Here is a 56622-nt window from a genome sequence, read left to right as displayed (position 1 = left end):
TATCGACCAGACCGTTCGCCTGTCCGGCTGGTGTCACCGCATTCGCGACCATGGCGGCGTGCTGTTCATCGATCTGCGCGACCATTACGGCATTACCCAATGCGTCGCCGATCCAGATTCCCCGGCATTTAAGGACGCCGAAAAGCTCCGCGCCGAATGGGTGGTGCGGATGGACGGCCGTGTCCGCCGCCGCCCCGAGGGCACCGAAAATCCCGACCTGCCGACCGGCGCGGTCGAAGTGTTCGTGACCGAGATCGAAGTGCTCGGCCCGGCTGGCGAACTGCCGCTGCCGGTGTTTGGCGAGCAGGAATATCCGGAAGACGTGCGGCTGCGGTATCGCTTCCTCGACCTGCGCCGCGAGAAGCTGCACCAGAACATCATGACGCGTGGCGCCATCGTCGACTCGATGCGCCGGCGGATGAAGGAGCAGGGCTTCTTCGAATTCCAGACCCCGATCCTGACGGCGTCGTCGCCGGAAGGTGCGCGCGACTTCCTGGTGCCGAGCCGCATCCATCCCGGCAAGTTCTACGCGCTGCCGCAGGCGCCGCAGCAGTACAAGCAGCTGCTGATGATGTCGGGCTTCGACCGTTACTTCCAGATCGCGCCGTGCTTCCGCGACGAAGATCCGCGCGCCGACCGTCTGCCGGGCGAATTCTATCAGCTCGACGTCGAGATGAGCTTTGTCACCCAGGACGACATCTTCGCTGCGATGGAGCCGGTGATCACCGGCGTATTCGAGGAATTCGCCAAGGGCAAGCGCGTCACCAAGGGCTGGCCGCGCATCGCATTCGCCGACTCGATGCGCAAATACGGCACCGACAAGCCTGACCTGCGCAACCCGATCGAGATGCAGGACGTCTCCGAGCATTTCCGCGGCTCCGGCTTCAAGGTGTTCGCGCGCATGCTCGAAGAGCAGCGCAACCAGGTTTGGGCGATTCCGGGTCCCGGCGGCGGCTCCAGAGCGTTCTGCGACCGCATGAACTCGTGGGCGCAGGGTGAAGGTCAGCCCGGCCTCGGCTACATCATGTGGCGCGAAGGCGGCGAGGGCGCCGGTCCGTTGGCGAACAACATCGGACCGGAGCGCACCGAAGCGATCCGCGCCGCGCTCGGCCTCAAGGCCGGCGATGCCGCGTTCTTCGTGGCCGGCGATCCGTCCAAGTTCGTCAAGTTCGCCGGGCTCGCGCGCACCAAGGTCGGTGAGGAATTGAACCTGATCGACAAGGATCAGTTCTCGCTCGCCTGGGTCGTCGACTTCCCGATGTACGAGTACAACGAGGACGACAAGAAGGTCGACTTCTCGCACAACCCGTTCTCTATGCCGCAGGGTGGCATGGATGCGCTGACGTCGCAGGATCCGCTGACCATCAAGGCGTTCCAGTACGACATCACCTGCAACGGCTACGAGATCGCCTCGGGCGGCATCCGTAACCATCGCCCCGAGGCGATGGTGAAGGCGTTCGAGATCGCGGGCTACGGCGAGCAGGAAGTGATCGACCGGTTCGGCGGCATGTACCGCGCCTTCCAGTACGGCGCTCCGCCGCATGGCGGCATGGCGGCCGGCGTCGACCGCATCGTGATGCTGCTGTGCGGCACCACCAACCTGCGCGAAATCTCGCTGTTCCCGATGAATCAGCGTGCCGAAGATCTGCTGATGGGTGCGCCGTCCGAGGTGTCGCCCAAGCAACTTCGCGAACTGCACATCCGGCTCAATCTGCCCGACACTAAGTAAGCGTCGGGCAGCGAGTCGAAACCAACCACAATGGCGGGGGAACGTATGGCGTCGTATTCCGAAGATCTTCAGGCGGCAGCGCTCGGCTATCATCGCCGGCCGAAGCCCGGAAAGCTGGAGATTCAGGCATCGAAGCCACTCGCCAACCAGCGCGACCTTGCGTTGGCCTATTCCCCCGGCGTTGCCGCAGCCTGTAACGCGATCGCAGCCGATCCGGCGCAGGCCGCCGAGCTCACTGTGCGATCCAACCTGGTCGCCGTCGTCACCAACGGCACGGCGGTGCTCGGCCTCGGCAATATCGGGCCGCTTGCCGCCAAGCCGGTGATGGAAGGCAAGGCGGTTCTGTTCAAGAAGTTCGCCGGCATCGACGTGTTCGACATCGAGATCGCCGCCGAGACCGTCGATCGCGTGGTCGAAACGGTGGCCGCGCTGGAGCCGACCTTCGGCGGCATCAACCTCGAAGATATCAAGGGGCCGGAGTGCTTCGAGATCGAGGCGATGCTGAAAGACCGGATGAAGATCCCGGTGTTTCACGACGATCAGCACGGCACCGCGATCATCGTCGGCGCCGCGGTGAAGAACGCGCTGGCGCTCACCGGCAAGGACATCTCCAAGGTCAAGATCGTCGCGGCCGGTGCCGGCGCAGCCGCGCTCGCCTGCCTCAATCTGCTGGTGTCGCTCGGCGCGCAGCGCAAGAACATCTTCGTCTGTGACCTCGAAGGCTTGGTGTACCAAGGTCGCAATGTGCTGATGGACCGCTGGAAAGAGGTCTACGCGCAGAAGACCGACAAGCGGACGCTGGCCGAAGTCATCCCGGGCGCCGACATCTTCCTTGGCCTCTCGGGGCCGAACGTGCTGTCGCAGGAGATGGTCAAGCAGATGGCGGAGCGGCCGCTGGTGATGGCGCTCGCCAATCCGACGCCCGAGATCATGCCGGAAGACGTCCGCAAAGTGCGGCCGGACGCGATGATCTGCACCGGACGCTCGGACTTCCCGAACCAGGTCAACAACGTCCTGTGCTTCCCCTACATCTTCCGCGGCGCGCTCGATGTCGGCGCCACCGCGATCAACGAGGCGATGAAGCACGCTGCCGTCGATGCCATCGCGCAGCTTGCGCGCGAGGCACCGGCGGACCCGGTGTCGGTCGGTCTCGATAACGACGAAGCGTTCGGCTTCGGTCCGGGCTCGCTGATCCCGAGCCCGTTCGATCCGCGTCTGATCTTGCGGATCGCGCCGGCGGTGGCGATGGCTGCGATGGATTCCGGCGTCGCGACTCGTCCGATCACCTCGTTCGACGATTACTACGCGCAGCTCGAGCGCTTCGCGTTCCGCTCCGGCCTGGTGATGAAGCCGGTGTTCGCCAAGGCGAAGGGCCAGCCCGTCCGCGTCATCTACGCCGAAGGCGAAGACGAGAAGGTGCTGCACGCGGTGCAGACCATCCTCGAGGAGAAGCTGGCACGGCCGATCCTGGTCGGCCGTCCGTCGGTGGTGGAAGCGCGGATCAAGCGCTCCGGCCTGTCGATCCGTCCCGGCGAAGATTTCGACCTCGTCAATCCGCAGGACGACCCGCGCTATCGGTCCTACGTGCAGTCCTACATCGACATCGCTGGCCGCGCCGGTGTGACGCCGGCAGCGGCGCGCACGGTGGTGCGGACCAACTCGACGGTGATCGCGGCGCTCGCCGTGGCGCGCGGCGAGGCCGATGCGATGATCTGCGGTCTCGACGGCCGCTACATGAACCATCTGCGCCACGTCCGCGACGTGATCGGCCGGCGCCCCGGCGTGTCGGACTACGCCGCGCTGGCGCTGCTGATCACCAAGAAGGGCCCGATCTTCATCGCCGACACCCAGGTGCGACCGAATCCGACCGCCGAAGAGCTCGCCGAGTTGGCAGCGCTCGCTGCGGTCCACGTGCAGCGCTTCAATATCAAGCCGAAGATCGCGTTCCTGTCGCATTCGGACTTCGGCAGCTTCCCGACCGACTCGTCGCTGAAGATGCGCCGCGCCACCGCGATCCTGGCCGAGAAGCATCCTGAAATCGAAGCCGACGGCGAGATGCAGGGTGACAGCGCGCTATCGGAAACGTCGCGTCAGATGATCCTGCCGCATTCGCGGCTGACCGGCGTCGCCAACGTGCTGATCATGCCGAATCTCGATACCGCGAATGTCGCCTATCAGATGATCAAGGTGGTGGGCGAGGCGCTGCCCGTCGGCCCGATCCTGATCGGACCTGCGCTGCCGGCGCACATCCTGACGCCGTCAGCGACCGCGCGCGGCATCCTCAACATGACCGCGGTGGCGGTGGTCGAGGCACAAGAGCGGGCGGGCCGGCATCAGGGAACGCTGTTCGCCTGAGGCACCACAGGCCTGTCGTTTTTTGTTCGTTTGAAAACCCCATGCACCGCGCCCATACTGACGGCGCGGTGCGGCGCGTTGGCCGCTGTCGATGGGGATGCACATGCCGGCCTTGATCGCACTCGGGCGCTTTCTGTTCTCCATTCTGTTCATCTACTCCGGTGCGATCAAACTGCTCGATCTGCCTGCCACCACCCAGGCGGCCGGCAAGTTCGTTGTGCCGGAGATGCTGGCCACCTACACGGCGCAGCTCGAGCAGGCGGCCGGAATGCCCTTCGCCCAGATGCTGGCGCTCGCGGCGGGCGGCATCGAGCTGTTGTGCGGCTTGCTGATTGCGCTGAATTTCGGGGCGCGCTTCTGCGCGCTGGTGCTGATCGTGTTCGTGGCGATCGGAACCTATTACTTCCACGACTTCTGGAACCAGACCGGTGCGGATGCGCAAGCCAATCTGGCGGTCGCACTGAAGAGCCTGTCGCTGGTCGGCGGACTGCTGATCATTGCCGGGATCGGCAGGGGCGGCGCGGCGTCCGGCGGCCACGCCTGACCCTCGCTTAGCTGCGGCGCCAGGCGGTGACGCTGACCTCGTGGTCGGCGTCGAGGATCTGGCGGTCGGCCGGGTGCAGGCCGTGCGCTGAGAGGATCTGTTCCGGCGTTCGCTCGGGCACGCCCGGGAAGCAAGGCTCACCGCCGGGGAGCCGGGCCTGCGGGGCCTGCGACAGGTAAAACGTGTCGTATCGATCGAAGAACAGCGCGAACACTTCGGGGCCGCCGATGATCGCCACGGTCCCGGCGGTCACGCCGGCTCGGGCGCAGGCGTCCGCGAACGAGGCGCCCGCGGGATTCCACAGCAGCGCTTTCGGGTTCGACGGGTCGGGTGCGAGCCCGGCAACTTGCCGGGTCACGATCAGCCGGCGGCGCAGCGGCGAGTTGGGCTGGTCCTCGAACGAATTGCGGCCGTGCACGATCAGGTCGGCGCGGTCCAGCGCCGCGGCGAAGAACGCCTGATCACCTTTATACTTCAAGGCGTCCGGCATCAGCCGATTGGCGTCGGCGAGGTTGCCCTCGGCCGACACGATGACGTAGCCCTCGATCGTCAACGCCGGCGCCGCCGTCATTGGCGCTTCGCAATCCGCATCTGCAAGGCGATGCGGCTTATTCGGAGATCGTCTGCACGACGGCGCTGACCGGCCGGGTGCTCACCGTCGGCAGCGGATTGCTCTTGGCGAGCTCCTCGTCGTACTGCGGCAGAGTCTGCACCGGCGCCTTGGCACGCATCTGCACGACCTTATAGCCGCCAACCTTCAGCCGCCGTAGCAGCTCCGGCAACGCCTCGGCGGTGCTCTTCTGGAAGTCGTGCATCAGGATGATGCCCTTGCCGAGCTTGTCGAGCTTGTTCATCACGTTGTCGACGACCTGTTGCAGCTTGCGCACCTTGAAGTCGAACGAGTCGATGTCGCAGGAGAACATCGCGACATTGCGGGTGCCGAGATAGGTCACCAGCGCCGGCGGATGCTGCAGCGCCGGGAAGCGGAAGAACGGCGACGGCGCGGTGCCGATCGCCCACTTCACCGCGGCGAAACCCTTTTCGATTTCGTCCTTGGCCTGCTGCTCGGTCAGCTTCTTGTTGCCCAGATTAGCGTGCGACCAGGTGTGCGAGCCGACAGTGTGGCCGGCTGCGGCGACCTGCTTGAGGATTTCGGGATGATAGGTGGCGTGCTTACCAATCGGGAAGAAGATCCCCTTGGTGCACTGGTCGCCGAGCGCCTTCAGCACCGCCGGGGTGTTCACCGGCCACGGACCGTCGTCGAACGTCAGCACCACTTCCTTGTCACGCAGGAAGTCGAGCTGCTTGAAATGTTCGAAGCCGAAGCCGGGGCCGCCGGTGGTGTCGATCTCGACCACGCGGCCGACACCGAGCGCATCGGGATTGGCGCAGACCGGCTTGGCCGCGGCTGCCGCTTGTGGGGCGGGCGCTGCAGCAGGGGCGGCCTGCGGAGCGGCGGGAGCGGAAGCTTTCGGCGCCTGCGCAAAGGCCGCGGTCGTCCCGATAGACACCACACCTGCAACGATCAAAGCTGCTGCTGTCCGCATGCCGAAGTCCTTCTGCCGTTGGCCGTCCGAGCGAGCGCGGCCCGAGTCGGACCGGCGCGCATCGCCACGCCAAGGTAGAGGCTCGCACCCAGCCGTGCCAACGGCTTTTTGCCACGGCCGCGGAGTTGCCCGCAGATTCGAAGGTGCGCGGCTCAGCGCAACCGGACGATGAAGTCGGTGCCCTTGCCGGTCTCGCCAGCGGCGATGCCCTGGTCGGACACGATCAGCGAGCCGCCATTGGTCAGCGCTTCGGCGATCCGCTTCATCGCTTCCGGCGGGATGGTTAGGCGATCAAGCGCTTCGGCCGGGCTGTTGCTGTGAAGCGAAGCTTTCGACTCTGCCGTCAAGGCATTGTCGTGACGACGGGATTTGCGCTGCACTTCAGGTTCCGCTTTAGACAGTGCCACGGGCAGCGACACGACGGACCAGCGCACGCTCTGATCCTTGTCGAGCTCGGCGGTGAAGATGTGGGTGCCCAGCGGACGGTCGCTGGCGGCAATCGTCACCGGCACGTCGAACAGCGGCGTCTGGTTCTGCCGGACATACAGCTTACCGTCCTTGCCGCTGACGAAGGCGGCAATCTGCTCCCTCGGATTCGGCGCAGGCAGCGTCGGAGCGGCGGCGGTGTGCTCATCGCTGGTCGGCGCGTGCGACTGGTCCTTGGCGCCGGACAAGGTTGCGGCTTTGTCGTCGCTCGTTGCAGCGGACGCCTTGGACTGCTCGGTAGCTGGTGCGGCCTCGGCGGCCGCAGGCGCCTTGGCGTCAGCAGGCTTGGTGTCGACTGGCTTGTCCTGAGCCTTGGCAGCTTTGGCGGAATCGACGGTCCCTGTCGTTGCAGGAGCGGCGTCGGTGGTCTCAGGCGCTTTGCTCGACGAGGCGTCGGTCAGCGCCACCGTGGCCGCGGCCGCATCCGCGGTCCGGACCGGCGAGGCTGATGGCTTGTCGCTGCCGGCGAGGCCGCGCCGCAGCTCGTCGGCGGAAAGCGTGGGCTCCGCCGGTTGGTCATTGACGGCCGCCTTGTCGGATTTGGTGGTGGTCGCCGGCTTCGGCGAATCCGACATCATCGGCTCGGGATCCGGCGCGACCTTCTTGGTGGCGAGCAGCGGATGAGCAAAGCTCACCGGCGTCACGTCGTCGGGGGCGACGATCACGCGGGCACCCATTCGGGTCCAGCCCCACATCTTCACCGCGAACGTCATCGGCATCCGGATGCAGCCATGCGAAGCCGGGTAACCGGGGAGGGCGCCAGCATGCAGTGCGATCCCCGACCAGGTGATGCGCTGCATGTAAGGCATCGGGGCGCCGCTGTAGATATTCGAGCGGTGGTATTTGCTCTTCTGGATGACGCTGAACACGCCCATCGGGGTCGAGTGCCCACGCATCCCGGTCGACACCGGCGTCTCGGCAAACAGGCCGTTGGCATCGTACACCCGCAGCTTCTGCTGCTCGATGGAAACCGCGATCACCACCGGCCCTTGCGGCTTGGTCGCCTGCTTTTCGATCTGCTTTTCGGCCTTGTGGTCGAGCTGAAGCCGCTTGCGCGGATGCTGATGATGCCGCTTCGGCGCAGCCGGCGGCGGCTCGTCGTAAATCGGCACTTCGTCCGACCAGAACCAGGCGGGCGAGGCTTGCACGGGCGTGGCCGCCATCGCAGTGGCCATGATGCCTGCGGCGATCGTGGCCTGCGAAATGGTCAATCTCCCTGCACCGGTGCGCTTGCTGGTGCGGGAGTAACGCTCGTCGGTGAAATCGGCTTCGCATTGAAAGACGCGCACGCAGTTCTTCCCCGAATCTTGCCAGCAGGATTTTAGATTAGTGTCTCTGGCGCGAGACGCGTTCGCCTTCGTGGCGAACTGTCGCGCAATCTGTCCGACCGTAACAAAAAAGCTTCACAGGAGGTTAAACGCGGCGGCGGGTAGGAGTTGCACCTTTCAAACCGGCGACGTGCTCACCAAATGCACAGAACCGTTTCTATGGAGAATTCGATGAACCGGCGTGCCTCTCAGTTTCGCCTCTCCCGCTTCAAATCCGCGACTCTGGCGCTGCTCGCGCTGGCCGTGACGGGCGCCTCCACCGCTGCCGTGGCCGCCGACGATCCGGATCTGATCTTCCGACGCTCGACGGTGTTCAAGCTGCTGAGCCCCAACGACAAGCTCGCCGTGTACGGCATCGACGATCCGGAGATCAAAGGCGTCGCCTGCCACTTCACCGTGCCGGAGCGCGGTGGTTTCAAGGGCTGGCTCGGTTTGGCCGAGGAAGTCTCCGACATTTCGCTGGCCTGCCGGCAGGTCGGACCGATCCACTTCACCAAGAAGCTCGATCAGGGCGACGACATGTTCAGCCAGCGCCGCTCGATGTTCTTCAAGCGGATGCAGATTGTCCGCGGCTGCGACGCCAAGCGGAATGTGCTGGTTTACATGGTTTACTCGGACAAGCTGATCGAGGGCTCGCCGAAGAACTCGACGTCGTCGGTGCCGGTGATGCCGTGGGGCGCGGACGCCACAATCGAGAAGTGCGGGGACTTCTTCAAGTAACGATCAAGGCGGCGGCGCTTCGGCTGCGGAGAGCAGTAGCGAAGCGCCGACGTGTCATTTTGGCACGTCGAAATTCACGGCACTTGGAATTCAGGCTGACTCCCGCTCAGTCGAGAGCGGTTGCGTCGCGGCCGAGCGGGCCGGTGCGCAGTAGCCGATGAGACGCACGAGGCGCTGCGGCATGCCTTGTGTTGCGGAATGGCCGAACGGTCCCTGCAGCGCCATCTCCCCCGATGTCGCGACGCCTCTGCGGCCGTTGCGGAGCAGCTCAGTGTGCAGAGCCTCTGGGCGGGTGGAATGGCGCCGTTCTGTGGGACGGTCGCTGCCAGTGCCGTCGCCGAGCGCATTACTGGCCATTTTTGTTTCCTCCATCATGTATGAACGCGGCCGATCCGGAATCGTTGCCGCACGTCGCCAAGCGACGCGTGGTCCGAACCGAAGCGGGCTTTCGTGACGCAAACCGGATCAGCCGGCGCGGCGAGGGGCGAGATCCGTTAATCTTCGGATCTCTAACGTCCAGGTCTCTGCCACGGCAGCGGTGTAATGCACCGCAATGATCTGCACCCGACGTCACAGCGCGGCTCAAAGCTGGATCACGCCAAGCTCCGCAACTAATCATTTGTAGAGCCGATCCAAAGAAAATACCAGCCTCAACTATCCAACGGCCAAAGTTGGTAACAGAGGGTGGGTGGATCCCTCGTTCTCGGACCGCTGTGTGTACGGGATGCACGCCCTACTAAGCGTCGGTTGATGACGTGGTGATGTCACCGCCGCCCACCGGCTGGATCAGCGCCAGCAACTTTAGTCGTGCATGGCCGCGTCTTGGGCCAAACCAGAGCGCGCTGAAATCCCGATGGTTTTTTCCGCAATGTTTCGTCGAGGACGGTCCGACGAAACAATTCACGGGTGGGACGAAACCATTCGGCTGCGCGCTTGCAGCGGTCTGGAAACACAGCGTGGTTATCAACTGATCAACGGCAGCGGCGGCGCGGCCGGCTGACGACCGGCAGGAGACCTCGAATGCGGACCTGGAGCCTTTTCCTTGCCCTCGCTTTGGTGGCCAGCGGTGCTTCATCCGCCGGCTCATCGGAAGGGCGGCTACCGGGTGCAGGGACATTCGCCTATCTCGGCACCCCTGTCGCGGAAGTTGCTGCGGTCCGGGATGGCGCAGTCTGGCGCGGTGGCGACGTCGCCGAATGGAGTCGGAATTGGTGATGATGTTTCGGATGGCTGCGCTGGCGGTCGGTTTCGGCCTGATGATCGGCCATGCGGCGCAGGCGCAGACCCATACACAGACCCGGTCCCTATTTGGCGCTCAGGATGCTCGGATGGAATTCATCCGCCAGTGCACCGCGCATATGACCGGTCGGTGGGCGCATCCGGACTCTGTTTGCGGCTGCCTGCACGATCACGCCGCCGCCAAAGTGTCCGATAGCGACCTGCGTCAGGCGCTGCTGCGCGGCATCCGCGAGAGTGGCGTGCCGACCATCGACAACGATTGGGTGCCGCAGACCAAGCAGTCGCAGATCAGCGCCACCTTCACGCTGATCGCCAAGCCTGCTCTGCAGTGCATGTTCGATCCGGCCGACTAACTCATCTGCCTTCCGGACGTGAGCCGGTCAGCGCCGCACGCGCGGGATGCACTTGACCGTCGCCACGACGCCCGAGGCCGACAGCGTCGATCCCGTGACTTCCTTGATCTGACCATTGGGGCAGGAGCCATCGTCGACCAGGATCTTCTGGCCGAGCCGCAGTTCGGTGATGTCCTGTTCGCGGAAGACCTGCAGTTGTTGTGCGGCGGCCGGCGTTGCAACGGCGAGAAGCGCGGCGGCTCCGAGCACGATCACGGTCAGAGGCGAACGCAAAGGTTGTGAACGGAACATCGGATCTCCTGAACGGTGGCGCGGCATGAGGGCATGATTCGATCGCAGGGCCAAACTGCATGGAAAATCGGGCGATCTGTGGTTTGATCCGCGCGCCGGTGTCAGACCAAACAAAAAGGAGCGCCCACCCGCATGAGCGATAACGATCTCCAGCGCCGCATTCTCGATGCCGTCGATGCCGGTTTCGACGCCCAACTCGCTACCACGCGTGACTTCGTTGCGATCCCCAGCACCCGCGGGGCCGAGGGCCCGTGCCAGGACATGATCGGAGATTTGCTCCGACAGCGCGGCTATGAAGTCGACGACTGGCATATCGACCTCGACGATCTCAAGGATCTCCGCGGCTATGGTCCGATCGAGCACGATTTTTCGAAAGCGCGGACCGTGGTCGGCACCTATCGGCCCACCAACAATGCCGGCCGGTCGCTGATCCTGCAGGGGCATTGCGACGTGGTGCCGACCGGGCCGCTGGAGATGTGGGAGACCCCGCCGTTTTCGCCCGCGATCAAGGACGGCCGGATGTACGGCCGCGGCGCATGCGACATGAAGTCCGGCACCATCGGCGCGCTGTACGCATTGGATGCGATCAAGGCCGCCGGCCTGCGCCCCACGGGGCGGATTCACTTTCAATCGGTGATCGAGGAGGAGAGCACCGGCGTCGGCGCGCTCTCGACTCTGCAACGCGGTTATCGCGCCGATGCCTGCTTCATTCCCGAGCCGACCGGCGGCAAGATGGTGCGTTCCCAGGTCGGGGTGATCTGGTTTCGGCTGAAGGTGCGCGGTTTTCCGGTCCATGTGTTCGAGGCCGGGTCGGGATCGAATGCCATCACCGCGGCGTATCACTTGATCCACGCGCTGGAGAAGCTCGAGGAGGAGTGGAACAAGCGCGCGGCGAGCGATCGCCACTTTAAGAGCGTGGCGCATCCGATCAACTTCAATCCCGGAATTATCAAGGGCGGAGACTGGGCATCCAGCGTGCCGGCGTGGTGCGACGTCGATTGCCGCATCGCCATCCTGCCGGGCTGGTCGGTCGCCGACCATCAGGCCGAGATCATGGCCTGCGTCACCGCGGCGGCGCGCAACCACCGCTTCCTGTCGAACAATCCGCCGCAGGTGGAGTGGTCGGGCTTTCTGTCGGAAGGCTACGAACTGACCAACTCGGCCGAACCCGAGGCCGCCTTCGGCAAGGCGTTCTCGGCGGTGTATGGCGGTGCGCCCGAAGATTTGGTGTTCACCGCGCTGACCGACACCCGGTTCTATGGCCTGAACTACAACATCCCCAGTCTTTGCTTCGGTGCCTCCGGTGCGGCGATGCACGGCTTCAATGAGTATGTCGATCTCGACTCGCTGCGGCAATCGACCAAGGCGATGGCGCTGTTCATTGCCGAATGGTGCGGCGTCGAGCCGGTCTGAGGCACAGCTCGCGTGCTGCGTCGATGACCTGACAGGTCATTGCACCGAGGCGGACCGGTAGGCATCGGTCCGCCTGACAAATCCAAATGAGCGACGGTCGGCAGCCCGCGCCGCCGTCGCCACATCGGCGGGCAGGGGAGGCGCGACCATGACGCCGCTGGAGAAGATCAATTCATTTCCGCTGCCGTTCGCGGCGCTGATGGGGCTCCGCTTCACCGAAGCCGAACCCGACCGTGTCGTCGCCACGCTGCTGGTGCGTGACGATCTCTGCACCGTGGGTGCAAGCATTCATGGCGGTGCGGTGATGGCGCTGGCCGACAGCGTCGGCGCGGCCGCGACGGTGATCAACCTGCCGGCCGATGCCAAGGGCACCACGACGCTGGAGAGCAAGACCAACTTCATCGGCCCGGCGAGGGCCGGCTCAACCGTGGTGGCGACCGCCACGCCGGTGCATCGCGGAAGGCGGACCCAGGTGTGGCAGACCCGAATCGAGACCGAGGACGGCAAATTGGTGGCCGTGGTCACGCAGACGCAGATGGTACTATGATAGGGTCTTAACCCTCCGTAAGATTACGAGGGTGCGACGCAAAACCGCTCTCCGAGCACCGTTTGCGCTGCCTCAAGCTTCCTTAACCGCCTTAGTTTAGATAGGTTTTACGAAAGTTCGAGGGCTCTCCGCCGTTCTTTCCTAGGCGTCGCCTGCGAATGGGTCTTGAATATTATTGTGCAATGCACAATATGACTTCTGTCTAGGGAAGAGAACGCCTCCTTGAGGGTCATCCCGAGAGGAGAGAAGACTTATGCACGACGCTCTCATCGCCGATCTCACCGGCTCAAAAGGGACGATCCGATCCCTGATCAATCAAGAGCTGCCGCTGCTGCGGGATCACCTGTTGCGCCTCGACGCCGAAAGCCGGCGCGATCGCTTCAATGGCTTCGCCGACGAAAGCTTCATCGATCGTTACGCCATGAAGTGCGGCGGCGACGGCACCATCATCATCGCATTCTTTGCGGAAGACGGCTCTGTGCATGCGGCTGCTGAGCTGCATCAGCCCGATCTGCACATCGACTCGCTTCCCGAAATCGCCTTCAGCGTGGAAAGCCATCTGCGCCGCAAGGGCATCGGCAGCATCCTGTTCAAGCAGCTGATGGAGGTCGCACGCTCGCTCGGCTACGAGAAGCTGCGGATCACCACCGGCTCGCAGAACCAGGCGATGCGCGCGCTCGCGAACAAGTTCGGGGCGCACCTGACCTTCCGCCAGGGCGAGTCGACCGGCACGATCGATCTCCAGCACGAGGCGGACACGGTCGCGCCCGCGCGCTCGATCGACATTCCGGGCGGCGCGGCCAATGCGCTGATCTCCTTCAATCAGGCTTGCTGGAACCTGTTTCTGAGAATGTCGGGCTTCAATCGCGCGGCCTGACGATCCGGCACCGCAAAACAACAACGCCGCGTGCTAACAGCCCGCGGCGTTCTTTTTTTGGTCAGAGGCTGGTGCGCTCGAACGGCCGAGCGCGCAGGCCGGTCAGATTCGCTTGTCGTTGCCGACGATCCGGCGCGACACCCGGCGCTCAACCACGACCGAGCGCTGGAAGCCTTGTTCGCCGGTGATCACCCGCGAAGTCCGTGCCGACGCACGGGCCGACTTCCGGACTTCCTTCAACACGGCTTCGATCGGCATCCCCATCAGGGACGCGGCAATCTCCGCCTGCGAGTCAACGTCGTCGGTGATGCCGGCCGCCGCAAAGATCGCTTCTTCAAGAGTTGGCGGGTCGCGTCGCACGCGCCGCACGCCATATTTGGTATTCCAGTCTTCGCTCATCGACGGCCCCGGGTTGAGTGCGTTTACCTAGTGGAGCCGATGTTGCATTGCAATATTGAATATCGGCGACGCGAACCGGACCTTGGTCGAAGGTGGCGGGCCACCGCTTGCGGCAGATCAAACAGGGAGCAGATCATGGCTGCCCTGCGCCGAAGCGCAGGGCGCTGCGTACTGATTAGGCTCTGAAGATCGTGAATCCGAGAATCAGCAGCACGACGAAAATCACCACGAAGATGTAGAACAGAATCCGCGCGATGTCGGCAGATGCGGCGGAAATTCCGGTGAATCCGAAGATGCCGGCGATGATCGAAACGACCAGAAAGATCAGCGCCCATTTCAAAATCGTCATTAGGTTCTTCCTTGGCTGAGACTGCCGGCTTGAACGACGCGCAAATGCAATAGTTCCGAGGCGGGGGCGGCCCGACCGAGTGGCTGACGCAGGGCAAGAGGCGGTGCCCGATGCCCATCCTGATGCTTGCGGCAAGTCGGTTTTCGATGGCCCGCGGGTCTCCTCCACAATCCTTTGTCGCGCTGGGTCAGTTTAAACCTGCGTGGGGATTGGCTAGATTGCGCCCGATCGAGGCTGCCTGTGGCGGCCGGAGGCTGCTTGCCGGGGGCCGGCGCGGCCCGCGTGTTTGGGGATGAATGATGATGACGAGATCGTGGGCCGCCGGCGGATCGGCTGTCCTGCTCGCGCTGGTACTTGGGGGCGCGATCACCTCCGCACACGCGCAGTCGGCCGATCTGGTGTTGTGCGATCGGATCGCCGCTGACCCGGCCGATCCCGACAAGCCCGCCGACGTGAAAGGCGTCACCGAGATCGCGCCCGGCGATGTCGCGACCGCCATCAAGTACTGCCGTGTTGCTTCCGCCGGATCGCGCCGGGCGATGTACGCGCTCGGTCGTGCCTATGCGGCCGGCGGGCAGACCGCGGAGGCGATGGCCGCGTACCGTAAGGCCGCGGACAAGGGCTCGAGCGCAGCCATGGTCGAACTCGGCGTGGCTTACGCGACCGGCGTCGGGCTGCCGAAGGACGATGCCAAGGCGCGGCAGCTCCTGGAGCGTGCTGCGGCCGCGGGCAACCCGCGCGGTATCAGCAATCTGGCGGTGCTCGGCGGTGGGGCGTCGTCCGACCCCGTGAAAACCCGAGCCTTGCTTGCCAAGGGCGCGGAGAGTAACGCCGAGGCGCAATATCAGCTCGGCATGATGATGGCCGACGGTATCGGCGGTCCGAAAGACGATGTCGGCGCGCGAGCTCTGTTCGAGAAGGCGGCGGGGCAGGGGCACCCTGGTGCTCTGCTGCAAATGGGCGCGTTCGCCCAGGCCGGCCGCGGCGGTCCGAAGGACGGTGACGCGGCCAAGGCGTACTACGAGAAGGCTGCCGCGCTCGGCAATGCCGACGCCAAGGCGGCGCTGAAGCGGAGCGATTGCCCCTATGTGCTTAAGGACAAGCGCGGAAACATGGTGACAAACCTATGCTTCTAGGCAATCGACGCAGCCGCGCCTGACTGGCTTCAACCGAATCAACACACACTCGACCACGTCCTGGAGCGTCGGCGCCGCGCGCCCCTGATCCAGGTCAATCAAGGGGCGTAGCGTTCATGCAACAGACGCGGGACCGATTTCGAGTGCTGCCCCGGGGACATCGGCGCAGCGCGCCGGCTCATGGTCCGGCTGCGGCGCCCGCGCGGCAGGTGCTGTGCCCCGCGTCTATTGCATCCGCCCAGGCGGCCCGAGGATAGGCAATGAGCCAGCAGAAGAAGGGCATCGGTCTCCTGGTCAGTGCCATCGGAGTCGTGTTCGGCGACATCGGCACCAGCCCGCTCTACGCCCTGAAGGAAACCTTCGCCGGCCACCACCCGATTCCGGTGACGCCGGACAACATCTTCGGCGTTCTCTCGCTGGTGTTCTGGACCGTGATGCTGCTGGTGACGGTGAAGTACGTCATCGTCATCATGCGCGCCGACAACCACGGCGAGGGTGGCAGTCTGGCGCTTTTGGCGCTGGTGACCGAACTGACGCGCGGACGCCGCGTGCACTATCCCTTGATGATGCTCGGGGTGATCGCTGCCGCGTTATTCTACGGCGACAGCATGATCACGCCGGCGATCTCAGTGCTCAGCGCCGTGGAAGGCCTCGAAGTGGTCACGCCGGACCTGAAGGCCTATGTGGTGCCGATCACGGCCGTGGTGCTAACTCTGCTGTTTGCCATCCAGTCGCGCGGCACCGGATTGGTCGGGCGGCTGTTCGGCCCGGTCATGTGCATGTGGTTCCTGACGCTGGCCTTGCTTGGCATCGCCAACATCGTGCATGCGCCCGAAGTGCTCGAAGCGATCAGCCCCACCTTCGCGATCGAATTCGTGTTCCGTCATCCGCTGATGAGCTTCTACGCGCTCGGCTCTGTGGTGCTGGCCGTCACCGGCGGTGAGGCGCTGTACACCGACATGGGACACTTCGGCCGCTTTCCGATCCGTCTGGCCTGGTTCGGCCTGGTGCTGCCGGCGCTGCTGCTGAACTATTTTGGCCAGGGGGCTCTGCTGATCCACGATCCGTCGGCGATCCAGAACCCGTTCTTCCGGCTCGGGCCGGAATGGATGGTGGTGCCGATGGTCGGACTGGCGACGCTGGCGACCGTGATCGCGTCGCAGGCGGTGATCTCCGGCGCCTACTCGGTGGCGCGGCAGGCGATCCAGCTCGGCCTGCTGCCGCGGATGACGATCGTTCACACCTCGGGCGAAGAGGCCGGTCAGATCTACGTTCCGTTCACCAACTGGACGCTCTACCTCGCCGTGATGGCGCTGGTGGTGGGCTTCCAGTCATCGAGCAATCTGGCGGCGGCCTACGGCATCGCCGTGACCGGCACGATGATGATCGACACCATCCTGGTGTCGTTCGTCGCCGCTCTGCTGTGGCGGTGGCACCCGGCCGTGGTCGCGGTGGTGATCGGCACGCTGCTGCTGCTCGACTTTGCGTTCTTCGCCGCCAACATCATCAAGGTCGCGCAGGGCGGCTGGTTTCCGCTGTTCATCGGCTTCATCTCGTTCACGGTGCTGACGACCTGGCGGCGTGGGCGGGCGCTGGTGCGCAAGCAACTCAAGAAGCAGGCGGTGCCGCTGGACGTGGTGCTGCGCGCGCTTGGGCCAAACGTGTCGCGCGCCCGGGGCACGGCGGTGTTTCTGACCGCCGCGACCGATGGCGTGCCACCGGCGTTGCTGCATAATCTGAAGCACAATCAGACCGTCCATCAGCGGGTCATCCTGACGACGGTGAGCACGGCCGAAACGCCCTACGTGCCGGATAGCGAGCGCGTGCATATGACCGATATCGGCGACGGCTTCCATCGCCTGATCATCCGCTACGGCTTCATGCAGACGCCGGACGTTCCGGCCGCGCTTTCGCTGTGCAAACAGTTCGGGCACGAGTTCAACATGATGTCGACCTCGTTCTTCCTCAGCCGGGAAACCTACGTGCCGAGCCTCAATCCCGGTATGGCGCTGTGGCGCGAGCGGCTGTTCACGTTCATGACGCTGAACGCGACGCGGGCGACGACCTTCTTCAAGATTCCGACCGACCGTGTGGTCGAGCTTGGGACCCAGCTCGAGATCTGAGGGCGGCGATCAGGCAAGCCCGAGCGCAAAGGCGAGGGTGCCGACGGCGGCGTGCGAGGCGATCAGCGGCCAGATGTTGAGCGTGCGCCAGTACACGAATCCCCACACCACGCCGAGCAGGAAGGTGTTGAGTAGTAGGGCCGGATCGCCGTAGCAGAGGTGGATCAGCGAGAACAGCGCCGCCGAATACAGCACATAGGCCCAGCCGCCGTGCTCCATCCGGTCGGTGATCAGCTTCGGAATCGAGCGGCACACCACCTCCTGGCACGGACTTGATACCAGCACGTAGAACGGTGCAAAGCTGAGCCAGGCCGGCGGCTGCGCGTCGAAACTGAACAACCGGGTCTGCAGCAGCATCACCGCCGAGACCAGGCTGGTGACCGCTAGTGCGCCAAGCCAATGCCGCCATTGGTGCGGACGACCGAAGCCGAGTTCGGTGAAAGAGAAGCCCGCCCATAGGCACAGCCCAATGCACAGCGCCGACACCACGATCAGGGCGCCCATCCGGTACTCGAACGGCAGCAGCCCGAACTGGATGGCGAGGCCCGGCGCTGCCAGCAGCAGCGTCAGCCCGGCGAGCGGAGCGAAGCGGACAGCCGGATGCGGGGCCGCCGCGGTCTGGGTGGGAACTTGTCGCAAAAACGTCATGAGACCCATAATCCGGTATTAGCCGGTGGGTTCCAGTACGGAAGGCTCCGAGGTTAGCGGCGGGCGCCGGCCCCGACGCTGATGCTGCCGCCGAGCTTGACGCAGGTGGTCCCGCCTTCGACCTGGACGAAGCCCGGGCCGAACGCCGCGCATGGATTTCGCCCGGACGCGAGTGGACGCGTCGGCGCGCTGTTCGTTTCCGCGCGCGCCGCAGGCGCCGCCGATTTGTGCGGTTCCGCACCGGCTGAGGCCGGGATCAGGACGGCAAGGACGATCAGCATCCGTTTCATCGGTGCTGCTGTAGCGCCTTGGCGCTCATCTGGCCAGTCGCGGCAGATGTGGAGCCGGGTGGGCTTGCCCAAAACCTGCCGCAATCGCAACGCCGTGCTGAGTGGTGGAAGGACCAGGGCTGCGGCAGCCGGCGTGCTTGACGGCACCCGACGGCTCCGGTTTGAGGATCATCGCCGCGGGCGGCGGCCAGCCGCGTGTGGTACGGGGCAAGGGACGGGGATTTCGATGAGAACGATCATGGTACTTGCCGCGCTGCTCGTGTCGAGCGCGGCGCTGGCGCAGAGCAACGCACCGGCTCAAGGCACTGCGTCGGCCGCTACCAACGGGACGCCGATGGTCGGCGATCAGCCGCTGGTGCAGATCAAGCCGAAGGGCCACAAGGCGGCCAAGCACACGGCGGCCGCCAAGCCGTCGATTGCCGATCAGACGAAGGCGTGCCTCGAGATCGAGGACGCCACCAAGGAGCGGCTGGATTGCTTCGATGCGGTGTATCCGCCGAAGCCGAAGGCGACCAAGGCGGGCGCCAAAGCGAAGCCGGCCAAGACTGCGGCGGATTGTCGCCTGCTCAAGGAAGAGGACGAGCGGCTTGCCTGCTACAACGGCTTCTTCGACAAGGCGCCGGCCGCCGCTCCGAAGACCTAATCTCACTTAGCTGGTCGGCCTCAGCCGTTGAGCCCGGCCAGCGCACTGTCCGGATAGCGCGCACCGACGGCGGCTCCGGGCGGCAGCGCGTTGCGGATGGTCGCGAGATCCTCCGCGCTCAGCGACACCTCGGACGCACCGAGGTTCTCATCCAGCGTCGCGATCCGCCGCGTACCGGGGATCGGAATGATCCGATCGCCCTGGTGCAGCAGCCAAGCGATCGCAAGCTGCGCCGGCGTGCAGCGTTTAGCGGCCGCGAGTTGCCGGACCTTTTCCACGAGCTTCAGATTGGCATCGAGATTGTCGCCGACGAACCGCGGCGAGCGGCGGCGGTAGTCGTTCGCTTCGAAACCGTCGGCGCCGTTGATCGCGCCCGTCAGCATGCCGCGGCCGAGCGGCGAGTAAGCCACGAAGGCAATGCCGAGTTCGCTGCACGCCGGCAGCACCTCGGCTTCCGGATCGCGGGTCCACAGGCTGTACTCGCTCTGCACCGCTGCGATCGGATGCACGGCGTGCGCCCGGCGTAGCGTTGCGGCCGAACACTCCGAAATGCCGAGCGCGCGGACTTTGCCGGCCTCGACCAGCCGCGCCATCGTGCCGATGGTTTCCTCGATCGGCCGGTTGGTGTCGATCCGGTGCACGTAGTACAGATCGATCGCCTCGACGCCGAGCCGCTTCAACGAGGCGTCGCAGGCCCGGACGATGTACTCCGGCGAATTATCGATCGTGCGCTCGAGCACATTGTCCTGACGCACGATGCCGAACTTGCTGGCGATGCGCACGTCCGGGTGTGCACGTAAAAACGACGAGAGCAGTTGCTCATTGTGACCGCGGCCGTACATGTCGGCGGTGTCGTACAGCGTGACGCCGCGTTCGTAGGCATGCTCCAGCGTGCGCAGCGATGAGGCGTCGTCAGAGGAGCCGTAAAACTCCGGCGACATCCCCATGCAACCGAGGCCGATCTCACCGACGCTGATTCCGCTGCTACCGAGAATTCGCTGCTTCATCGCCACTCACTCCGACCTCAATGCACGGCACGATCTGACGCCGGAGTTATGTCACGGCGACGACAGGGCGCGCATTGAATTGGCGCAAACGAAGCTTCTCAGAGGGGCTGGTGAGTAGTTACCGTAAACGTCGATGCTGGAACGTATCGACGATCAGGCCGCCGCAGGGTCCATCGAAAACGGCGCGCTGCGCGGGCAGCAGGATTGCTCGACTTCACCATCCGCCCAGGCGCAACCGCCGCCGGCGCGCTTCGCCACATACAGCGCTCGGTCGACGCGTTCGAGCAGTTGCGCGGTGGTGATTCCAGCCAGCGTCGCATGACTGACGGCGATGCCGGCGCTGGCACCGATGCACACCGGCAGGTCCACCAGCAGATACGGCATCGACAGGTCGAACACCGCCTTGCGCGCCAAAGCCAGCGCTTCGTCGCGGCCCTGTTCGGCGCTCGCGACCGGCTTCAGCAGCATGAACTCGTCGCCACCGAACCGCGCGGCAACGCCGTCGGCTCCGACGCAGGCGGTTAGCCGCTCGGCGACCTGGCGGAGCAGATCGTCACCGGTGTGGTGACCATGGCGATCGTTGATCGGCTTGAAGCCGTCGAGATCGATCGCCACCACGGTGAAGTGACCCGCCATGCCCGACAGCGCCTGCAGGAAGCCGGCGCGGTTCGGCAGATCGGTGAGGAAATCGTGCGTCGCCTGCCGGGCCAGGCGGTGCTTGGTCTCGAGGCGCTCGGTGAATGCGGCGCTGAGATGCTTCGATGCTTCCCGCAGGGTCAGCCAGAACAGCACCAGCATGCCGGCGCCGATGTTGTAGGCGAGTTCGGGCCGCATCATTCCGGCGATCATGATCGGCGTCAGGAGTGCGGCGGAGGCAGTAAGAATGATCCACGGCCGGATTGCGGCCCGGGACACCATGCCCACGCAGTACGACATCGACAGTCCGAACGACACCCAGGCGCCCGGCCCGTCGCCGAGTTGTAGCGCACGGAACGACAGTGCGCCGAGCGTGAGGCTGAACAGCGTGGCACCAGCGCCGTACAAGCGCTCCCAGCGCACGACATCGGCATCGGTGAATTGCGCGGCGCGGGCTTTGTAGCGCAGGAGGGAAACAACGCGCGCGGTGGCCATGATGAAGATGCACAGCGAGATCACCGCGTAACCGGGATCGCCGCTGATCAGCGTCAGTGCCAAGGCTCCGGTGACGGACGTGACGCCGATCGCGGCCACTTGGGGCAGCGAGGTATAGAGCAATTCGACCAGCTCGCGGCGAATCCGCGGGTCGGGGTGCAGAAAACGGGACAACACCGGAAAGCGCATTGTCGCAACATCGTCGACAGTTCCTAATAAGCGATAGCAACTGCGCGCAATGTTGGTAACCGGGTGACCGTATCCTTAACGAAATGTTTGCGGTGAGCTGACTCTTTCGACGCGGCCCGGCCAGTCTAGGCGTTACACGGGCGGCCAGTTGCGGAGTGCCATGTCGGCGAGCTTGCGCAACTGATCGGAGGAGGCGCCGCTCGCTGCCTGCACCGCCATGCCCTGCAGGATCGCCGACACGTAGCGCGCCAAATCGCCGGCATCCGCGGTGGCGGGCAGATCACCGTCGGCGATCGCGCGGGCGAGGCGGTCTTGCAGGTCCTGCTCGCCCTTCGCGCGCCGCGCGGCCAGTTCCTGCTTGATCGTCTCGGCCGCTTCGCCGCAGCACAGCGCGCCTTGCACCGCGAGGCAGCCCGGGTTGCTGGGATCCGTCATCGCGGCGACCGCGCCGTACAGAATGTGTTCGACCACTTCGCGCGCGGTCGGCTTCTGCAGGCCGGCCTGATAGTAGCCGCCAGGGCCGTCGACGTAGCGGTCGAGGGCTTTCCGGAACAGATCTTCCTTGTTGCCGAACGCCGCATACAGGCTCGGCTTGGTGATCCCCATCGCCTCGGTGAGGTCGGCCATCGAGGTGCCTTCGTACCCCTTGCGCCAGAACACATGCAAAGCCAGGTCGAGCGCCGCATCGACGTCGAATTCGCGGGGGCGTCCCATGGCCATGGCTGGATCTCCAGAGATTTCTACCAACCGGTAGATAAGTCTCTTGACAGTGGATGTCGATAGTCCATTTATACCGGACGGTACGGATATGTGCGTCGCAGCATGGTCGAAACGCGTCTCGCCCTGCATTGCACCCACGAGTTACTGAAGTTGCTGGGCTTTTTGCAAGCCCGCTGTGGTTGAACGGGAGTCATCATGGCAAATAAGATTGGTCGAAATGTCGCGCTGAGTGCCGGGATTGTGGCGGCTTCGGTAGCTCTCGCGGGCGGCGCGGTGCTGATGGAGCGCACCGGGGCCGCGCAGGCGGAAACGGCCGCGGCGGCGCCGGCCGCTGTGCCGGTTTCGGTGGCGCTGGTCGAGGCCAAGGCCACGACCCCCTCGGATGAGTTCTCCGGCCGGCTCGAGGCGATCGAACGCGTGGAGATCCGCTCGCGGGTCGCCGGCGCCGTCCAGGAGATCCAGTTCCGGGAAGGCGCTCTGGTGAACAAGGGCGACCTGCTGGTCCGGATCGACCCGTCGCTCTACGCCGCCGAGGTCGATCGGGCCCAGGCGCAATTGTCGGCGGCCCGCGCGCGCGTCGTCTTCACCAAGGCCGACGTCGAGCGCAGCCAGCAGCTCTCCAGTTCCAGCATCACCCAGCGCGAGGTCGACAACCGCCTCAACGCCTATCGCGAGGCGGAGGCAAACCTCAAATCCGCCGAGGCGGCGCTGAAGACCGCTGAGCTGAACCTCAGCTACACCGAAATCCGCGCCCCGGTCTCCGGCCGGGTCGGCAAGGTGGAGATCACGGTCGGCAATCTGATCGCCGCCGGCCCGAGCTCGCCGCTATTGACGACGCTGGTCTCGGTCAATCCGATCTATGCCAGCTTCAATGCCGATGAGCAGGTCGTGACCCGCGCATTGAAGACGCTCGCTGATGAGAGAACGCCGGGCGCCATCGAACGCATCCCGGTCGAGATGACGACGATTGCGGGCGGGGCACCGGTGAAGGGCAAGATGCAGTTCATCGACAACCAGGTCGATCCGCGCTCCGGCACAGTGCGGGTGCGCGCGATGTTCGATAATGCCGACGGCCGGCTGATGCCCGGACAGTTCGCGCGGCTATCGATGGGGCAGCCGAAGCCCGAGCCGGCGCTGTTGGTCAGCGAGCGCGCAGTCGGCACCGACCAGAACAAGAAGTTCGTCATGGTGGTCGATGGCCAGAACCACGCCGAATATCGCGAAGTGACGCTCGGGGCGTCGGTCGATGGCCTCCGCGTGGTGGCGTCCGGGCTGAAGGCCGGCGAGCGCATCGTCGTCAACGGCCTGCAGCGGGTCCGTCCCGGCGTCACCATCAAGCCCGAGACGGTGGCGATGGACGCAGCCGCGAGCAAGACGGTGGCTCAGAACTAACCGTTACGGCTCCGCCGCCAAGGCGGAGCTGAACTTCCTTCTTCTCGTCAGACATCACGCGGCAGACGTCCCGTCCGCCGTGCAGGGATCATTGCGCTCGTGCGCGGGCGAACCGGCGGATCACAGCCATGAATTTCTCCAAGTTCTTCATCGATCGCCCGATCTTCGCCGGCGTGCTGTCGGCGGTGATCTTCCTCGCCGGCCTGTTGTCGATGCCGGTGCTGCCGATCTCTGAATATCCCGAAGTGGCGCCGCCGACGATCGTGGTGTCGGCGCAATATCCCGGCGCCAATCCGAAGGTGATCGCCGAGACTGTGTCGACGCCGATCGAGGAGCAGATCAACGGCGTCGAGAACATGCTCTATATGAGCAGCCAGGCGACGACCGACGGCAAGATGACGCTCAACGTCACTTTCCGGCTCGGCACCGATCCCGACAAGGCGCAGCAGCTGGTGCAGAACCGCGTCTCGCAAGCCGAACCGCGGCTGCCGGCGGAAGTCCGCGCGCTCGGCATCACCACCATCAAGAGCGCGCCCGACCTCACCATGGTCGTGCACCTCATGTCGCCGAACGACCGCTACGACATGACGTACTTGCGCAACTACGCGGTGCTCAACGTCAAGGATCGTCTGGCGCGGATTCCCGGCGTCGGCCAAGTGCAGTTGTTCGGCTCCGGCGACTATTCGATGCGGGTCTGGCTCGATCCGCAGAAGGTCGCCGAGCGCGGTCTGTCGCCGGCCGACGTGGTGCGCGAGATCCGCGCGCAGAACGTCCAGGCCGCGGCCGGGCAGGTGGGCAGCTCGCCGGGCGAGCCGGGGCTCGATCTGCAGCTCTCGGTCAATGCACAGGGACGGCTGCAGACCGAAGAGGAGTTCGGCGAGATCATCGTCAAGAACGGCGACAACGGCGAGGTGGTGCGGCTGCGCGATGTCGCGCGGATCGAGCTCGGCGCCGCCGACTACGCGCTGCGTTCGCTGCTCAACAACAAGTCCGCGGTGGCGGTGCCGATTTTCCAGTCGCCGGGCTCGAACGCGATCCAGATCTCCGACAACGTCCGTGCGACGATGAAGGAGCTGAAGGAGAACATGCCGGACGGCGTCTCCTACGACATCGTCTACGACCCGACCCAGTTCGTTCGCGCCTCGATCGAGGCGGTGATCCACACGTTGCTCGAAGCGATCGCGCTGGTGGTGCTGGTGGTGATCCTGTTCCTGCAGACCTGGCGCGCGTCGATCATCCCGCTAATCGCGGTGCCGGTGTCGGTGGTCGGGACCTTCGCGGTGATGCACGTGTTCGGTTTTTCGATCAACGCGCTGACCTTGTTTGGCCTGGTGCTGGCAATCGGCATCGTGGTCGACGACGCCATCGTCGTGGTCGAAAACGTCGAGCGCAACATCGAACGCGGCCTCGGCCCGAAGGAGGCAGCCTATCAGGCGATGCGTGAGGTGACGGGGCCGATCATTGCGATCGCGCTGGTGCTGGTCGCGGTGTTCGTGCCGCTCGCGTTCATCACGGGTCTCACCGGGCAGTTCTACAAGCAGTTCGCCTTGACGGTGGCGATCTCGACGGTGATCTCCGCCTTCAATTCGCTGACGCTGTCGCCGGCGCTCGCGGCGCTGCTGCTGAAGGGCCATGACGCGCCGAAGGATGCGCTGACAAAGGCGATGGACAAGGCGCTCGGCTGGTTCTTCGTTCGCTTCAATCGCTTCTTCACCCGCAGTTCGGAAGCCTATGGCGGCGGCGTTCGGCGCGTGGTGTCGCGCCGTGCAGCGGGCATGGGGCTGTATCTGCTGCTGGTCGGCGCGACGTTCTATCTGTTCCACGCGGTGCCGGGCGGGTTCGTGCCGGGGCAGGACAAGCAATATCTGGTCGGCTTCGCGCAGCTTCCGGACGGCGCCACGCTGGACCGCACCGAGGAGGTGATCCGCCGGATGGGCGAGATCGCCCAACAGGAGCCCGGGGTCGAGAACTCGATTCAATTTCCCGGCCTGTCGATCAACGGCTTCACCAACTCGTCGAACTCCGGCATCGTCTTCATCGGCCTGAAGGACTTCGCCGAGCGCAAGGACAAGTCGCTGAGCGGCAATGCGATCGCACTGTCGCTGAACAAGAAGTTCGCCGGCATCCAGGATGCGTTCATCGCCATGTTCCCGCCACCACCAGTGGCGGGGCTCGGCACCATCGGCGGATTCAAGCTGCAGATCGAGGATCGCGCGGGGCTCGGCTACGAGGCGCTCAACGAGGCGACCAAGGCGTTCGTCGCCAAGGCAAGCGCGCAGAAGGAGCTGGCGGGGCTGTTCACCAGCTATCAGATCAACGTGCCGCAGCTTTATGCCGACGTCGATCGCACCAAGGCCCGGCAGCTCAACGTGCCGGTGACGTCGATCTTCGAGACGATGCAGATCTATCTCGGATCGCTCTACGTCAACGACTTCAACAAATTCGGCCGCACCTATTCGGTGCGGGTGCAGGCCGACGCCAAGTTCAGGGCGCGGGCGGACGATATCGGCCAGCTCAAGGTGCGTTCGGACTCCGGCGAAATGATCCCGCTGTCGACGTTGTTGCGGGTCAAGGAAAGCGCCGGGCCGGAGCGGGCGATGCGCTACAACGGCTTTCTCACCGCCGACCTCAGCGGCGGCGCTGCTCCGGGTTTCTCGACCGGGCAGGCGCAGGCCGCGATTGAGCGGGTCGCCAAGGAGACGCTGCCGAAGGGCACCTCGTATGAGTGGACCGAGCTGACCTACCAGGAGATCATCGCCGGCAATTCGTCGCTGATCGTGTTCCCGGTGGCGCTGCTGCTGGTGTTCCTGGTGCTGGCCGCGCAGTACGAAAGCCTGACGCTGCCGCTGTCGATCATCATGATCGTGCCGATGGGCCTGCTCGCCGCGATGTTTGGCGTCTGGATCAGTAAGGGCGACAACAACGTCTTCACTCAGATCGGATTGATCGTTCTTGTCGGTCTGTCGGCCAAGAACGCCATCCTGATCGTCGAATTCGCGCGCGAGCTCGAATTCGCCGGGCGCAAGCCGATCGAGGCGGCGATCGAAGCCAGCCGCTTGCGACTGCGGCCGATCCTGATGACCTCAATGGCCTTCATCATGGGCGTGGTGCCGCTGGTGACCTCGACCGGGGCCGGCTCCGAGATGCGCCACGCCATGGGTGTCGCGGTGTTCGCCGGCATGATCGGCGTCACGGCATTCGGCATCTTCTTCACGCCGATGTTCTACGTGCTGCTGCGCGCCCTGACCGGCAACCGGCCGCTGACGCAGCATGGCGAGGGGACGGTCGATCACGCCGCGCCCTTGGCGCCGGCAGCGCACGACGCCGAACCGCGTCGGCAAACGGCGATCGGTTCGCATCCCTGATGCGCCCCGATCAGCTCAGACGGCGGAGGCGGACTTATTGGACCTGTTCGGCCTGTCCGCGTGCGAACGGCGCGGCGTCCTCGCCCAGGGTCTGGCTCGCGATCCATCGCGTGACGGCGCGGAGATCGCCACCGCTGTCACGATAGGCCCGGAGCTGGGCATCGGCCGAGCTGCCGCGCTCCAGGATCTCGCGGCATCCTTCGACCTCTTTGGCGCAGCCGAGGTCTTTGGCATGCGGCAGCACCCGAGCGATCACCTGGTCGAGAAACTCGCGGATTTCGATCGGACCATTCTTCGACGCAAAGATGCAGTCGGTGCCGTAGCGCTGAGCACGCCACTTGTTTTCGACCGCGATCGCGCGTTCGACGTTGCCGACCTTTTGGGCTGCAGTCGGGTGCTCGCAGAGATACTTGATCAGGGCCCGGTACAGCGACGCGATCAGCACCGCGTCTTCAAGCCGCGTACACACGTCCGGTGCGCGAAGCTCGAGGGTGGGGTGACGCAGCGACGGCCGTAGCGCCCACCAGACGTAGCTTTCGTCCGGCATCACGCCCGATCGCACCAACGCCTCGACATAGGCGTCGTACTCGGCCTGAGTGGTGAACAACTCCGGCAGGCCGGTGCGGGGCAATTCGTCGTAAGCAGCAAGGCGATAGCCGCGCAGGCCGGTCTCCTTGGCGTTCCAGAATGGCGATGACGTTGCCAGCGCGATGAACAGCGGCAGATACGGGATCATCGCCCGCATTACCGCCACGCGCTCGACCGGCGGCGGAATCTGGACGTGAACGTGCATGCCGCACAGCATGTTACGGTGACCGATGGTCCGCAGGTCCTCGATCATTTCCGCATAGCGCGGCTTCGGGCTCGGCTTGGAGAACCGCCACGACGCGGTCGGGTGGGTGGCGCTGGCCATGATTACCAGGCCGTGTTGCGCCGCCGCTGCCGCCACTTCATTGCGCAGGAAGCGCAGCTCCTCGCGGGCATCGCTCGGATCGACGTGGACATTGGTGGCCACTTCGATCTGCGCCTGCAGCATCTCCCGCATCGCCTGACCACCGGTCGACCAGCTCGCGGCCTCGAACAGGATGTTCGGCGTCTGCATGGCGACTTCGAACGTCTTTGCGTCGGCGAGAAAATACTCTTCCTCGATGCCGAACGAATAGGCCGCATTGGCATCGATGCCGATCGCAGACCGGATCACCAAATGCTGCTGATTGGCGCTCAGGTTGAGCCTGAGCTTGTCCAGGATCTTCGGATCAAACATGGGTCTGCAACCAAGCTTCGAGGAGGGCGGCCTGCCACAGCCGCGAATGACCTTTCGGACTCATTTCTGTTTCGGGATGATCGAGCATGTGATCGATGAACTCAGGACGATACAGGCCGCGGCTGCGCGCGGCGGACGAGGACAGGGTGTCGCGAACGTAGTCGAGGAATTCTCCACGCAGATGCCGCAGGGCCGGCACCGGGAAATAGCCCTTCGGCCGGTCGATGACCTCCGCAGGAAGCAGCGCCCGGGCCGCCTTCTTGAGAATGGATTTGCCGCCGTCGCCGAGCTTGAGCGAGGTGGGTAGCCGGGCGGCCAGTTCGACCACCTCGTGGTCGAGAAAGGGGACGCGCGCTTCGAGGCCATGGGCCATGGTCATGTTGTCGACCCGCTTGACCGGATCGTCGACCATCATGATTTCGGCGTCGATCTGCAGCGCCTTGTCGACCGGCGAACTCGCCGAGGTGCGGTCGAAGAAGCTCTCGACGAACTCCGAGCTGTAGTCGTCCGACACCAGATCCGGCGTCAGCAGTTTGGCTAGGTCGGAGTGCTTCCAGTCGAAATACACTTCGCGATACTGGTCGGAGGCATTATTTGCGGTGAGCAGGGAAGGGTACCAGCTATAGCCGCCGAACACTTCGTCAGCGCCCTGACCGCTTTGCACCACGGTGACCCGCTTGGCGACCTCTCGGGACAACAGATAGAAAGCGACGGCGTCGTGGCTGACCATCGGCTCGGACATCGCCTGGATCGCGTCCGGCAGATGCTGCAGAGCCTCCCGGCCGTCGATCCTGATCTGCTCGTGGGCGGTTGCGAAGTGCTTCGCCACCAGATCGGAATAATAGAACTCGTCTCCGCGGTGCTCGCCGATACTGTCGAAGCCGATCGCGAAGGTTTTGACGTCGGCATGGCCGAGTTTGGCGAGCAGGGCGACGATCAGCGACGAGTCGAGGCCGCCGGACAGCAGGACACCGACCGGGACGTCGGCGACGCGGCGGCGATCGACCGCGTTCAGCATCGCGTCGGTGACCGCTTCGGTCCACTCCTGCTCGGTCATCGCCCGATCGTCGCGCCGAGCGCCGACCGCGAAATTCCAATAGCGCCGCGTGGTCCTCGATCCATCGGGCTCCAAGGTCAGAATCGTGGCGGGTTCGAGCTTCTTGACGCCACGCAGGATGGTGCGCGGCGGCGGCACGGCGGCATGGAAGCTGAAGAAGTGATGCAATCCCACCGGATCGAGCGACGTATCGACGTCGCCGCCCGCGAGCAGCGCGGGCAGGTCGGACGCGAAGCGGAAATAGTCGGGGTGATCGATGTAGTACAGCGGCTTGATGCCGAGGCGATCGCGCGCCAGCACCACACGGCCACTGTCGCGCTCCCACAGCGCAAAGGCGAACATGCCCTTGAATCTGGTGACGCAATCGGCGCCCCAGGCGTGATAGCTCTTGAGGATGACTTCTGTGTCGCCTTGCGAAAAGAACCTGTAGCCACGCTGCGTCAGCTGTTCGCGCAGCTCGCGGAAATTGTAGATGCAGCCGTTGAAGACGATGCCGAGGCCGAGTTCGCTATCGATCATCGGCTGCTGCGAAGCGGCGGCCAGATCGAGAATGCTGAGGCGGCGATGCCCGAACGCCATGTTGCCTTGTGCGAACAATCCTTCCGCGTCAGGTCCGCGCCGATGCATCGCGCGAGTGACGGCCTTCAATGACGAAATCGAGGGCGCGCCACGCATGCGGATCTCTCCGCAGATTCCACACATCTTTCTCCGGGGCCTCCGTTGCCGATGTTTTAAGCTCGCTCGACAACATTCTGGGCAACCGTGGGTTCCTGCGGCAGATGCGCCGTTGGGAGCGCGAACGGGCGGATTTCGACTGGCCGCGAGGGGCGTGAAATCAGCACGTGATTAGCAGGGACTTCGGACCAATGCTGTTCGGTGTCGAACGGCTCCGATGCTACGACCAGCGGGCCGTCATCGCGATAATACAGTGTGTTGGCGGTGTCGTTGTGCGCGAAGCGGAAGGCGTAGAGATCGTGCCCGTTCGCCAGCGCCGACGTAAACCGCATCCGTTCGCGCAGGCCGTCTTCGTCGACCAATGCGCTCAGCGCGCGCATCACGCGCTGCGTCGCGCCGATCGGATCATGCTCCAAGCCTTCGCCCATCATTGCCAGAAACACCGCTTCGGAATCGGTGGTGCCGAGCCGCGACGGATACAGATGATCCGGGATCATCGCCTCGACCTTGCGCCGCAATCGGCTCCAGCTGCCGATGAAGCCGTTGTGCATGAACATCCACCGTCCGCACGCGAACGGGTGGCAGTTCTGCCGCGTCACCGCCGTTCCAGTCGCCGCGCGGACGTGGGCGAAGAACATATGCGACTGCAGGTGCCGGCAGAGATAACGCAGGTTCTCGTCCGACCACGCCGGCCGGGTCTCGCGATAAAGCCCCGGCTCGGGATGAATGCCGTACCAGCCGAGCCCGAAGCCGTCGCCGTTGGTGCTGCCGGCGGATTCCCGGGCGCGGAGGCTCTGATTGATCAGGGAGTGGACCGGTTCGGTGACGTAGCTGTCGAATGACGTTTCTTCTCCGCGGTATGCCAGCCAGCGGCACATCGATTCACCTCGAATTTCATTTGGCGCAACGGCGCACATCGCTGGTCAACCCGAGCGCGGGAGACCAGTTCCGCAGGGGGCACTGCACGGGGATAGGAACTGCCGTGGAGGATCCGGGTTAGCGGGCACGATCCCGTCCATTGAAGCATCGCCGCGCGCATGAACATCCTCGACCCGCAAGGTCCGGTCGCGTACGGGAACTCGACCATCCTGATCGACTCCGTGGTGATCATGCTGGCGATCGTGGTGCCGACGATCGTCGCAATCCTGGCCTTCGCCTTTTGGTTCCGCGCTTCCAATCCGCGCGCCAGACATCGGCCGGAGTTCACCTATTCGGGCCGGATCGAACTGGTGGTGTGGTCGATTCCGACGCTGACCATCATCCTGCTCGGCGGCGTCACCTGGATCGGATCGCATCAGCTCGATCCTGCCGCGCCGGTCGAAGGCACCGGCAGCCCGGTCCGCATCCAGGTGGTGTCGATGGACTGGAAGTGGCTGTTCATCTACCCGGATCAACGCATCGCGACGGTCAACACGCTGACCGTGCCGGTCGGCGTGTCGCTGCAGTTCGAGCTGACGTCGGCGAGCGTGATGAACGCGTTCTTCATCCCGCAGCTCGGCAGCATGATCTACACCATGAACGGCATGGTGACGCGTCTTAACCTGCGCGCCGATGCCGAGGGCGATCTGCGCGGGTTGTCGTCGCATTTCAGCGGCGACGGCTTTCCCGACATGACATTTCCGGTGCACGTGGTCTCGACCATGGCGTTTCCCGACTGGGTCGCCGAAACCGACAAGAGCGGCCGCGAGCTCAACGCTGACAGCTATAAGGACCTGATGAAACAGGCGCCGGAAAGCGGCACGCCGACCTATCGGCTAGCTGATCCGTTGCTGTTTCACGCGATCAGCACCCAGCAAATCCCGCCACAGCCGGGACCGCGGCCGACCGAACAAGGCGCGCCGTCCCACATCGAAGCGAATTGGGGAGCCAACGCGATATGCTCGGCAAGCTCGACTGGTCGGCCATTCCGATTGATCAGCCAATCCCGCTGATCGCTGCGGCGATCGTGATGGCGGCGATCCTTACCACGCTGCTGTGGGCGGGGATCAAGGGCTACTTTCCATATCTTTGGCACGAATGGATCACCAGCGTCGATCACAAGCGGATCGGCGTGATGTACGTGCTGCTGGCGATGGTGATGCTGCTGCGCGGCGGCACTGATGCGATCATGATGCGAACCCAGCAGGCGGTCGCCTATCAGTCGCCGGGATATTTGCCGCCCGAGCACTACAACCAGATCTTCTCGGCGCACGGCACGATTATGATCTTCTTCGTCGCCATGCCGTTCGTGATCGGGCTGATGAACCTGGTGGTGCCGCTGCAGCTCGGTGTCCGTGATGTGGCGTTTCCGACTTTGAACTCGGTCGGGTTCTGGCTGACCGCGAGCGGAGCGCTGCTGGTCAACCTGTCACTGGTGATCGGCGAATTCGCCCGCACCGGTTGGCTGCCGTTTCCGCCGCTCTCCGAACTGAGCTATTCACCCGGCGTCGGCGTCGACTATTACGCCTGGGCGTTGCAAATCTCCGGCATCGGCACGCTGGTGGCCGGGATTAACCTCGTCACCACGGTGCTCAAGCTGCGGACCCGCGGCATGACCTACTTGCGGATGCCGATGTTCTGCTGGACGACGCTGGCCTCGAACTTGCTGATCGTCGCAGCGTTCCCGATCCTTACCGCCACCTTGGCGATGCTGCTGCTCGACCGCTACCTCGGCTTCCACTTCTTCACCAACGAGGCCGGCGGCAACATGATGATGTTCATGAACCTGATCTGGGCCTGGGGGCATCCGGAGGTTTACATCCTGGTGCTGCCGGCCTTTGGCGTGTTCTCCGAAGTGGTGTCGACGTTCTCCGGCAAGCCGCTGTTCGGCTATCGCTCGATGGTGCTGGCGACGATGGCGATCTGCATCATCTCGTTCATGGTGTGGCTGCACCACTTCTTCACCATGGGGGCGGGGGCAACCGTCAATGCGGTGTTCGGCATCGCCAGCATGATCATCGCGGTGCCGACCGGCGTGAAGATCTACAACTGGCTGTTCACAATGTATGGCGGCCGGATCCGGTTCGAGACGCCGATGCTGTGGGCGGTCGGCTTCATGGTGACGTTCATCATCGGAGGCCTCACCGGCGTTCTGGTTGCGGTGCCGCCGGCCGACTTCCAGCTCCACAACAGCATGTTTCTGGTGGCGCATTTCCATAACGTCATCATCGGCGGCGTGCTGTTCGGCGCGTTCGCCGGCTACACCTACTGGTTTCCCAAGGCGTTCGGCTTCCGCCTGCACGAGGGTCTCGGCAAGGCCGCATTCTGGTTCACGCTGATCGGCTTCTACGTCACCTTCATGCCGCTGTATGTCGCCGGCCTGCTCGGTATGACGCGCAGGCTGCAGCACTACGACGTCGCCGCGTGGCATCCTTGGATGATCGTGGCGGCGATCGGCACCGGGATCATCAGCATCGGCGTGGTGCTGCAGATCGTGCAGTTCGTCGTCAGCATCCGCCACCGCGACGAGTTGCGCGATCGCACCGGTGATCCGTGGGATGGCCGTTCGCTGGAATGGGCCACAGCGTCACCGCCGCCGGTGTTCAACTTCGCGGTCACCCCTGATGTTACGGGCGAGGACGCGTATTGGGCCGCGAAGCAGAAGGCGCAGGAGCACGGCCTCGAAACCCGCAAGCAGGACTATCGCGACATCGAGATGCCGCGCAATTCGCCGACCGGCATCGTCTGCGCGTTCTTCGCCACGGTGATGGGCTTTGCGATGGTGTGGCACATCTGGTGGATGGTGGTGCTCGGGGGCATCGGCGCGTTTGCCACCTTCGTGGTGTTCGCCTGGCGTGACCACGACGAATACGTCATTCCCGCCGCCGAGGTCGAACGGATCGACCGCGCCAATATCGCCGAGCGCAAGTCGGCGCTGAGCGCTGTGGGTGCGTCATGACCGGGGTCGCGCTGTCGCATGGTCAGGCAGACCCGCACCATCTGGGCGGGCTGCAGTCGGTTGGCGCCAGCCACGCCGGGCCGGCCTCGAAGCGGATCGTGGCCGGCTACGGCTTCTGGATCTTCCTATTGTCCGACATCGTGATGTTCTCGTGCTTCTTTGCGAGCTACGCGGTGCTGTCGGGCGCCACCGCCGGCGGGCCTGCCGGTGCGCAGCTGTTCGATCTCCGCAACGTCGCGATCGAGACGGCTTGCCTGCTGCTGTCGAGCTTCACCTGCGGCATGGCGAGCCTCGCCGCTGCGGTCGGCAGCCAGCGCTGGTTTCAGGTCGCGATGGCGGCGACCGGTATGCTCGGCGCCGCGTTTCTCGGACTGGAGTTGCGCGAGTTTGCCGACTTGGTGGAGCAGGGGGCCGGCCCGACCCGCAGCGCGTTTCTGTCGGCATTCTTCACGCTGGTCGGCTGCCACGGCCTGCACGTCACCGCGGGCGTGCTGTGGCTGCTGACGATGATGGCTCAGGTGTTCGCCAAGGGCTTCCGGGCCGACATCTGCCGGCGGCTGTTGTGCTTCGCGCTGTTCTGGCACGCGCTCGACATCATCTGGGTGGCGATCTTTTCGATGGTCTATCTGTTGGGGAGCGGCACATGAGCGAGCAGCGAAGCGGGCACGGCGGCGAGCTCTATGACGTGGCGCCCGGCGATGAAGAGGAAGTCCGCATCGGCCCGCGACTGCTCGGCTATGGTATCGGCCTCGGCCTGTCGGTTCTGCTCACCGCGACGTCGTTCTTCATCGCCGGCACGGATCTGGTGTGGCAGCCGAGCATCCCGGTAGCGATCGCGGTGCTGGCGATCGCCCAGATGGGCGTGCAGCTTGTCTTCTTCCTGCACATCACCACCGGTCCCGATAACACCAACAACGTGCTGGCGCTCGCCTTCGGCAGCCTGATCGTGCTTCTGGTGGTTGGCGGCTCGATCTGGATCATGGGCCACCTCAATCACAACATGATGCCGATGGAGCAGATCATGCGGATGGGCGGCTGAGGCAATCCGATCAGCTCGGCGCGCCGAGCGGTACGCGAACAAACAGCGCGGTGCCGTGTCCGGTTTCGGTTTCCAGTTCGACGGTGCCGTCGACCAAGGCAAGTCGCTCCCGCATGCCGACAAGTCCGAGTCGGCGGGACGAATGCTCGTCGGCCTGTTCAGGAGGGATGCCGCAGCCGTCGTCCTCGATGATGCAGATCACGTCGCTGCCGCGGAATTCGAGGATCACGCCGACCCGGGTCGCATGGGCGTGGCGGACCACATTGGTGATGCCTTCCTGCACAATCCTGTACAGCGCGCTTTCGATATCGGCCGGTAGCCGTCGTTCGCCGAGACCGAGATGCAGATCGAACACCAGGCTGCAATGCGGCTCCCAGCTTGCGACCAGTTGGGACACGGCGTCTTCGAGCCCGAGCGTGTCGAGCGCGGTCGGCCGTACTTCCCATGCCACCCGGTGCAGGCTGGTGCTGAGATCGTTGACGATGTGCTTCAGCGACGCGACCTTTTCCGCGAGGCTGGCGGCCGTGGGCGTGCCGCGCGCGAGCGCATCCAGGCCGAATTGAACCAGGGTGACCATCTGCCCGAGATTGTCGTGCAGTTCCCGCGCGATGCGTTTTCGCTCGGTTTCCTGGTCGACCATGGTCTGCCGCAGCACCTTGAGCACGTCGGCTTCGGCCGCGGCGCGGCGTTCGCTCTGCACGACCAGCTTCCGCGCCGTGGTGCGGCATTCCACCAGTCGGCGGTCGAGGGTCGCCAGCGTCCTTGCCTGGCGGGTCGCGTAGCGCATCGCCCGTTCGAGCACGATGGCATCGAACTCACCCTTGACCAGGTAATCATTGGCGCCGACCTCGGTCGCCGCCTGATCGACCATCGGGTCGCCGTGGCCGGTCAGCACGATGATCGGCTTGATGTTGCCGCGATCGCGCGCGTCGCGGATCAGATCGAGCCCGCTGCGCGGACCGAGGCGAAAGTCGACGAGATAGAGATCGTGCTCTTTGCGATCGATCGCGGCCGCCGCCTCGTCGAACCGCGATACCCAGTCGAGCGTTGCGCGAAACCCGGGGATCTTCTGCAGCATCCGCTGCATCGTCAGGTATTCGATCTCCGCATCGTCGACGAGCAGGATTCGGGACGCGATCGCGCTCACGGCCGATAAGCCTCCGTGGTCGGAAGCGAGGCCGTGTTCATCCAGAAATGCCAGAGCGAGCGGATCGCCTCGACGTAGTCGGCGATATTGGCCGGCTTGACCAGATAGGCGTTGAAGCCGATCGAATAGGCTTCGGTGATGTGCTTGGCACTTTCCGACGTCGACAGTGCAATCACCACCAGATGCCGCACCGTCTCGTCCTGCCGCAACAGCCGCACGACTTTCCGGCCATCGAGCCGCGGCATGTTGAGGTCGAGCAGCACGAGCGCAGGGGTGGGTGCGTCCGCGCGGCCGGCGAACCGGTTGCGGCCATAGATGTAATCCAGCGTCTGCTCGCCATCGCTGACGAACCGGAGATCGGCGGCAATCGAGGCCCGCGCGAAGACTTCGGTCAGGATCAGCTTGTCGTAGTCGTGGTCTTCCGCCACCAGCACCGTCGGAAGTGTGCGCTCGCGGGTCATTTCAGCTCTCCGTCGTGTCCTGCTCGCGCAACGGGAGCGTGAAGGTGAACACCGATCCCTGTCCGACGTGGCTCTTTGCCGAAATCGTGCCGCCGTGCCGATGGACGATCTTGCGGCAGATCGCCAGTCCTATCCCGGTGCCTTGATATTCGTCCGGACCGTGGAGGCGCTGAAACGGCTCGAAGATCTGCTCGCGGTATTGCTCATCGAAACCAATTCCGTTATCGGCGATCGTGATGCGCGCTCTCCGTATGTTCGCGCCGGCAGGCGCCGGCGGCGGGCTATCGACCGTCGCTGCGATGGTCACGCGCGGCAGCCGCTCGGCATCGCGATACTTCACCGCATTGCTGATCAGGTTCTGCAGCAATTGCCGGATCTGGCTGCCGTCGCATAGCACCGTGGGAAGCGGATCCGAGACGACTTCGGCACGTGCATCCTGCAGCATCGGCTTCAGATCGGACAGCACCTCGGCCAAAATCTGGTTGAGGTCGACCGGTTGCAGCGGCCGGGCCTGCCGGCCAATCCTGGAGTATTCGGCCAGATCGTTGATCAGCGCGCGCAATCGGCGCGACGACGCCTCGATCCCATTCACCATTACGCTGAGGCGGCTCCGCGCTTCGGGGAGCAATAGATCGCTCAACAGGCCAGCGAATGCTTCGATGTGGCGCAGCGGCTCCTTGAGGTCGTGGGCTGCGACATAGGCGAACGATTCCAGCTCGTCGTTACTGCGGGATAGTTCGCGGTTGGCATTCTCCAGTTCCTCGGCGCGGCCGAGAATGACATCGACCACGAGGTCGCGGATCTCTTCCGCCGCGACGATTTCATGGCTACGCCAAGGGCGCGATCGGTCGCGGACTTCCTCGCGCCAAGCCTCGAACGACGCGCGGGTCTGTAGGCGCTTGCCCCGCGGGCCGATCTGTACCGGCTTGTGCGGATCGCCACCCCAGGTCACGGTCTGCGCCACTTCCGGCCGGAACCACAGCATCAGGGTCGTCGAGGCCCGCCCCAGGGGGACGGCGAGCAGGCCGCTGGCGATGTCGGAATACACCTCGGCCTCGGGAAAGCTCGCCGAGAGCTGCTGGGTTTGAAAGATGCCGCGCGACTCGCGGTGCGACAGCCATGACGCCAGAGCCTGGATCTCGTCGGCGGATGGGGTTCGTCCGAAGGCGGTGACACCGTCGAAGCTGCTCAGCGCAAATCCGGATGCGCCCATCAAGGTGAGCATTTCGTCGCTGACGCGGCTGAGGCCGGCGGTGAGGCCTTGCTCGTCGCCGAGCTCGTGCAGCAGCCTGTTCTGGATGGCGCGCATCCGCACGCTGTGGCGGACGATTTCGGCTTCCTCGAGCACGCCGATCTGCCAAGTCAGCACCTGGGCGATCAGTTCGCAGGCCTGACGGACTTCGTAGGAGACGAAGCGCGGCGTCAGATTGTGGCAGGAGATCATGCCCCAGAGCCGGCCGTCGCGCACGATCGAGATCGACATCGCGGCGTGCATGCCCATGTTGACCATGTACTCGAGATGGGTCGGGGATACGCTGCGCAGCACCGAGAAGCTGAGATCGATCGGGCCGCCGACCTGCGGGTTGACGTCAGGCACCAGCGGCGAGGGGCGATACCCGATGTTCGGAATGATGCGGACGGGATTGATCGTGTACAGCGCGCGCGATTGCGCGGGGATGTCGGACGACGGAAAGTGAAAGTCCATCAGCGACGGAATTCCGGTGTCACGGTCTTCGGCGATCACCTGACCGCTCCAGTCGGCCGCGAACCGGTACACCTTGATCCGGTCGAATCCGGTGATGCGGCGGACTTCGCTGGCTGCAATCCGGCAGGCGGCCGGCAAATCGGCCGCGGTCTGCAGACGACGGATCGCAACGCGCACACTGCGGAAGAACTCGTTCGTGTAGCGCGACTCGTCGCGTGGCTCGAGTTCGAGAATGACCAGGGATTCGTGCCGGTGCAGAATGCCGTTGAACGCGCGTTCTCCTTCAGACGTCGCGACGTCCACCCGGATCGGGTTCATGGCCGCCGTATCGCCGCCGTAGAGAACGTGCGTCAGCCGCGCGAAGCTGGCAGCGGTGATGTGGTTGGCGATCGACACGTCGAGCAGCGCAGCAGGCGACTGCCCGAGCAGATCCTCCGCGTTGGCACTGACGGATACAATCCGCAGATCGGCATCGACTAACGCGAACAGATAGCCGTGGGGTTGGATCGCGCCGGGAATATGAATCGGTTCGCGGTCGCACTCGGTAAGGTCAAGCGCGAGCCGCCCGCTCGGATCTGTCACTGCTGCACCGGGCGGGCCCGGATTTGATGAAGAGCTCATCGTTCATCCTGCCCATGATCGCCCGCAACCGGCAGCGTGAACCAGAAGGTCGAACCTTTCCCCGCAATGGTGTCGACACCGACACGTCCGCCATGACGCTGAACGATCTTACGACAGATCGCGAGGCCGATGCCGCTGCCCTCGTAGTCGTCTGGACCGTGCAGCCGCTGGAACGGTTCGAACACCTGATCGATATATTTCTTGTCGAAGCCGATGCCGTTGTCGGTGACGCAGATCCGGATGGCCGGCTCCACTCCGATCTCGGGACGCCCGCCATTGTCGTCCGGTTCTGCATAGACGTGAATTCGGCACGGCCGCGCCGGATCGCGATATTTGAGCGAGTTCGCGATCAGATTCTGCAACACCTGACGGATCTGGTTATGGTCGCAGCGCGCAAACGGCAGCCGGTCGGCCTGGATCTCGGCGCGTGCTTCCGCGATCCGCGGCTGCAGGTCGGCCAACACTTCGTTGAGGACCGTTTCGAGCGACACCCAGGATAGCGGCTTCGATCGCCGGCCGAGCTGCGAAAATTCCGCCAGATCGTTGATCAGATTGCGCAGCCGCCGCGACGATTTCTCGATGCCACTGACCATGACGCCGAGGCGCTCATCCCCCATTTCGTGGATGTTGTCGGCGAGCAGACCGGCGAATGCCTCGATATGGCGAAGCGGCTCCTTGATGTCGTGCGAGGCCACGTGGGCGAACGATTCCAGCTCTTCGTTGCTGCGGGCGAGCTGGGTGTTGATGCGTTCCAGCTTTTCGGTGTTGCGCAGAATGACGTCGATGATCAGGTCGCGGATTTCGACGGCGGCGGCAACTTCGTGCGGCTGCCATGCGATTGCCCGGCCGTGGGTCTGCTCGGTCCAAGCGGCGAACGAGGTGCGCGGCCGCAGGCGCCCGGATTCGGCTGTCACCGACTTGTCGGGATTGCCCGCCCAATACACCGTCTGCGCCACTTCGGGCCTGAACCACAGCATCACTCGGCGGGGCGGTGTGCGCGACAGCGGTACGGCGAGAACGCCACTCGCAACCTCGGCGCAGGCGCCGGCTTCCGGAATGATGGTCGACAGTCTGTCGGTCTGGAACAGTTCGCTGCCGCCGGACCGGCCGGCCAGTTGTGCCAGTTGATCAATGATCGGCCCGGGCGGGGTTTGCCCGATCGTGATCACGCCTTCGCGGCTGTGGAGGCAAAGGCCGGATGCTCCCATCAGCTCGAGCAGCGCTTCGCTGTTGCGCGCGAGTCCCGCTCGATGATCGTGCAGTTGTTCGATGTCGTTGATCAGGCTGCGCTGGATCGCCTGGCCTTTGAGCGTCTGGCGCGTGATCGCTTGCTCTTCCATGACCCCGATCTGCCAGGCCAGCACCTGGGCGACCAGTTCGCAGGCCTGACGGCCGTCGAGATCGACGTAGTTCGGCTTCCGGTGATGGCAGGCGATCAGCCCCCACAGCCGCTCGCCCCGCAAGATCGAGATCGACATCGTGCCGTGCATGCCGATATTGCGCATGTATTCGAGATGGACGGGCGACACGCTGCGCAGGATCGCAAAGCTGAGATCAATCGGCTGCCCGGTGATCGGGTTGAGGCTTGGGGAGACCGGCACCGGCCGATAATTGATATCGGGAATGATCCGGACCGGGTTGATGGTGTAGAGCCGGCGCGCCTGCGCCGGGATGTCGGAGGCTGGAAAATGCAGGCCGAAATACGACTCGACCTCGGCGCATCGGTTCTCCGCGATCACTTCGCCGCTGAAGTCGGGAGCGAAACGATAGATCATCACCCGATCGAAGCCGGTGATCTCGCGCACTTCTTGCGCGGCGGCCGCGCAAGCGGTTTCCAGCGTCTCGGCGGCCTGCAGGCGGCGGATGGCGCTGTTGGTACGGCGAAAGAATGCCTGCGGCTCTGCGACGTCCAGCTGCGGAGGCTCAAGTTCAAGGAAGACGAGCTGATCGTGGCGGTGCCAGGAGCCGACGAAGTCACCGCCTTTTCGCACCGAGAATCCGACCGCGATCGGCGCTCCCACGGCTGCTCCCGGCTCGGCCAAGGCAATCGTCAAACGGTTGTGGGTTTCGGAATCGAAGACATCGGCCGCTGAACGGCCGATCAGGTCGCCGATTGCCAGTCCGGTGAGTTCGGGAAGGTTGTCGCTGCCGGCGACGACCGTCATGTCGGCGGCGAGGGCGAGCAGCAATCCATGCGGCTGGATAGCACCGGGGATATGGATCGGCTCGTCGTCGCAGGTCGATAGGTCGGGCTGCCTGGCGACGGATCCTTCGGTCATTGCATTCCCGCCTGAGTGTCGATTGCTGGGCACGCAGCGTCTTGTGCCGCCCTTCAACGACCGATGCCGCCCGAATGCTGGCCCGCCATGGCGCGCACCGTTTTGCGCAAGATCAAGAGGATGAGGGAAGGTCTGCCGCTGCCGACCAAATTGGTAATAAAATGCCAATCTTCGGCGCTCCCTGTCGACCCGTCGAAATCTGCAGAACGGGAGACGTCGCTGTCTACAACCCGGAGTTTTCCAGCCAGCCCATGTCCAGCGCGAAGCGGATCAGTTCGACGCGGTTGGTGAAGCCCAGCTTCTCCATGGCGCGCGCCTTATAGGTCTCGACGCTCTTCGGCCCAACCTGAAGCTTGGCGGAGATCACCTTGTTGCTGTGCCCGACCGACGCCAGCCGGAGCACATCCAACTCGCGGGCGCTGAGATGCGAGATCTGGCTGGTTTCGCCGAGATTTGTCGGCGCGGCATGGACGACTCTGCCCAGCGCCTGACCGGCGATCGCCGGATCGAGATACACACCACCCTTGGCCACCGCATGAATGCCGCGGATCAGTTCATCGGTGGCCGATCGCTTGAGAATGTAGCCGGCGACGCCGAGCTTCAGCAGCCGGCGCAGATTGGCGCCGTCCTCCTGCACCGAGACGACGACGACGCGGGCCTTGGGACGGGCTGCGAGGTATTTCTGGATAACCTCCATGCCGTACAGCCCGGGCATCGACAGATCGAACACCGCCACGTCCGGCTGCAGTTCGATCGCTCGACGAAGCGCTGTCGGACCATCCGCTGCTTCGCCGACGACTTCGAGCTCGGGATCGGCTTGGAGCAGCGTCTTCATCCCGCTCAAGACCACCGGATGATCGTCCGCGATAAAAATCCGGAGATGTCCCTGATGCACTCGCCGCGTGAGTTTCTGATCCATCGTCCGCACCATCCACCGCACAAGATTGGGGTGACGAAAGCGTTCTCGCTGCACCCTGATCTTCACGGCGAAAACTACACCCGGCGGTGTCGTGGTCGGTTGGCGCAAATCAAATCGGAACGTCAGGAAATCCTGACGTTGGAGTCCAACATCCAGCATCGTACGGACGGTTCGCTTCTGTCAGCCCAAATTGACGCTTCGAGACGTCGGCGTAAGTTCACCCCGCGTCCTGATCACAGAATCTTGATGATTATCGGGGCGGGGCGCACGAGAGCCGAGCTGAGACGCTTCCGAAATTTCGGATGCAGACAGCGAAGCGATCATCAAATCCATTGCTGACACCGCGAGCACTCGTTCGGCGTAGCAGTGAACAACTACCTGCGTGCGGGTTCAGCACGAAACTGATCGTTAGTCTCTTAGGAGGTTATCCATGGTAGACGATCCGAACAAGGTCTGGCCGACTGGGCTGACCATCGCGGAATCGGAAGAGCTCCACAAGCACGTGATCGATGGTTCGCGGATTTTCGTGGCCATCGCGATCGTCGCGCATTTCCTGGCGTACGTTTACTCGCCCTGGCTGCACTAAGGAGTATCGAAGATGAATCAAGGTCGTATCTGGACTGTTGTGAAGCCGACCGTCGGTCTCCCGCTGCTGCTCGGCAGCGTTGCCATCATGGTCTTCCTGGTCCACTTCGCTGTGCTGACGCACACCACCTGGGTCGCGAAGTTCATGAACGGTAAGGCTGCCGCGATCGAGAGCTCGATCAAGGCCGTCTAAGACAGTCTCTGACTGTTGCTGCGGTGGCTGGGATCCGAGGATCCCCGCTACCGCGGTCAGCCAGGCTTCCTGGCTCTTCCCTGGTTCCTGCGCGCTTTCCGACCGCGCGCTGGTGTCGGTTGATCTGCCCGGGACGTGAAGGAGAGATGCCATGACGTTTCAAGTCATTCTCTGCTACGAGACCGTCCGCCAGGTTGCGGGTCTGGAATCTGAATTGAAGACGAACGGTTTCGACAAGGCTCAGGTTCTTCCGAACGGGACCGTGCCGAACCGCGGCAGCATTGCCGATCTCACCAATGCGATCAGCAAGCTCGGCGTCCTGCGCGCGACCGCTGCGGGCCTGGCCGAAACGATCAGCCGAGGCGGTGCTGTTGCGATCGTGCCTGCGCATTTCGGAGCCGGCGGCAAGGCCACCGAAATCATGAAGAAGTACAATCCGATCGTCAACAAACCGGCTGCCAAGCCGCGTGCATGGGACGATGCGGCTCCGTTCTCGTCGCTGCTGCGTCTGCCGGTGCTGAGTAAATCGCAGCCGTTCAAAGGACATTCCGGCACGCCGTTGATCATCGAGCAGCAGGGCGCTTACCGCTCGAATTCCGGCAAGCCGCTGGTGATCAAGCAGACCGGAGGCTACCGCTCGATGTCTGGGACGCCTCTGCTGCTCGACGGCGAAACCTATAAGTCGTTCTCGGGAACACCTTTGTTGGTCGAACAGAAGGGCGCCTACAGTTCGTTCTCCGGCACGCCTCTTTTGGTGGACGTCAACACGCTGTTCCTGACCAGAGCCTGAGTGCGGAGTCGACCGTCCATTTTCCCTCTGCCGACAGTGTTTTCAGCCATCACTGTCGACAGTCCGCGGTAACTCGAAGATTTAGCGAGCCTGCCATCTCGCGCACCTCCCGAGTTGCTTACGGCGCAGGCGGCACTCTTGAGGTGCCGCCTGCGGACTCGGACATCCTTCCTCCCAGCCTGTTGCATGATTGCTGCTTCGAGCTCTCTTGCGGGGCGTCCTTGCCCGCAGGGGCATGTGCCCGCCAGACGACATCATCCGACCTCGTCATTGGCGCCTGCGTGCCGCATCGCGCGACCGCGTTGGCCGTCGGCAGCGCCGCGGGAATGGGATATCGCTGGAAGAGTGGATCTGTAGAGGATCGGCGCCCGATCGCATTCGGCGGGGCGAGGTCATGGCCTCGTCAATCGGCTGTCAGCGCCGGCAAGGGCAACAAGGGGGAGATCGGGAGGGAGCTCCGAGGTCTCGGACTCTCCAGGAGGACAGAGCCGTCGCTGCGGGCTCCCTCCGTCACTCAGGAACGGGAAGTTACTTCTTAGCCGGCGCGGCCGGCGCCGCTGGTGCGGGCGCCGCAGCGACGGACTTACCGTTCATGAAAGCGGCCACCCACGAGGTGTTTTCGAGGACCGCGAAATGCACGGCAAAAGCCATGACGGCCACGCTGCCGAGCAGCAACGGAAGACCGACTGTCGGACTGACAACGGTCCAGATACGACCTTGATTCATCTCAGTGGCTCCTTAGTGCAGCCAAGGCGAATACACATACGCCAGGAAGTGCGCCACGATCGCGATCGCCACGAAGATGCGCGCGCCATCGATCACGTGCTTGTGGATTTCCTCGGATTCAGCAATCGTCAGACCCGTGGGCCAGACCTTTTTCGAATCGTCGACCATTAGATGACCCTCTTGTTGCGTCGCGTAGTTCACGCGACCGCGTTGCGACACTAGGCCGGCGCGACGCGTAGTAAATCGGGGATGACATGCGGGGTGGTCCGTCTGAACACGGACTCGTGATCGTCACGTCAGGAAATCCCTCTAGGAGCCGAGGCTGGTCAGGAAACGAATGGTACGTATCGCCGGCGGTGAGCACGGGCAGCCATCGCATCTGGCCGTGCGGTGGGGGAGCCCTGGAGGTGACCGATGCCGGCGTTGGAAGTTGAGATTCGGGACAAGCCGATCCCAGCGTTTGCGCGGGTGAAGCTTTGCGAAAAGGGGCGATCGGGGCACTTTTTGGACCTAGCAGGAGACCGATATAAAGATCTCATAAAGAACCGTCGGGCCCGATATAGGAGCCGTATAGGCGTAGCTACGATTGCTTGCATCGATGTCTTGACGTCGCGTCCGCCGTAATTTCAGGGTGCCGGAAGCTGCGGGCAGGTGGCCCGCTGAACGTCACAGGGCGCCATGACTGAAGCCGTTTCCGACGTCACCATCGCGAAGGACTCTCCCAAGCCGAACTCGTTCTGGACGCTCGCCCTGGGGTCGATCGGGGTCGTCTACGGCGATATCGGCACCAGCCCGTTGTATGCCCTGAAGGAAAGCCTCAGCGCCGCGTCCGCGGGCGGGGCGCTGACGGAAGAGATGGTCTTCGGCGTGCTGTCGCTGATGCTGTGGACGCTGCTGATCATCGTCACCTTGAAATATGTGCTGCTGATCATGCGCGCCGACAACCACGGCGAAGGCGGCACACTGACCCTGATGGCACTGCTGCAGAGCGTGATGCGGCGGCGGTTCGCGGCAATCTCGCTGCTCGGCATGGCCGGTGCCGCGTTGTTCTATGGCGACGCCATCATCACGCCGGCGATCTCGGTGCTGTCGGCTGTCGAAGGCTTGAAGCTGGTCGCGCCGGGTTTTGATCCGTACATCCTGCCGCTCAGCATGGCGATCCTGGTCGGGCTGTTTCTGGTGCAGAGCTGGGGCACTGCGGCCGTTGCGACGTGGTTCGGACCGTTGATGCTGATCTGGTTCGGCCTGATGGCGGTGGCCGGCACCGCCAATCTGATCGGCAATCTCCATATTCTTGGCGCGGTCAATCCGATCTACGGTATCGAGTTTCTGCTGCATCACGGCCACGCCGGCCTGCTGGCGCTCGGTGCGGTGTTTCTGACGGTGACCGGTGCCGAGGCGCTGTACGCCGACATGGGGCATTTCGGCCGACGGCCGATCCAGGTCGCGTGGCTGGTCCTGGTATTTCCGTCGCTCGCGCTGTGCTACCTGGGGCAGGGCGCGATGCTGCTGTCGTATCCGGAGCGGCTGGAGAACCCGTTCTTCCTGCTGTTTCCGGATTGGGCGCTGCTGCCGATGGTCTGGATCGCGACCGGCGCCACGATCATCGCCAGCCAGGCAGTGATCTCGGGCGCCTATTCGCTGACCCAGCAGGCGATCCAGCTCGGGCTGCTGCCGCGGATGGAGATCCGGCGCACGTCCGAGACCGAGAAGGGGCAGATCTACATTCCGCGCGCCAACTGGCTGCTCCTGATCGCGGTGCTGTATCTGGTATTCGCGTTCAAATCCTCGAGCGCGTTGGCGTCGGCCTACGGCATTGCCGTCACCGGCACGATGGTGCTGACCAGCATCATGGCGTTCTTCGTGATGCGGAAGTGTTGGCATTGGCCGGCGGCGGTCGCGACCGCGGTGATCGTGCCGTTCCTGATCATCGACCTGATCTTCCTGATGGCCAATCTGCTCAAGATCGTCGATGGCGGCTGGATCCCGTTGATGATCGGCGTTGGCCTGATGGGCGTGATGGTGACATGGCGCCGCGGCTCAAAGATCGTGGCGCGGAAGACGGTTCGGGACGAAATCGATCTGAACGACTTCATCGCCTCGATCTCGGCCTCGTCGTCGATCAGCCGGGTTCGCGGCACCGCCGTGTTCCTGACCGGCAACCCGAACTCGACGCCGACCTCGTTGATGCACAACCTCAAGCACAACAAGGTGCTGCACGAGAAGAACGTGATCCTGCGGGTTGTGACCGAAGACGTGCCGCGCGTCAGCGCGGAGGAGCGGCTGAGCTATGAGCCGGTCAACGACAGCTTCGCCAAAATCACGATCCGGTTCGGCTACATGGAGACGCCGGACGTTCCCAAAGCGCTGGTGGCATGCCGGCCGCTCGGTTTTGCCTTCGACATGATGAGCACCTCGTTCTTCCTGTCGCGCCGGGTGATCCGTCAGGCAACTCCGTCCGAGATGCCGCGGTGGCAAGGCCTGCTGTTCGTCAACATGGCGAAATGGTCCGACGACGCCAGCTTGTATTTCAAGATCCCGACCGGCCGTGCGGTCGAAGTCGGAATGCAGATCACGGTGTGAGTGCTGTCGTTGGGATCAGCGGTTAACCGTGCCGGCGCGCCAAGCGAGTTGAAGCTGCGAGTAAATCATCTCTCCGCTGGCGTTGTGATGGGCGATGGTGAGGGAGGCGTCGAGTCTGAGGGACTCCCAATCGTCGGGCAAGATATCGATCCAGCGGTCGTCGGATCGGCGCCTGCCGCGGGCGATGGTCATACCAGCCTGCAACTGGCTCTGGATACTTACCCTCATCTCACGGGCGAGCATCTGGACGGCTTCATCGACCATCACCGCCTCGATCGACAGCACCGCGATATGGTCCCGCAGTTTCCGGACGGCGGGCGACGTTTTGATCGACGCCGCCGTGATCCGGTCATGGAAATCGCGAAGCCTCACTTCGGCCTCGGCGCGCCTCCGGTGAACCCGATCTGACTGCCGCGCCACCTGTTCGAACCGCTGGATTGTGCGTCGCGGAAGCAACGGCGCGGCGATCGAAATGAAAGCGGCACGGCGGCCCTCGCGGCTTCTATCCCTGCGCGGAAACCATGGCCGTGCCTCCGTCATCGCCGTCCCGGTCCATTTCGGACGAGCCGATATCCCCGTGGCCGCCAGACCGATGCCGATGTTGGCGAACGCGATCCAGGATGGTGACACCCCTAGGATCAGCAGGGTCGTCGAGGCCGAGGCGATACCGAGGACGGAGAGACACGCCCAGGACTTCATTTGTCGGGGTGACTTGAACCGAGGTGGCGACCGAACATCAGTGGGCATGTCGGTCATCCATCGTGGCTTGGAATGAACGGCGCGGGGCGGGGCGCAGTCGGCCCGGGCGGTACATCCGGACTGCTTTTCGAGCCGCGTTCCATAGCCCTGGCCAGTCGTTCAACCAGGGAAGCCAGTGCATGAGACGCGTGTGTCTCCCTCGTTCCGGCTGGTCATCGTCGAGAACGATCGCCGGCTTGATCTCTCCGGTGGTCATGCCGGCGAATGTGAGCGCTGACGATCTGAACAGGAAGCGGCCGCGGCATCGTCCGGCTTCGTCGAGGACGATCCAGCCGCCTTCAGGATCGTGCCTGACGAAGAGCAGCGGGATCCCCGGTGCAAGGATCGCGGCGCAGGGGCGGGCGAACCGGCGCTCTCCGGATTTTCCATTTGCCGAGTGGTCCGACGGGATACGCAAAGTTTCCTGGCGATCGTGACGACCAACGGCCAGTGTGGCTTTCGAACGCAGCCAACCCGCCGTCGCTCGATCTGCCTGTGCGCGGAGCGTGTCGACAGCAGCGCGAAGGCCGCGGATCCACAGCGATGAAGTCCTGATCACGATCGTTCCTCACGGCTGATGCGCCGTGGGCAAAGCTAGACGAGGGCCTCATAGGGATTCGAGACGATCCCGCGGACGAAAATGTAAAGAGAGAATAGGCAGCCGGCGTTCGGCGGCCGAAGCTATGCGGCGCTTATGGAATGGTCGGTTCGCCAGCCTGGAAAACAAACGGCGCGACAATCAATCTCGTGGCGGTCACATAGCAAGGATGACGCCATGTCAACGACGCCAAACATCCGGATCGCAGCGGGCCTCCTGTCCGATCGGCGGGCTCCCCGCATCAAACCTTCACCGTCCCTCGCACAACGATTGCTCCGCGGCATTTGGGGCGTGTTGCGTTCGGCGAAAGCCAGGATCGCCGCTGCGAAATTGCACCGGTTGAGGGTTGAACTCGAGCTCCGAGGTCGTCGCCTGCCGCGGTGACGAATTCGTGCCGCTTCGTCGGCACACGCTGCGGTCAGCTGTCAGAAGCAACGTCGCGTCCCGCGGCGACAACCAGGCCCGACCGCTCCCTGCTGGTTCCCACGGGATGCACGCCGACCCGGCCGTTTATAGCTTTCATATATCTTCGTCGCAGCGACGATCTCGAAAACTTACGCGGCAAGTGGCACTTCGGCAGGGTACGAGTTGGGCGCGTTGATGACGATGCCCGTCGCAGATGAGGCCTTCAATGTCCGACATTTTGATGCTGGCGCTGTGCGCCGGGTTATTCACGCTGGCGATTGGCTACGCTTATGCGTGCGAGCGTTTGTAGGAGAGCAGCGATGACCATCGACTATGCGTTGGCGGGCGCCGTGACTGCGGGACTGCTCGCTTATCTCACCTACGCGCTGCTGCGTCCCGAACGGTTCTGACCCAAGGCCGGACGCACAACAAGGACGACTCTCATGACCTTCATTGGTTGGTGTCAAATTGCGCTGTTCGGCGCCGTCGTGGTCGCGCTGGTCAAGCCGCTCGGTTGGTACATGACGCGTGTCTTTGCTGGCGAGTGGACGCCGCTGACACCCGTGCTGCGCCCGGTCGAGACCGTTCTGTATCGTGCGGCTGGTGTCGATCCGAAGCAGGAACAGCATTGGCTGACGTTTACGCTCGCCATGCTGCTGTTCCACATCGGCGGCTTCGTCATCATCTACGCCGTGCTACGTTTGCAGGCGCTGCTTCCGTTCAATCCGGCGGAGCAGGGTGCGGTGGCGCCGGACCTGGCGTTCAACACCGCGATCAGCTTCCTCACCAACACCAACTGGCAGAACTATGGCGGCGAGAGCACGCTGTCCTATCTGTCGCAGATGCTGGCGCTGACACACCAGAACTTCTTGTCAGCCGCGACCGGTATCGTGTTGGCAATGGCTTTGATCCGCGGGTTCTCACGTGCGTCGGCGCGGACGGTCGGTAATTTCTGGGTCGATATCACCCGTTGCACGCTATACGTGCTGCTGCCGATCTGCATTCCCTATGCGCTGTTCCTGGTCTGGCAGGGCATGCCACAGACCTTGGGCAGCTACGTCGATGCGACCACGCTCGAAGGAGCGAAGCAGACGATCGCCGTGGGACCTGTGGCTTCGCAGGTCGCGATCAAGATGCTCGGCACCAATGGCGGCGGCTTCTTCAATGCCAATGCCGCGCATCCGTTCGAGAACCCGACCGCGCTGTCCAATTTTGTGCAGATGTTGTCGATCTTTGTGCTCGGTGCCGCGCTGACCAACGTGTTCGGCCGGATGATCGGCAATCAGCGACAGGGTTGGGCCATCCTCGGCGTCATGGGTGTGTTGTTCGTGGTCGGGATTGCGGTCGCTTACTGGGCCGAGGCTTCCGGAACGGCGACGCTCGATGCGCTCGGGATCACTGGCGGCAATATGGAAGGCAAGGAAGTCCGGTTCGGCATCGTGGCGTCGGCGCTATTCGCCGTGGTGACCACCGCCGCCTCCTGCGGCGCGGTGAACGCGATGCACGACTCCTTCACCGCGCTCGGCGGCATGATCCCGCTGATCAACATGCAGCTGGGGGAGATCATTGTCGGCGGCGTCGGCGCCGGCCTTTACGGCATGCTGCTGTTCGTCGTGCTGGCGATCTTCGTCGCCGGCCTGATGGTCGGCCGCACCCCGGAATACGTCGGCAAGAAGATCGAGGCGCGCGAGGTGAAAATGGCGATGCTGGCGATCCTGGTGCTTCCGCTGATGTATCTCGGCTGGACCGCGGTCGCCGTGGTTCTGCCGTCGGCGGTCGCCTCGATGGGCAATGCCGGGCCGCATGGCTTCAGCGAGGTGCTGTACGCCTTCACGTCGGCGACTGCGAACAACGGGTCGGCGTTCGGCGGGCTCACCGGCAACACCTTCTTCTACAACCTCACTCTGGCGACCGCGATGTTCGTCGGCCGCTTCATGATGATCGTACCGACGATGGCCATCGCCGGATCGCTTGCCGGCAAGAAGCTGGTGCCGCCGTCGGCTGGCACGTTGCCGACTACCGGCGGGCTGTTCGTCGGTCTGGTCGTTGGCGTGATCCTGATCATCGGTGGGTTGACCTTCTTCCCGGCGCTCGCGCTCGGCCCGATCGTCGAGCAGGTTTCGATGACCGCCAAGACCCTGTTCTGAGACATTCGGAGTGACTGCAATGGATGCGGTTCAAATCAAGACACGCGGCAAGTCATCGACCTTGCTCGACCCGAAGATCGTGTTGCCGGCGATCGGCACATCGTTCGCCAAGCTCGATCCTCGGGTGATGATCAAGAATCCGGTGATGTTCGTGGTGGAAGTGGTCGCGGCGCTGACCACGGCGCTGTTCGTACGGGATCTGGTCACCGGCAGCGCGGATCTCTGGTTCACCGGCCAAATCATCCTGTGGCTGTGGTTCACAGTGCTGTTCGCCAACTTCGCCGAAGCGGTCGCCGAAGGGCGCGGCAAGGCGCAGGCCAATACGCTGCGCGAAACTCGCGTCGGGACCGTTGCGAAGCGGCTGCTGATGCAGGGCAACACTGAGCTGTATGAAGGTGTCGCGGCCGAGCATCTCGCGGTCGGCGATCTGGTGCTGGTCGAAGCCGGAGACGTGATCCCCGGCGACGGCGAGGTGGTGGAAGGTGTGGCCTCGGTCAATGAGGCGGCGATCACCGGCGAGTCCGCGCCGGTGATCCGCGAGTCCGGCGGTGACCGCTCGGCGGTGACCGGTGGCACCACGGTGATCTCCGATCGCATCGTGGTGCGGATCACCGCGGAAGTCGGCCATTCGTTCCTTGACCGGATGATCAAGCTGGTCGAAGGCGCGGAGCGGCAGAAGACCCCGAACGAGATCGCGCTGAACATTCTGCTCGCCGGGCTCACCATCATCTTCGTGTTCGCAACCGTGACGATCCCGAGCTTCGCGGCCTATGCGGGTGGGCAGATCTCCGTGGTGATCCTGGTGGCGCTGTTCGTCACGCTGATCCCGACTACCATCGGTGCGCTGCTGTCGGCGATCGGCATTGCCGGCATGGACCGGCTGGTGCGCTTCAACGTGCTGGCGATGTCGGGCCGTGCCGTCGAGGCCGCAGGTGACGTCGACACGCTGCTTCTCGACAAGACCGGCACCATCACGCTCGGTAATCGCCAGGCGACCGCGTTCCGTCCGGTGCGGGGCGTCAGCGAACGCGATCTTGCCGACGCTGCGCAGATGGCATCGCTCGCTGACGAAACGCCGGAAGGCCGCTCGATCGTGGTGCTGGCCAAGGAGAAGCACGGCATTCGCGGCCGTGATCTGGCAGAGCTGGGCGCCCACTTCATTCCGTTCACCGCGCAGACGCGGATGAGCGGCGTCGACATCGGCGGATCGTCGATCCGTAAGGGGGCCGTCGACTCCATCCTGGTCTCCGTCGCGGCTGTCTCCGGCGTTGCAGTCACCCAAGGAAATGCCGCGCGCGCGATCGAGACGGTATCCAACGTCGAGGGCGCCCAAGAGCTTGTCGCGATCGCCGACGAGATCGCCAAGGCGGGCGGCACGCCGCTTGCGGTCGCGCGTGACGGCAAGCTGCTCGGCGTCATTCAGCTCAAGGACATCGTCAAGGGCGGCATCCGCGAACGCTTCGCCGAGCTGCGGCGGATGGGCATCCGCACCGTGATGATCACCGGCGACAATCCGATGACCGCCGCAGCGATCGCCGCCGAAGCCGGTGTCGATGACTTCCTCGCTCAGGCGACGCCGGAGGACAAGCTCAGGCTGATCCGCGACGAGCAGGCCAAGGGCAAACTGGTGGCGATGTGCGGCGACGGCACCAATGACGCGCCGGCGCTGGCGCAGGCCGATGTCGGCGTGGCGATGAATTCCGGCACCCAGGCGGCGCGCGAAGCCGGCAACATGGTCGATCTCGACTCCAACCCGACCAAGCTGATCGAAGTGGTCGAGATCGGCAAGCAGCTGCTGATGACCCGCGGGGCGCTGACCACGTTCTCGATCGCCAACGACGTCGCCAAGTACTTTGCCATCATCCCGGCAATGTTCCTGGCGTTCTATCCGCAGCTCGGCGTGCTGAACGTCATGCATCTCGCCAGCCCGCAGAGCGCGATCCTGTCGGCGATCATTTTCAACGCGCTGATCATCATTGCGCTGATCCCGCTGGCGCTGAAGGGCGTCTCGTATCGCCCGGTCGGCGCAGCGGCGCTGCTGCGGCGTAATCTTCTGATCTACGGCCTCGGAGGAATCCTGGTGCCTTTCGTCGGCATCAAGGCGATCGATCTGGCCGTCTCGGCCCTGCATCTGGTGTGAGGAGAAGTCGTCATGTTGAAGCAAGTTCGCCCCGCTGTCGTGTCGCTGCTGGCGCTCACCATGATCACCGGTCTGGCCTATCCGCTTGCTGTCACCGGCATTGCCACCGTGCTGTTTCCGTATCAGGCCCAGGGAAGCCTGGTTGAGCGGGGAGGCCAGGTCGTCGGCTCGGTGCTGATCGGGCAGGAGTTCAAGGAGGACCGCTACTTCCACGGCCGTCCCTCGGCCACTGTCGCACCCGATCCTGCCGACGCCAGCAAGACGATCTCGGCGCCGTACAATGCAGCGAACTCCGGCGGCTCCAATCTCGGCCCAACCAGCAAGGCTCTAGCGGATCGTTTGAGTGAAGACGTGGCCAAGCTGAAGGCGGAGAACCCAGCTGCCGCAATCCCGGTCGATCTCGTCACCACGAGCGGCAGCGGTCTCGATCCGGATGTCTCGCCGGAGGGCGCGCTGTTTCAAGTGCCGCGTGTCGCCAAAGCGCGTGGCGTCCCGGAGGAGCAACTCCGCAAACTGGTCACAGCCTCTGTGCAGCAGCCGCTCGGCGGCGTGCTCGGCGAGCCGCGGGTCAATGTGTTGAAGCTCAATCTGGCGCTCGATGCGGCGGTGCCGCGCTGACGCACGTGCTAGGCGAGTCCGCTGCGGTCGGATATATTTTGCCCATGCCAGATCCGCGCGCTGAGCCGCCTTCGCGACCATCTCCGGACGCCTTGCTTGAACAGGCAAGGCGGCAGGAGCCGGGCACGGGCAGGCTGAAGGTCTTCCTGGGCGCGGCTCCGGGTGTCGGCAAGACCTTCGCGATGCTGCAGAGCGCGCACGCCCGCGCCAAGGCCGGGGTCGACGTGGTGATCGGCTACGCCGAGACCCACGGCCGCGCCGAGACCGAGGCCTTGCTCGCCGGCCTGGAGACTGTCCCGCGCCGGCGCATTCCCTACAAAGGGCAGGTCCTCGAAGAGATGGATCTCGACGCGGTGCTCGCCCGGCGGCCGCAGCTCGCCATCGTCGACGAGCTGGCGCACAGTAACGCACCGGGCAGCCGCCATCCTAAGCGCTATCTCGACGTGCTGGAGCTGCTGGCGAACGGCATCGACGTATACACCGCGGTCAACATTCAGCACATCGAAAGCCTGAATGATGTGGTGGCGCAGATCACCACGGTCCGGGTGCGCGAGACCGTGCCGGACTCGGCGTTTGAGCGCGCCGATGCGATCGAACTGGTCGACCTGACGCCGGACGACCTGATCCAGCGCCTCAAAGAGGGCAAGGTCTATGTGCCCAAGCAGGCCGAGCGCGCGCTGGAGCACTACTTCTCACCGGGCAACCTGACGGCGCTGCGCGAACTGGCGCTGCGGCGTACCGCCGAGCGGGTCGACGAGCAATTGCTGTCGCATATGCAGGCCAACGCGATCGCCGGTCCATGGGCGGCGGGCGAGCGCGTGCTGGTATGCGTCAGCGACGATCAGCGCTCGCAGGGGTTGGTCCGCTACACCAAGCGGCTTGCGGATCGTCTGCGCGCGCCATGGACGGCGATCAACATCGAGACACGCCGCAGCCTGTCGCTGAGTGAGCAGCAGCGCGACCGGCTCGCCGATACGCTGCGTCTGGCCGAAGCGCTCGGCGGCGAAGCGCTGGCGATTCCGGGCGGTGATCGCAGCCTGGCGCACGACATCCTCGCATTTGCGCGTGCCAACAACATCACCCAGATCGTGGTCGGCAAGGCGCCGCGATCGTTCTGGTACGAAGCCCTGCGTGGCTCGACAGTCCACGAATTGGTGCGCGGCTCCGGCAACATCTCGATCCACGTCATGACCGGGACGGCGGTCTCGATCGAGGAAAGCCAGACCCGTTCGCTGCGGCCGGCCGAGGGAACCGAGCCGTTCAACCCGTGGCCGTATCCGATGGCCCTGGTGCTGGTCGGGATTGGGCTCGGCGTTGCCAAGCTGATCGAGCCGTTCTTCAGCATCGAGAACGTCGACCTGGTGTTTCTCACTGCCGTCGTCGGCGTCTCGGTCCGCTACGGGCTGGGACCGTCGCTGCTCGCCAGCGTCGTCGCGTCGCTGTGCTACAATTTCTTCTTTCTCCCGCCGGTCTACACCTTCACCATCACCGATCCGACCAACATCGTCGCGTTCTTCTTCTTCATGTTGATCGCGATCTTGGTCTCGAACCTCGCCGGGCGCGTTCGTGCCCAGGCGACCGCCGCAGCGCAGCGGGTGAGGACGACAGAGTCGCTCTACGCCTTTAGCCGGAAGCTCGCCGGTACCGCAGCACTCGACGACGTGCTGTGGGCGACTGCGTATCAGATCGCGCTGATGTTGAAGGTGCGGGTAGTTCTGCTGCTCCCCGAGCAAGGCCGCATCGCCGTCAAGGCCGGCTATCCGCCGGAGGATCAGCTCGATCCGGCAGATCTGGCCGCGGCGAATTGGGCGTGGGAGAACGATCGGGTGGCGGGGCGCGGCTCCGACACCTTGCCCGGCGCCAAGCGGCTGTTCCTGCCAATGCGGACCGGGCGAGGGCCGATCGGCGTGATCGGGATCGACGACGACCGCGCCGGGCCGTTGCTGACGCCGGACCAGCGGCGGCTGCTCGACGCGCTCACCGACCAGGGCGCGCTCGCAATCGAGCGTGTGCATCTGGTCGAGGACATGGACCGGGTCAAACGCGATGCCGAGTCCGACCGGTTACGGCAGGCGCTGCTCACCTCGATTTCGCACGATCTGAAGACTCCGCTCGCCGCGGTGCTCGGCGCGGCAACGACGATGCGGGATCTGGCGCCGCACCTGAGCGACGCGCAGCGGACCGAGCTGATCGGCACCATCGTCGAGGAGTCCGAACGCCTCAACCGCTTCATCGCCAATTTGCTGGACATGACCAAGCTCGAATCCGGTGCCGTCGTGCCGAACAGCGCGGCCCACGATCTCGGCGAACTGGTCGGCGCCACGCTGCGCCGCGCCACATCGATCCTCGCTCAGCATACGGTCGAACTGGACCTCGGCCACGATCTGCCGATGATCGAGGTCGATCCCGTGCTATTCGAGCAGGCGCTGTTCAACCTGCTCGACAACGCAGCGAAGTACGCGCCGACAGGCAGCGCGATCGAGCTTCGGGCCGCGCAGAGCGGCGGCCTCGTCGAGCTTCAGGTGCGCGACGAAGGCGAGGGGATTCCGCCCGCCGAGTTGGAAACCGTGTTCGACAAGTTTTATCGCGTGCGAAAAGGCGACCACGTTCGGCCCGGCACTGGCCTCGGCCTGGCGATCGCACGCGGGTTCATCGAAGCGATGGGCGGGCGATTGTCGGCCGGCAATCGCGCCGATCGCAGCGGAGCCGCGATGACTATCCGTCTTCCTGTCGCATCGCACCGCGATGCTCTGATCAGTGCAGCGTGAGTGCCATGCCGATTAAAGTTCTGGTCATCGACGACGAACCGCCAATCCGGAAGCTTCTGCGGATGGGTCTCGGAAGCCAAGGCTACGAGGTGATCGAAGCCAGCAACGGCAAGCTCGCGCTGCAAGCGATGGCGAACACGCCGCCCGATCTCGTCGTGCTCGATCTCGGATTGCCCGATCTCCCCGGCCACGAGCTGCTCCGGCAAATCCGCGCGCGCAGCGAAGCGGTTCCGATCGTCGTGCTGTCGAGTCGCGGCGATGAGGCCGGCAAGGTCGAGGCGCTGGACCTCGGCGCGGACGACTACGTCACCAAGCCATTCGGCATGGACGAACTGCTCGCCCGGCTGCGCGCCGCGCTGCGGCATCAGCTTCAGGTGCAGGGCGAGCGCCCGGTGTTTCGCGTCGGCGATCTGTCGGTCGATCTGGTGCGACGGATCGTCAAGCTCGCCGACAAGGACGTGAAACT

The 56622-nt window shown here is 64.2% G+C and carries 50 protein-coding genes (2 of these 50 only partly in view); 27 read left to right on the top strand and 23 right to left on the bottom strand.

All coding sequences use genetic code 11. The annotated features are described in order from the left end of the window. From aspS to VRZ08_RS02655, 3 genes are all read left to right on the top strand, one after another. On the top strand, positions 1-1729 hold the 3' portion of the coding sequence (aspS, locus tag VRZ08_RS02665; RefSeq protein WP_107344918.1) for an aspartate--tRNA ligase. It extends 47 nt beyond the left edge of the window; 1729 of the gene's 1776 nt are visible here — the last part of the coding sequence; the start codon falls outside the window, past its left edge; the stop codon is at positions 1727-1729. 45 nt (positions 1730-1774) lie between these two features. Then, positions 1775-4084: an NADP-dependent malic enzyme gene (locus VRZ08_RS02660; RefSeq protein ID WP_414531491.1), complete on the top strand. Its 2310-nt coding sequence runs from the start codon at positions 1775-1777 to the stop codon at positions 4082-4084. Positions 4085-4187: 103 nt separating this feature from the next. After that, complete coding sequence (locus VRZ08_RS02655; RefSeq protein WP_107346631.1) at positions 4188-4628, top strand: DoxX family protein; 441 nt, start codon at positions 4188-4190, stop codon at positions 4626-4628. 7 nt (positions 4629-4635) lie between these two features. Here VRZ08_RS02655 and VRZ08_RS02650 read toward each other — a convergent pair whose 3' ends face one another. From VRZ08_RS02650 to VRZ08_RS02640, 3 genes are all read right to left on the bottom strand, one after another. Next, positions 4636-5199, bottom strand: coding sequence for a dihydrofolate reductase (locus VRZ08_RS02650; protein WP_414531490.1), 564 nt, complete (start codon positions 5197-5199; stop codon positions 4636-4638). 37 nt (positions 5200-5236) lie between these two features. Then, positions 5237-6175 carry a polysaccharide deacetylase family protein gene (locus tag VRZ08_RS02645; RefSeq protein WP_414531489.1) on the bottom strand — a complete coding sequence of 313 codons (939 nt, stop codon included), beginning with the start codon at positions 6173-6175 and terminating at the stop codon, positions 5237-5239. A 152-nt stretch (positions 6176-6327) separates the two neighbouring features. Further along, positions 6328-7950 carry a L,D-transpeptidase gene (locus tag VRZ08_RS02640; protein ID WP_414531488.1) on the bottom strand — a complete coding sequence of 541 codons (1623 nt, stop codon included), beginning with the start codon at positions 7948-7950 and terminating at the stop codon, positions 6328-6330. A gap of 210 nt (positions 7951-8160) precedes the next feature. Here VRZ08_RS02640 and VRZ08_RS02635 point away from each other — a divergent pair, with 210 nt between their 5' ends. Beyond that, positions 8161-8709, top strand: a complete 549-nt coding sequence (locus tag VRZ08_RS02635) for a CreA family protein (protein ID WP_107346629.1) — start codon at positions 8161-8163, stop codon at positions 8707-8709. Positions 8710-9923: 1214 nt separating this feature from the next. After that, positions 9924-10301: a hypothetical protein gene (locus VRZ08_RS02630; protein ID WP_263991735.1), complete on the top strand. Its 378-nt coding sequence runs from the start codon at positions 9924-9926 to the stop codon at positions 10299-10301. Positions 10302-10328: 27 nt separating this feature from the next. Here the strand turns inward: VRZ08_RS02630 and VRZ08_RS02625 are convergent, their stop codons facing one another. Further along, positions 10329-10592, bottom strand: a complete 264-nt coding sequence (locus VRZ08_RS02625; RefSeq protein ID WP_107344914.1) for a DUF6719 family protein — start codon at positions 10590-10592, stop codon at positions 10329-10331. Between the two features lie 132 nt (positions 10593-10724). On the opposite strand from VRZ08_RS02625, the gene VRZ08_RS02620 reads away from it, so the two are divergent. The 3 genes from VRZ08_RS02620 (at position 10725) to VRZ08_RS02610 (ending at position 13429) form a co-directional block, all read left to right on the top strand. Then, positions 10725-12005, top strand: coding sequence for an ArgE/DapE family deacylase (locus tag VRZ08_RS02620; protein WP_414531487.1), 1281 nt, complete (start codon positions 10725-10727; stop codon positions 12003-12005). A 148-nt stretch (positions 12006-12153) separates the two neighbouring features. Beyond that, on the top strand, positions 12154-12552 hold the full coding sequence (locus VRZ08_RS02615; RefSeq protein WP_164634758.1) for a PaaI family thioesterase: 399 nt from the start codon (positions 12154-12156) through the stop codon (positions 12550-12552). Between the two features lie 253 nt (positions 12553-12805). Beyond that, entirely contained in the window at positions 12806-13429 is a 624-nt protein-coding gene (locus tag VRZ08_RS02610) for a GNAT family N-acetyltransferase (protein ID WP_264052541.1), read from the top strand. Between the two features lie 102 nt (positions 13430-13531). Here VRZ08_RS02610 and VRZ08_RS02605 read toward each other — a convergent pair whose 3' ends face one another. Then, on the bottom strand, positions 13532-13828 hold the full coding sequence (locus tag VRZ08_RS02605; RefSeq protein ID WP_011158576.1) for a hypothetical protein: 297 nt from the start codon (positions 13826-13828) through the stop codon (positions 13532-13534). Between the two features lie 175 nt (positions 13829-14003). Continuing rightward, the gene (locus VRZ08_RS02600) at positions 14004-14177 is read right to left on the bottom strand and encodes a DUF1328 domain-containing protein (RefSeq protein WP_107344910.1); all 174 of its coding nucleotides are present in this window, start codon (positions 14175-14177) and stop codon (positions 14004-14006) included. Positions 14178-14476: 299 nt separating this feature from the next. On the opposite strand from VRZ08_RS02600, the gene VRZ08_RS02595 reads away from it, so the two are divergent. Then, positions 14477-15313 (top strand): tetratricopeptide repeat protein, encoded by an 837-nt coding sequence (locus VRZ08_RS02595; protein WP_414531486.1) that lies wholly within the window; start codon positions 14477-14479, stop codon positions 15311-15313. A gap of 260 nt (positions 15314-15573) precedes the next feature. Further along, the gene (locus tag VRZ08_RS02590) at positions 15574-17436 is read left to right on the top strand and encodes a potassium transporter Kup (protein WP_107355990.1); all 1863 of its coding nucleotides are present in this window, start codon (positions 15574-15576) and stop codon (positions 17434-17436) included. A gap of 9 nt (positions 17437-17445) precedes the next feature. On the opposite strand, the gene VRZ08_RS02585 is transcribed toward VRZ08_RS02590, so the two are convergent. Both VRZ08_RS02585 and VRZ08_RS02580 read right to left on the bottom strand, forming a co-directional pair. Beyond that, positions 17446-18093, bottom strand: a complete 648-nt coding sequence (locus VRZ08_RS02585) for a lysostaphin resistance A-like protein (RefSeq protein WP_414531485.1) — start codon at positions 18091-18093, stop codon at positions 17446-17448. A 44-nt stretch (positions 18094-18137) separates the two neighbouring features. Further along, a complete protein-coding gene (locus tag VRZ08_RS02580) occupies positions 18138-18374 on the bottom strand; it encodes a hypothetical protein (RefSeq protein WP_414531484.1) in 237 nt (78 codons plus the stop codon). Between the two features lie 226 nt (positions 18375-18600). On the opposite strand from VRZ08_RS02580, the gene VRZ08_RS02575 reads away from it, so the two are divergent. Then, positions 18601-19017 carry a hypothetical protein gene (locus VRZ08_RS02575; RefSeq protein ID WP_414531483.1) on the top strand — a complete coding sequence of 139 codons (417 nt, stop codon included), beginning with the start codon at positions 18601-18603 and terminating at the stop codon, positions 19015-19017. Positions 19018-19037: 20 nt separating this feature from the next. Here VRZ08_RS02575 and VRZ08_RS02570 read toward each other — a convergent pair whose 3' ends face one another. The 3 genes from VRZ08_RS02570 to VRZ08_RS02560 all read right to left on the bottom strand — a co-directional run bounded on the left by VRZ08_RS02570 (position 19038) and on the right by VRZ08_RS02560 (position 22064). Next, on the bottom strand, positions 19038-20024 hold the full coding sequence (locus VRZ08_RS02570) for an aldo/keto reductase (protein WP_414531482.1): 987 nt from the start codon (positions 20022-20024) through the stop codon (positions 19038-19040). A gap of 153 nt (positions 20025-20177) precedes the next feature. Then, on the bottom strand, positions 20178-21344 hold the full coding sequence (locus VRZ08_RS02565) for a diguanylate cyclase domain-containing protein (RefSeq protein WP_414531481.1): 1167 nt from the start codon (positions 21342-21344) through the stop codon (positions 20178-20180). Positions 21345-21476: 132 nt separating this feature from the next. Next, positions 21477-22064: a TetR/AcrR family transcriptional regulator gene (locus VRZ08_RS02560; RefSeq protein WP_414531480.1), complete on the bottom strand. Its 588-nt coding sequence runs from the start codon at positions 22062-22064 to the stop codon at positions 21477-21479. A 195-nt stretch (positions 22065-22259) separates the two neighbouring features. On the opposite strand from VRZ08_RS02560, the gene VRZ08_RS02555 reads away from it, so the two are divergent. Next, entirely contained in the window at positions 22260-23456 is a 1197-nt protein-coding gene (locus VRZ08_RS02555; protein ID WP_107355983.1) for an efflux RND transporter periplasmic adaptor subunit, read from the top strand. A 128-nt stretch (positions 23457-23584) separates the two neighbouring features. Further along, the gene (locus VRZ08_RS02550; protein WP_414531479.1) at positions 23585-26821 is read left to right on the top strand and encodes an efflux RND transporter permease subunit; all 3237 of its coding nucleotides are present in this window, start codon (positions 23585-23587) and stop codon (positions 26819-26821) included. A gap of 34 nt (positions 26822-26855) precedes the next feature. Here the strand turns inward: VRZ08_RS02550 and VRZ08_RS02545 are convergent, their stop codons facing one another. Genes VRZ08_RS02545 through VRZ08_RS02535 form a run of 3 tightly spaced genes read right to left on the bottom strand, consistent with a single transcriptional unit; the run spans position 26856 to position 30695 of the window. After that, complete coding sequence (locus VRZ08_RS02545; protein WP_414531478.1) at positions 26856-28085, bottom strand: carboxylate-amine ligase; 1230 nt, start codon at positions 28083-28085, stop codon at positions 26856-26858. After that, positions 28078-29844 carry an N-acetylglutaminylglutamine amidotransferase gene (locus VRZ08_RS02540; RefSeq protein ID WP_414531477.1) on the bottom strand — a complete coding sequence of 589 codons (1767 nt, stop codon included), beginning with the start codon at positions 29842-29844 and terminating at the stop codon, positions 28078-28080. Before VRZ08_RS02540 ends, VRZ08_RS02545 begins: the two co-directional genes overlap by 8 nt. 29 nt (positions 29845-29873) lie before the next feature. Continuing rightward, the gene (locus VRZ08_RS02535) at positions 29874-30695 is read right to left on the bottom strand and encodes a class II glutamine amidotransferase (RefSeq protein WP_414531476.1); all 822 of its coding nucleotides are present in this window, start codon (positions 30693-30695) and stop codon (positions 29874-29876) included. Between the two features lie 159 nt (positions 30696-30854). On the opposite strand from VRZ08_RS02535, the gene VRZ08_RS02530 reads away from it, so the two are divergent. From VRZ08_RS02530 to cyoD, 4 genes are read left to right on the top strand one after another with little or no spacing between them, the layout of a single operon-like run. Continuing rightward, positions 30855-31748 carry a cytochrome ubiquinol oxidase subunit II gene (locus tag VRZ08_RS02530; protein ID WP_414531475.1) on the top strand — a complete coding sequence of 298 codons (894 nt, stop codon included), beginning with the start codon at positions 30855-30857 and terminating at the stop codon, positions 31746-31748. Beyond that, positions 31694-33694 carry a cytochrome o ubiquinol oxidase subunit I gene (cyoB, locus tag VRZ08_RS02525; RefSeq protein WP_414531474.1) on the top strand — a complete coding sequence of 667 codons (2001 nt, stop codon included), beginning with the start codon at positions 31694-31696 and terminating at the stop codon, positions 33692-33694. The genes VRZ08_RS02530 and cyoB overlap by 55 nt, the downstream gene beginning before the upstream one ends. Beyond that, complete coding sequence (locus VRZ08_RS02520; RefSeq protein WP_414531473.1) at positions 33691-34341, top strand: cytochrome (ubi)quinol oxidase subunit III; 651 nt, start codon at positions 33691-33693, stop codon at positions 34339-34341. Before cyoB ends, VRZ08_RS02520 begins: the two co-directional genes overlap by 4 nt. Further along, a complete protein-coding gene (gene cyoD, locus VRZ08_RS02515) occupies positions 34338-34733 on the top strand; it encodes a cytochrome o ubiquinol oxidase subunit IV (protein ID WP_414531472.1) in 396 nt (131 codons plus the stop codon). Before VRZ08_RS02520 ends, cyoD begins: the two co-directional genes overlap by 4 nt. A 10-nt stretch (positions 34734-34743) precedes the next feature. On the opposite strand, the gene VRZ08_RS02510 is transcribed toward cyoD, so the two are convergent. The 5 genes from VRZ08_RS02510 to VRZ08_RS02490 form a co-directional block, all read right to left on the bottom strand. Next, on the bottom strand, positions 34744-35880 hold the full coding sequence (locus VRZ08_RS02510) for an ATP-binding protein (protein ID WP_264073722.1): 1137 nt from the start codon (positions 35878-35880) through the stop codon (positions 34744-34746). Continuing rightward, complete coding sequence (locus VRZ08_RS02505; RefSeq protein WP_107344893.1) at positions 35877-36341, bottom strand: response regulator; 465 nt, start codon at positions 36339-36341, stop codon at positions 35877-35879. The genes VRZ08_RS02510 and VRZ08_RS02505 overlap by 4 nt, the downstream gene beginning before the upstream one ends. Before the next feature lies 1 nt (position 36342). Further along, positions 36343-38667, bottom strand: a complete 2325-nt coding sequence (locus VRZ08_RS02500; RefSeq protein WP_414531471.1) for an ATP-binding protein — start codon at positions 38665-38667, stop codon at positions 36343-36345. Next, positions 38664-40946 (bottom strand): ATP-binding protein, encoded by a 2283-nt coding sequence (locus VRZ08_RS02495; RefSeq protein ID WP_414531470.1) that lies wholly within the window; start codon positions 40944-40946, stop codon positions 38664-38666. The genes VRZ08_RS02500 and VRZ08_RS02495 overlap by 4 nt, the downstream gene beginning before the upstream one ends. Positions 40947-41169: 223 nt before the next feature. Next, a complete protein-coding gene (locus VRZ08_RS02490) occupies positions 41170-41877 on the bottom strand; it encodes a response regulator transcription factor (RefSeq protein WP_264052521.1) in 708 nt (235 codons plus the stop codon). Positions 41878-42295: 418 nt separating this feature from the next. Between VRZ08_RS02490 and pufB (VRZ08_RS02485) the strand changes: the two genes are divergently transcribed. The 3 genes from pufB (VRZ08_RS02485) to VRZ08_RS02475 all read left to right on the top strand — a co-directional run bounded on the left by pufB (VRZ08_RS02485) (position 42296) and on the right by VRZ08_RS02475 (position 43433). Continuing rightward, entirely contained in the window at positions 42296-42451 is a 156-nt protein-coding gene (gene pufB, locus VRZ08_RS02485) for a light-harvesting antenna LH1, beta subunit (protein ID WP_011158560.1), read from the top strand. Between the two features lie 12 nt (positions 42452-42463). Beyond that, on the top strand, positions 42464-42643 hold the full coding sequence (locus VRZ08_RS02480; RefSeq protein WP_011158559.1) for a light-harvesting protein: 180 nt from the start codon (positions 42464-42466) through the stop codon (positions 42641-42643). A 151-nt stretch (positions 42644-42794) separates the two neighbouring features. Then, complete coding sequence (locus tag VRZ08_RS02475) at positions 42795-43433, top strand: hypothetical protein (protein ID WP_414531469.1); 639 nt, start codon at positions 42795-42797, stop codon at positions 43431-43433. Positions 43434-43961: 528 nt separating this feature from the next. Here the strand turns inward: VRZ08_RS02475 and VRZ08_RS02470 are convergent. Further along, on the bottom strand, positions 43962-44159 hold the full coding sequence (locus tag VRZ08_RS02470) for a light-harvesting protein (protein WP_107344888.1): 198 nt from the start codon (positions 44157-44159) through the stop codon (positions 43962-43964). A 12-nt stretch (positions 44160-44171) separates the two neighbouring features. Continuing rightward, positions 44172-44327, bottom strand: a complete 156-nt coding sequence (pufB, locus tag VRZ08_RS02465; RefSeq protein ID WP_011158557.1) for a light-harvesting antenna LH1, beta subunit — start codon at positions 44325-44327, stop codon at positions 44172-44174. A 510-nt stretch (positions 44328-44837) separates the two neighbouring features. On the opposite strand from pufB (VRZ08_RS02465), the gene VRZ08_RS02460 reads away from it, so the two are divergent. Then, entirely contained in the window at positions 44838-46742 is a 1905-nt protein-coding gene (locus VRZ08_RS02460; protein WP_414531468.1) for a potassium transporter Kup, read from the top strand. Positions 46743-46757: 15 nt separating this feature from the next. Here VRZ08_RS02460 and VRZ08_RS02455 read toward each other — a convergent pair whose 3' ends face one another. Both VRZ08_RS02455 and VRZ08_RS02450 read right to left on the bottom strand, forming a co-directional pair. Continuing rightward, complete coding sequence (locus tag VRZ08_RS02455; protein ID WP_414531467.1) at positions 46758-47498, bottom strand: hypothetical protein; 741 nt, start codon at positions 47496-47498, stop codon at positions 46758-46760. Then, a complete protein-coding gene (locus tag VRZ08_RS02450) occupies positions 47479-48039 on the bottom strand; it encodes a hypothetical protein (RefSeq protein ID WP_264052517.1) in 561 nt (186 codons plus the stop codon). The genes VRZ08_RS02455 and VRZ08_RS02450 overlap by 20 nt, the downstream gene beginning before the upstream one ends. Before the next feature lie 764 nt (positions 48040-48803). On the opposite strand from VRZ08_RS02450, the gene VRZ08_RS02445 reads away from it, so the two are divergent. The 6 genes in view from VRZ08_RS02445 to VRZ08_RS02420 are tightly spaced (at most 44 nt apart) and all read left to right on the top strand, a layout consistent with a single transcriptional unit that may run on beyond the window. Beyond that, positions 48804-48893 (top strand): K(+)-transporting ATPase subunit F, encoded by a 90-nt coding sequence (locus VRZ08_RS02445; protein WP_104511648.1) that lies wholly within the window; start codon positions 48804-48806, stop codon positions 48891-48893. Positions 48894-48926: 33 nt separating this feature from the next. Continuing rightward, the gene (gene kdpA, locus VRZ08_RS02440) at positions 48927-50630 is read left to right on the top strand and encodes a potassium-transporting ATPase subunit KdpA (RefSeq protein ID WP_414531466.1); all 1704 of its coding nucleotides are present in this window, start codon (positions 48927-48929) and stop codon (positions 50628-50630) included. A 19-nt stretch (positions 50631-50649) separates the two neighbouring features. After that, complete coding sequence (gene kdpB, locus VRZ08_RS02435) at positions 50650-52770, top strand: potassium-transporting ATPase subunit KdpB (protein ID WP_414531465.1); 2121 nt, start codon at positions 50650-50652, stop codon at positions 52768-52770. Positions 52771-52782: 12 nt separating this feature from the next. Then, a complete protein-coding gene (locus VRZ08_RS02430) occupies positions 52783-53388 on the top strand; it encodes a K(+)-transporting ATPase subunit C (RefSeq protein ID WP_414531464.1) in 606 nt (201 codons plus the stop codon). Between the two features lie 44 nt (positions 53389-53432). Beyond that, positions 53433-56156 (top strand): DUF4118 domain-containing protein, encoded by a 2724-nt coding sequence (locus VRZ08_RS02425; protein ID WP_414531463.1) that lies wholly within the window; start codon positions 53433-53435, stop codon positions 56154-56156. Then, positions 56153-56622 carry the 5' portion of a response regulator transcription factor gene (locus VRZ08_RS02420; protein ID WP_408018821.1) on the top strand. The gene runs 223 nt beyond the window's last position, so 470 of the gene's 693 nt are visible here — the first part of the coding sequence; its start codon is at positions 56153-56155; its stop codon lies beyond the right edge, outside the window. The genes VRZ08_RS02425 and VRZ08_RS02420 overlap by 4 nt, the downstream gene beginning before the upstream one ends.

Origin of the sequence: Rhodopseudomonas sp. G2_2311, assembly GCF_047501505.1 — a bacterium.
Lineage (GTDB): Bacteria > Pseudomonadota > Alphaproteobacteria > Rhizobiales > Xanthobacteraceae > Rhodopseudomonas > Rhodopseudomonas palustris_H.
This window is presented reverse-complemented; position numbering and strand designations above follow the sequence as displayed.

What these genes read in the sequence shown, in the direction of transcription:
- VRZ08_RS02610 (WP_264052541.1), top strand. Translation starts at nt 12,806, where the DNA reads ATGCACGACGCTCTCATCGCCGATCTCACCGGCTCAAAAGGGACGATC.
- VRZ08_RS02585 (WP_414531485.1), bottom strand. Translation starts at nt 18,093, where the DNA reads ATGGGTCTCATGACGTTTTTGCGACAAGTTCCCACCCAGACCGCGGCG.
- VRZ08_RS02600 (WP_107344910.1), bottom strand. Translation starts at nt 14,177, where the DNA reads ATGACGATTTTGAAATGGGCGCTGATCTTTCTGGTCGTTTCGATCATC.
- VRZ08_RS02430 (WP_414531464.1), top strand. Translation starts at nt 52,783, where the DNA reads ATGTTGAAGCAAGTTCGCCCCGCTGTCGTGTCGCTGCTGGCGCTCACC.
- VRZ08_RS02650 (WP_414531490.1), bottom strand. Translation starts at nt 5,199, where the DNA reads ATGACGGCGGCGCCGGCGTTGACGATCGAGGGCTACGTCATCGTGTCG.
- VRZ08_RS02580 (WP_414531484.1), bottom strand. Translation starts at nt 18,374, where the DNA reads ATGAAACGGATGCTGATCGTCCTTGCCGTCCTGATCCCGGCCTCAGCC.
- VRZ08_RS02530 (WP_414531475.1), top strand. Translation starts at nt 30,855, where the DNA reads ATGAACATCCTCGACCCGCAAGGTCCGGTCGCGTACGGGAACTCGACC.
- VRZ08_RS02555 (WP_107355983.1), top strand. Translation starts at nt 22,260, where the DNA reads ATGGCAAATAAGATTGGTCGAAATGTCGCGCTGAGTGCCGGGATTGTG.
- VRZ08_RS02520 (WP_414531473.1), top strand. Translation starts at nt 33,691, where the DNA reads ATGACCGGGGTCGCGCTGTCGCATGGTCAGGCAGACCCGCACCATCTG.
- kdpA (WP_414531466.1), top strand. Translation starts at nt 48,927, where the DNA reads ATGACCTTCATTGGTTGGTGTCAAATTGCGCTGTTCGGCGCCGTCGTG.
- VRZ08_RS02455 (WP_414531467.1), bottom strand. Translation starts at nt 47,498, where the DNA reads ATGACCGACATGCCCACTGATGTTCGGTCGCCACCTCGGTTCAAGTCA.
- VRZ08_RS02645 (WP_414531489.1), bottom strand. Translation starts at nt 6,175, where the DNA reads ATGCGGACAGCAGCAGCTTTGATCGTTGCAGGTGTGGTGTCTATCGGG.
- VRZ08_RS02535 (WP_414531476.1), bottom strand. Translation starts at nt 30,695, where the DNA reads ATGTGCCGCTGGCTGGCATACCGCGGAGAAGAAACGTCATTCGACAGC.
- VRZ08_RS02635 (WP_107346629.1), top strand. Translation starts at nt 8,161, where the DNA reads ATGAACCGGCGTGCCTCTCAGTTTCGCCTCTCCCGCTTCAAATCCGCG.
- VRZ08_RS02590 (WP_107355990.1), top strand. Translation starts at nt 15,574, where the DNA reads ATGAGCCAGCAGAAGAAGGGCATCGGTCTCCTGGTCAGTGCCATCGGA.
- VRZ08_RS02575 (WP_414531483.1), top strand. Translation starts at nt 18,601, where the DNA reads ATGAGAACGATCATGGTACTTGCCGCGCTGCTCGTGTCGAGCGCGGCG.
- VRZ08_RS02425 (WP_414531463.1), top strand. Translation starts at nt 53,433, where the DNA reads ATGCCAGATCCGCGCGCTGAGCCGCCTTCGCGACCATCTCCGGACGCC.
- VRZ08_RS02625 (WP_107344914.1), bottom strand. Translation starts at nt 10,592, where the DNA reads ATGTTCCGTTCACAACCTTTGCGTTCGCCTCTGACCGTGATCGTGCTC.
- VRZ08_RS02630 (WP_263991735.1), top strand. Translation starts at nt 9,924, where the DNA reads ATGATGTTTCGGATGGCTGCGCTGGCGGTCGGTTTCGGCCTGATGATC.
- cyoD (WP_414531472.1), top strand. Translation starts at nt 34,338, where the DNA reads ATGAGCGAGCAGCGAAGCGGGCACGGCGGCGAGCTCTATGACGTGGCG.
- VRZ08_RS02475 (WP_414531469.1), top strand. Translation starts at nt 42,795, where the DNA reads ATGACGTTTCAAGTCATTCTCTGCTACGAGACCGTCCGCCAGGTTGCG.
- VRZ08_RS02470 (WP_107344888.1), bottom strand. Translation starts at nt 44,159, where the DNA reads ATGAATCAAGGTCGTATCTGGACCGTTGTCAGTCCGACAGTCGGTCTT.
- VRZ08_RS02560 (WP_414531480.1), bottom strand. Translation starts at nt 22,064, where the DNA reads ATGGCCATGGGACGCCCCCGCGAATTCGACGTCGATGCGGCGCTCGAC.
- VRZ08_RS02615 (WP_164634758.1), top strand. Translation starts at nt 12,154, where the DNA reads ATGACGCCGCTGGAGAAGATCAATTCATTTCCGCTGCCGTTCGCGGCG.
- VRZ08_RS02605 (WP_011158576.1), bottom strand. Translation starts at nt 13,828, where the DNA reads ATGAGCGAAGACTGGAATACCAAATATGGCGTGCGGCGCGTGCGACGC.
- pufB (WP_011158557.1), bottom strand. Translation starts at nt 44,327, where the DNA reads ATGGTCGACGATTCGAAAAAGGTCTGGCCCACGGGTCTGACGATTGCT.
- VRZ08_RS02505 (WP_107344893.1), bottom strand. Translation starts at nt 36,341, where the DNA reads ATGACCCGCGAGCGCACACTTCCGACGGTGCTGGTGGCGGAAGACCAC.
- kdpB (WP_414531465.1), top strand. Translation starts at nt 50,650, where the DNA reads ATGGATGCGGTTCAAATCAAGACACGCGGCAAGTCATCGACCTTGCTC.
- VRZ08_RS02550 (WP_414531479.1), top strand. Translation starts at nt 23,585, where the DNA reads ATGAATTTCTCCAAGTTCTTCATCGATCGCCCGATCTTCGCCGGCGTG.
- pufB (WP_011158560.1), top strand. Translation starts at nt 42,296, where the DNA reads ATGGTAGACGATCCGAACAAGGTCTGGCCGACTGGGCTGACCATCGCG.
- VRZ08_RS02570 (WP_414531482.1), bottom strand. Translation starts at nt 20,024, where the DNA reads ATGAAGCAGCGAATTCTCGGTAGCAGCGGAATCAGCGTCGGTGAGATC.
- VRZ08_RS02620 (WP_414531487.1), top strand. Translation starts at nt 10,725, where the DNA reads ATGAGCGATAACGATCTCCAGCGCCGCATTCTCGATGCCGTCGATGCC.
- VRZ08_RS02545 (WP_414531478.1), bottom strand. Translation starts at nt 28,085, where the DNA reads ATGTTTGATCCGAAGATCCTGGACAAGCTCAGGCTCAACCTGAGCGCC.
- VRZ08_RS02480 (WP_011158559.1), top strand. Translation starts at nt 42,464, where the DNA reads ATGAATCAAGGTCGTATCTGGACTGTTGTGAAGCCGACCGTCGGTCTC.
- VRZ08_RS02460 (WP_414531468.1), top strand. Translation starts at nt 44,838, where the DNA reads ATGACTGAAGCCGTTTCCGACGTCACCATCGCGAAGGACTCTCCCAAG.
- VRZ08_RS02540 (WP_414531477.1), bottom strand. Translation starts at nt 29,844, where the DNA reads ATGTGTGGAATCTGCGGAGAGATCCGCATGCGTGGCGCGCCCTCGATT.
- VRZ08_RS02495 (WP_414531470.1), bottom strand. Translation starts at nt 40,946, where the DNA reads ATGACCGAAGGATCCGTCGCCAGGCAGCCCGACCTATCGACCTGCGAC.
- VRZ08_RS02500 (WP_414531471.1), bottom strand. Translation starts at nt 38,667, where the DNA reads ATGAGCTCTTCATCAAATCCGGGCCCGCCCGGTGCAGCAGTGACAGAT.
- VRZ08_RS02565 (WP_414531481.1), bottom strand. Translation starts at nt 21,344, where the DNA reads ATGCGCTTTCCGGTGTTGTCCCGTTTTCTGCACCCCGACCCGCGGATT.
- VRZ08_RS02655 (WP_107346631.1), top strand. Translation starts at nt 4,188, where the DNA reads ATGCCGGCCTTGATCGCACTCGGGCGCTTTCTGTTCTCCATTCTGTTC.
- VRZ08_RS02595 (WP_414531486.1), top strand. Translation starts at nt 14,477, where the DNA reads ATGATGACGAGATCGTGGGCCGCCGGCGGATCGGCTGTCCTGCTCGCG.
- VRZ08_RS02660 (WP_414531491.1), top strand. Translation starts at nt 1,775, where the DNA reads ATGGCGTCGTATTCCGAAGATCTTCAGGCGGCAGCGCTCGGCTATCAT.
- VRZ08_RS02490 (WP_264052521.1), bottom strand. Translation starts at nt 41,877, where the DNA reads ATGGTGCGGACGATGGATCAGAAACTCACGCGGCGAGTGCATCAGGGA.
- VRZ08_RS02445 (WP_104511648.1), top strand. Translation starts at nt 48,804, where the DNA reads ATGACCATCGACTATGCGTTGGCGGGCGCCGTGACTGCGGGACTGCTC.
- cyoB (WP_414531474.1), top strand. Translation starts at nt 31,694, where the DNA reads ATGCTCGGCAAGCTCGACTGGTCGGCCATTCCGATTGATCAGCCAATC.